The 57,671-nt window shown below is 48.4% G+C and carries 54 protein-coding genes (2 of these 54 only partly in view); 34 read left to right on the top strand and 20 right to left on the bottom strand.

Translation table 11 applies throughout. From position 1 onward, the window contains the following. Positions 1-43, top strand: the end of a protein-coding gene (locus NEV57_RS01605) for a TonB-dependent receptor (protein ID WP_257656533.1). 2,249 nt of this gene lie to the left of the window's left edge; the window shows 43 of its 2,292 coding nt (coding positions 2,250-2,292); its start codon lies beyond the left edge, outside the window; the stop codon is at positions 41-43. A gap of 3 nt (positions 44-46) precedes the next feature. Next, a complete protein-coding gene (locus NEV57_RS01610; protein WP_257656534.1) occupies positions 47-823 on the top strand; it encodes a DUF4249 domain-containing protein in 777 nt (258 codons plus the stop codon). Positions 824-834: 11 nt separating this feature from the next. On the opposite strand, the gene NEV57_RS01615 is transcribed toward NEV57_RS01610, so the two are convergent. After that, complete coding sequence (locus NEV57_RS01615; RefSeq protein ID WP_257656535.1) at positions 835-1,443, bottom strand: polysaccharide deacetylase family protein; 609 nt, start codon at positions 1,441-1,443, stop codon at positions 835-837. A gap of 58 nt (positions 1,444-1,501) precedes the next feature. Here NEV57_RS01615 and NEV57_RS01620 point away from each other — a divergent pair, with 58 nt between their 5' ends. The 9 genes from NEV57_RS01620 to NEV57_RS01660 all read left to right on the top strand — a co-directional run bounded on the left by NEV57_RS01620 (position 1,502) and on the right by NEV57_RS01660 (position 13,538). After that, complete coding sequence (locus NEV57_RS01620) at positions 1,502-2,875, top strand: TolC family protein (protein WP_257656536.1); 1,374 nt, start codon at positions 1,502-1,504, stop codon at positions 2,873-2,875. Between the two features lie 18 nt (positions 2,876-2,893). After that, positions 2,894-4,237 carry an efflux RND transporter periplasmic adaptor subunit gene (locus NEV57_RS01625; RefSeq protein WP_257656537.1) on the top strand — a complete coding sequence of 448 codons (1,344 nt, stop codon included), beginning with the start codon at positions 2,894-2,896 and terminating at the stop codon, positions 4,235-4,237. 82 nt (positions 4,238-4,319) lie between these two features. Further along, entirely contained in the window at positions 4,320-4,703 is a 384-nt protein-coding gene (locus NEV57_RS01630; protein WP_257656538.1) for a hypothetical protein, read from the top strand. A 132-nt stretch (positions 4,704-4,835) separates the two neighbouring features. Next, positions 4,836-5,360 carry a ferritin gene (locus NEV57_RS01635; protein WP_257656539.1) on the top strand — a complete coding sequence of 175 codons (525 nt, stop codon included), beginning with the start codon at positions 4,836-4,838 and terminating at the stop codon, positions 5,358-5,360. A 224-nt stretch (positions 5,361-5,584) separates the two neighbouring features. Further along, positions 5,585-8,260 (top strand): TonB-dependent receptor, encoded by a 2,676-nt coding sequence (locus NEV57_RS01640; protein WP_257656540.1) that lies wholly within the window; start codon positions 5,585-5,587, stop codon positions 8,258-8,260. Next, positions 8,260-9,228, top strand: coding sequence for an NAD(P)H-quinone oxidoreductase (locus NEV57_RS01645; RefSeq protein WP_257656541.1), 969 nt, complete (start codon positions 8,260-8,262; stop codon positions 9,226-9,228). The genes NEV57_RS01640 and NEV57_RS01645 overlap by 1 nt, the downstream gene beginning before the upstream one ends. 91 nt (positions 9,229-9,319) lie before the next feature. Beyond that, positions 9,320-11,608 carry a GH92 family glycosyl hydrolase gene (locus tag NEV57_RS01650; protein WP_257656542.1) on the top strand — a complete coding sequence of 763 codons (2,289 nt, stop codon included), beginning with the start codon at positions 9,320-9,322 and terminating at the stop codon, positions 11,606-11,608. A gap of 216 nt (positions 11,609-11,824) precedes the next feature. Beyond that, positions 11,825-12,814, top strand: coding sequence for an OmpA family protein (locus NEV57_RS01655; protein WP_372340055.1), 990 nt, complete (start codon positions 11,825-11,827; stop codon positions 12,812-12,814). Between the two features lie 52 nt (positions 12,815-12,866). Then, the gene (locus NEV57_RS01660) at positions 12,867-13,538 is read left to right on the top strand and encodes an MgtC/SapB family protein (protein ID WP_257656543.1); all 672 of its coding nucleotides are present in this window, start codon (positions 12,867-12,869) and stop codon (positions 13,536-13,538) included. 60 nt (positions 13,539-13,598) lie between these two features. Here the strand turns inward: NEV57_RS01660 and NEV57_RS01665 are convergent, their stop codons facing one another. Together NEV57_RS01665 and NEV57_RS01670 are read right to left on the bottom strand one after the other, a co-directional pair. Next, complete coding sequence (locus NEV57_RS01665) at positions 13,599-14,756, bottom strand: serine hydrolase domain-containing protein (RefSeq protein WP_257656544.1); 1,158 nt, start codon at positions 14,754-14,756, stop codon at positions 13,599-13,601. A gap of 118 nt (positions 14,757-14,874) precedes the next feature. Beyond that, positions 14,875-16,152: an amidohydrolase/deacetylase family metallohydrolase gene (locus NEV57_RS01670; protein WP_257656545.1), complete on the bottom strand. Its 1,278-nt coding sequence runs from the start codon at positions 16,150-16,152 to the stop codon at positions 14,875-14,877. 235 nt (positions 16,153-16,387) lie between these two features. Here NEV57_RS01670 and fucP point away from each other — a divergent pair, with 235 nt between their 5' ends. The 7 genes from fucP to NEV57_RS01705 all read left to right on the top strand — a co-directional run bounded on the left by fucP (position 16,388) and on the right by NEV57_RS01705 (position 23,099). Beyond that, positions 16,388-17,665 carry an L-fucose:H+ symporter permease gene (fucP, locus tag NEV57_RS01675; protein ID WP_257656546.1) on the top strand — a complete coding sequence of 426 codons (1,278 nt, stop codon included), beginning with the start codon at positions 16,388-16,390 and terminating at the stop codon, positions 17,663-17,665. A gap of 26 nt (positions 17,666-17,691) precedes the next feature. Beyond that, a complete protein-coding gene (locus tag NEV57_RS01680; RefSeq protein WP_257656547.1) occupies positions 17,692-18,054 on the top strand; it encodes an L-rhamnose mutarotase in 363 nt (120 codons plus the stop codon). Next, positions 18,044-19,705 (top strand): UxaA family hydrolase, encoded by a 1,662-nt coding sequence (locus tag NEV57_RS01685; protein ID WP_257656548.1) that lies wholly within the window; start codon positions 18,044-18,046, stop codon positions 19,703-19,705. Before NEV57_RS01680 ends, NEV57_RS01685 begins: the two co-directional genes overlap by 11 nt. A 65-nt stretch (positions 19,706-19,770) precedes the next feature. Next, positions 19,771-20,541 (top strand): SDR family NAD(P)-dependent oxidoreductase, encoded by a 771-nt coding sequence (locus NEV57_RS01690; RefSeq protein WP_257656549.1) that lies wholly within the window; start codon positions 19,771-19,773, stop codon positions 20,539-20,541. 48 nt (positions 20,542-20,589) lie between these two features. Continuing rightward, positions 20,590-21,447 carry a fumarylacetoacetate hydrolase family protein gene (locus NEV57_RS01695; protein WP_257656550.1) on the top strand — a complete coding sequence of 286 codons (858 nt, stop codon included), beginning with the start codon at positions 20,590-20,592 and terminating at the stop codon, positions 21,445-21,447. Between the two features lie 27 nt (positions 21,448-21,474). Continuing rightward, on the top strand, positions 21,475-22,305 hold the full coding sequence (locus NEV57_RS01700; protein WP_257656551.1) for an amidohydrolase family protein: 831 nt from the start codon (positions 21,475-21,477) through the stop codon (positions 22,303-22,305). Between the two features lie 2 nt (positions 22,306-22,307). Beyond that, positions 22,308-23,099 (top strand): L-fucose dehydrogenase, encoded by a 792-nt coding sequence (locus NEV57_RS01705; RefSeq protein WP_257656552.1) that lies wholly within the window; start codon positions 22,308-22,310, stop codon positions 23,097-23,099. Here NEV57_RS01705 and NEV57_RS01710 read toward each other — a convergent pair. Further along, the gene (locus NEV57_RS01710; protein WP_257657025.1) at positions 23,041-24,054 is read right to left on the bottom strand and encodes an acetyl-CoA carboxylase carboxyltransferase subunit alpha; all 1,014 of its coding nucleotides are present in this window, start codon (positions 24,052-24,054) and stop codon (positions 23,041-23,043) included. The two genes, NEV57_RS01705 and NEV57_RS01710, sit on opposite strands and share 59 nt — an antisense overlap. 231 nt (positions 24,055-24,285) lie before the next feature. Between NEV57_RS01710 and NEV57_RS01715 the strand changes: the two genes are divergently transcribed. Both NEV57_RS01715 and NEV57_RS01720 read left to right on the top strand, forming a co-directional pair. Then, a complete protein-coding gene (locus NEV57_RS01715; protein ID WP_257656553.1) occupies positions 24,286-26,463 on the top strand; it encodes a glucoamylase family protein in 2,178 nt (725 codons plus the stop codon). 103 nt (positions 26,464-26,566) lie between these two features. Continuing rightward, a complete protein-coding gene (locus NEV57_RS01720; RefSeq protein ID WP_257656554.1) occupies positions 26,567-27,082 on the top strand; it encodes an OmpA family protein in 516 nt (171 codons plus the stop codon). Between the two features lie 33 nt (positions 27,083-27,115). Here the strand turns inward: NEV57_RS01720 and murI are convergent, their stop codons facing one another. Further along, a complete protein-coding gene (gene murI / locus NEV57_RS01725) occupies positions 27,116-27,934 on the bottom strand; it encodes a glutamate racemase (protein WP_257656555.1) in 819 nt (272 codons plus the stop codon). Positions 27,935-27,993: 59 nt separating this feature from the next. Beyond that, a complete protein-coding gene (locus NEV57_RS01730; protein ID WP_257656556.1) occupies positions 27,994-29,415 on the bottom strand; it encodes a glycoside hydrolase family 125 protein in 1,422 nt (473 codons plus the stop codon). Positions 29,416-29,644: 229 nt separating this feature from the next. Here NEV57_RS01730 and NEV57_RS01735 point away from each other — a divergent pair, with 229 nt between their 5' ends. Together NEV57_RS01735 and aroQ are read left to right on the top strand one after the other, a co-directional pair. Continuing rightward, a complete protein-coding gene (locus NEV57_RS01735) occupies positions 29,645-31,285 on the top strand; it encodes a gliding motility protein RemB (protein WP_257656557.1) in 1,641 nt (546 codons plus the stop codon). Positions 31,286-31,318: 33 nt separating this feature from the next. Further along, entirely contained in the window at positions 31,319-31,741 is a 423-nt protein-coding gene (aroQ, locus tag NEV57_RS01740; RefSeq protein WP_257656558.1) for a type II 3-dehydroquinate dehydratase, read from the top strand. A gap of 38 nt (positions 31,742-31,779) precedes the next feature. On the opposite strand, the gene NEV57_RS01745 is transcribed toward aroQ, so the two are convergent. The 10 genes from NEV57_RS01745 to NEV57_RS01790 all read right to left on the bottom strand — a co-directional run bounded on the left by NEV57_RS01745 (position 31,780) and on the right by NEV57_RS01790 (position 41,147). Then, the gene (locus NEV57_RS01745; protein ID WP_257656559.1) at positions 31,780-32,970 is read right to left on the bottom strand and encodes a multidrug effflux MFS transporter; all 1,191 of its coding nucleotides are present in this window, start codon (positions 32,968-32,970) and stop codon (positions 31,780-31,782) included. Positions 32,971-33,070: 100 nt separating this feature from the next. Further along, positions 33,071-33,700, bottom strand: a complete 630-nt coding sequence (locus NEV57_RS01750; protein WP_257656560.1) for a response regulator transcription factor — start codon at positions 33,698-33,700, stop codon at positions 33,071-33,073. A 1-nt stretch (position 33,701) separates the two neighbouring features. Continuing rightward, positions 33,702-34,979, bottom strand: a complete 1,278-nt coding sequence (locus tag NEV57_RS01755) for a sensor histidine kinase (protein WP_257656561.1) — start codon at positions 34,977-34,979, stop codon at positions 33,702-33,704. Between the two features lie 485 nt (positions 34,980-35,464). After that, the gene (gene lgt / locus NEV57_RS01760) at positions 35,465-36,298 is read right to left on the bottom strand and encodes a prolipoprotein diacylglyceryl transferase (RefSeq protein WP_257656562.1); all 834 of its coding nucleotides are present in this window, start codon (positions 36,296-36,298) and stop codon (positions 35,465-35,467) included. 42 nt (positions 36,299-36,340) lie between these two features. After that, a complete protein-coding gene (gene rimK / locus NEV57_RS01765; RefSeq protein WP_257656563.1) occupies positions 36,341-37,267 on the bottom strand; it encodes a 30S ribosomal protein S6--L-glutamate ligase in 927 nt (308 codons plus the stop codon). Beyond that, positions 37,264-37,704 carry an ATP-dependent zinc protease family protein gene (locus tag NEV57_RS01770; protein WP_257656564.1) on the bottom strand — a complete coding sequence of 147 codons (441 nt, stop codon included), beginning with the start codon at positions 37,702-37,704 and terminating at the stop codon, positions 37,264-37,266. The genes rimK and NEV57_RS01770 overlap by 4 nt, the downstream gene beginning before the upstream one ends. A 13-nt stretch (positions 37,705-37,717) precedes the next feature. Continuing rightward, complete coding sequence (locus NEV57_RS01775; RefSeq protein ID WP_257656565.1) at positions 37,718-38,896, bottom strand: AIR synthase related protein; 1,179 nt, start codon at positions 38,894-38,896, stop codon at positions 37,718-37,720. Between the two features lie 53 nt (positions 38,897-38,949). Further along, entirely contained in the window at positions 38,950-39,492 is a 543-nt protein-coding gene (locus NEV57_RS01780; RefSeq protein ID WP_257656566.1) for an OmpA family protein, read from the bottom strand. 120 nt (positions 39,493-39,612) lie between these two features. Beyond that, the gene (locus tag NEV57_RS01785; protein ID WP_257656567.1) at positions 39,613-40,128 is read right to left on the bottom strand and encodes a hypothetical protein; all 516 of its coding nucleotides are present in this window, start codon (positions 40,126-40,128) and stop codon (positions 39,613-39,615) included. A gap of 38 nt (positions 40,129-40,166) precedes the next feature. Continuing rightward, complete coding sequence (locus NEV57_RS01790) at positions 40,167-41,147, bottom strand: GlxA family transcriptional regulator (RefSeq protein ID WP_257656568.1); 981 nt, start codon at positions 41,145-41,147, stop codon at positions 40,167-40,169. A 146-nt stretch (positions 41,148-41,293) separates the two neighbouring features. Here NEV57_RS01790 and NEV57_RS01795 point away from each other — a divergent pair, with 146 nt between their 5' ends. After that, on the top strand, positions 41,294-42,394 hold the full coding sequence (locus tag NEV57_RS01795) for an SGNH/GDSL hydrolase family protein (protein WP_257656569.1): 1,101 nt from the start codon (positions 41,294-41,296) through the stop codon (positions 42,392-42,394). 48 nt (positions 42,395-42,442) lie between these two features. Here the strand turns inward: NEV57_RS01795 and NEV57_RS01800 are convergent, their stop codons facing one another. Further along, the gene (locus NEV57_RS01800) at positions 42,443-42,763 is read right to left on the bottom strand and encodes a hypothetical protein (RefSeq protein ID WP_257656570.1); all 321 of its coding nucleotides are present in this window, start codon (positions 42,761-42,763) and stop codon (positions 42,443-42,445) included. Between the two features lie 522 nt (positions 42,764-43,285). Here NEV57_RS01800 and NEV57_RS01805 point away from each other — a divergent pair. The 10 genes from NEV57_RS01805 (at position 43,286) to NEV57_RS01850 (ending at position 54,243) form a co-directional block, all read left to right on the top strand. Then, a complete protein-coding gene (locus NEV57_RS01805) occupies positions 43,286-43,648 on the top strand; it encodes a DUF6970 domain-containing protein (protein ID WP_257656571.1) in 363 nt (120 codons plus the stop codon). 61 nt (positions 43,649-43,709) lie between these two features. Then, positions 43,710-45,104 (top strand): alpha-L-fucosidase, encoded by a 1,395-nt coding sequence (locus NEV57_RS01810; RefSeq protein ID WP_257656572.1) that lies wholly within the window; start codon positions 43,710-43,712, stop codon positions 45,102-45,104. A 264-nt stretch (positions 45,105-45,368) separates the two neighbouring features. Continuing rightward, positions 45,369-47,477, top strand: a complete 2,109-nt coding sequence (locus tag NEV57_RS01815) for a ferredoxin-like domain-containing protein (protein ID WP_257656573.1) — start codon at positions 45,369-45,371, stop codon at positions 47,475-47,477. Between the two features lie 46 nt (positions 47,478-47,523). Then, positions 47,524-48,282, top strand: coding sequence for a uroporphyrinogen-III C-methyltransferase (gene cobA, locus NEV57_RS01820; RefSeq protein WP_257656574.1), 759 nt, complete (start codon positions 47,524-47,526; stop codon positions 48,280-48,282). Further along, the gene (locus NEV57_RS01825) at positions 48,279-48,881 is read left to right on the top strand and encodes a precorrin-2 dehydrogenase/sirohydrochlorin ferrochelatase family protein (protein ID WP_257656575.1); all 603 of its coding nucleotides are present in this window, start codon (positions 48,279-48,281) and stop codon (positions 48,879-48,881) included. Before cobA ends, NEV57_RS01825 begins: the two co-directional genes overlap by 4 nt. Beyond that, a complete protein-coding gene (locus NEV57_RS01830; protein ID WP_257656576.1) occupies positions 48,878-49,579 on the top strand; it encodes a phosphoadenylyl-sulfate reductase in 702 nt (233 codons plus the stop codon). Before NEV57_RS01825 ends, NEV57_RS01830 begins: the two co-directional genes overlap by 4 nt. 47 nt (positions 49,580-49,626) lie before the next feature. After that, positions 49,627-50,517 carry a sulfate adenylyltransferase subunit CysD gene (gene cysD, locus NEV57_RS01835; protein WP_257656577.1) on the top strand — a complete coding sequence of 297 codons (891 nt, stop codon included), beginning with the start codon at positions 49,627-49,629 and terminating at the stop codon, positions 50,515-50,517. A 54-nt stretch (positions 50,518-50,571) separates the two neighbouring features. Beyond that, positions 50,572-51,822 carry a sulfate adenylyltransferase subunit 1 gene (locus tag NEV57_RS01840; RefSeq protein ID WP_257656578.1) on the top strand — a complete coding sequence of 417 codons (1,251 nt, stop codon included), beginning with the start codon at positions 50,572-50,574 and terminating at the stop codon, positions 51,820-51,822. 823 nt (positions 51,823-52,645) lie between these two features. Next, positions 52,646-53,977 (top strand): NADP-specific glutamate dehydrogenase, encoded by a 1,332-nt coding sequence (gdhA, locus tag NEV57_RS01845; RefSeq protein ID WP_257656579.1) that lies wholly within the window; start codon positions 52,646-52,648, stop codon positions 53,975-53,977. A gap of 17 nt (positions 53,978-53,994) precedes the next feature. Next, complete coding sequence (locus NEV57_RS01850; RefSeq protein ID WP_257656580.1) at positions 53,995-54,243, top strand: hypothetical protein; 249 nt, start codon at positions 53,995-53,997, stop codon at positions 54,241-54,243. Positions 54,244-54,265: 22 nt separating this feature from the next. Here the strand turns inward: NEV57_RS01850 and NEV57_RS01855 are convergent, their stop codons facing one another. Then, positions 54,266-54,949 (bottom strand): SIR2 family NAD-dependent protein deacylase, encoded by a 684-nt coding sequence (locus NEV57_RS01855; RefSeq protein WP_257656581.1) that lies wholly within the window; start codon positions 54,947-54,949, stop codon positions 54,266-54,268. Positions 54,950-55,050: 101 nt separating this feature from the next. Between NEV57_RS01855 and rnhA the strand changes: the two genes are divergently transcribed. Next, the gene (rnhA, locus tag NEV57_RS01860) at positions 55,051-55,518 is read left to right on the top strand and encodes a ribonuclease HI (RefSeq protein ID WP_257656582.1); all 468 of its coding nucleotides are present in this window, start codon (positions 55,051-55,053) and stop codon (positions 55,516-55,518) included. 22 nt (positions 55,519-55,540) lie between these two features. On the opposite strand, the gene lysA is transcribed toward rnhA, so the two are convergent. Together lysA and NEV57_RS01870 are read right to left on the bottom strand one after the other, a co-directional pair. Then, positions 55,541-56,713, bottom strand: coding sequence for a diaminopimelate decarboxylase (gene lysA / locus NEV57_RS01865; protein WP_257656583.1), 1,173 nt, complete (start codon positions 56,711-56,713; stop codon positions 55,541-55,543). 22 nt (positions 56,714-56,735) lie between these two features. Then, positions 56,736-57,671, bottom strand: partial view of an aspartate kinase gene (locus tag NEV57_RS01870; protein ID WP_257656584.1) — the 3' portion only. 378 nt of this gene lie beyond the right edge of the window; 936 of the gene's 1,314 nt are visible here — the last part of the coding sequence; its start codon lies off the right edge, out of view; the stop codon is at positions 56,736-56,738.

Consider the following 57,671-nt stretch of genomic DNA (forward strand, 5'->3'; position numbering starts at 1 on the left):
ATTTGGCATTATTCCGTCTATCACATGGAATTTTAAGTTTTAGGTTATGAACGCTACAAAGTTTTTTATTCTTGTTATCAGCTCATTACTATTTTCATGTGAAGATGTTATTGACTTAAATCTGAATGACGCCAACCCGCAGCTGGTCATTATCGGGGAGATACATGATCAAGCAGACCAGCAAGTGATTACGTTAAGTAAAACAATGGCATTTAACCAAGAGGGTGGGTTTGATGGCGTTTCAGGAGCGCAGGTGGAAGTGACAGATGGATTGGGGGTAGTCCACCAGTTTGTGGAGCACTCGCCGGGCAGGTATGTTGCTGATCATTTTTTTGGAAGGATACGTGAAACATATCACCTGCTTGTGCGTGTCGATGGGAATACGTATACTGCTGTTTCACAGATGCCACCCATGATACAGATTGACTCCGTGGGTACTGCGGTAACCCACCTCTTTGGGGAAGAACAGAAATACGTGGCAATTGCATACCAGGACCCGCCCGAACAACCGAACTATTACCGTTATATGCTTCGTGTGAATGGCGGTCCCGCCCGGTTTGCCCATGCTGCCAACGATAAGTTTAATGATGGCAATTATATTACCGAGCATGTGGGCGATGCAGACGAAGAATTACGTACAGGCGATGCCGTGACCGTTTATATGCAATGTGTGGATCAGGCTATGTTTGATTTCTGGAACGCCGTGCAGCTGACAAATCCGGGCACTGCGGCCCCGGCTAATCCGCCATCCAATATTGAAGGCGGCGCGTTGGGCTACTTCAGCGCCTATTCCATGGCGGAATTGAATCTGGAGATTAAATGAACGGGCCCGTATCAGAGCACATCGAACTGATAGCCTTTATCCAGCCAGTATTCGATGGCGCGGGGCAGGGCATAGGTAACCCGGGGAATGGCCTTTACGTTGTCGTGGAATACAACAATGGAACCATTCCGGGCATGCCTGGTTACGTTGGCTAAACAACGGTCCGGTGACAGCTGCTGGTCAAAGTCACCGCTGAGTACATCCCACATAATAATTTCATACTGCTGACGTAACCTGGCATACTGTGTCCGCGTACCACGTCCATACGGAGGGCGGAACAGGTTGGACCGGGTAAGCTGTTCACACCGGCTGATATCTGCCAGATAGGTGTCTGTCGGTGTGTGCCAGCCGTTTAGGTGATGATAAGTGTGGTTCCCGATCCGATGTCCGTTTTCGAGCACGCGATGAAATAAATCAGGATGTTTTTTTATATTTTCGCCAACACAGAAAAAAGTGGCCTTTATTTGATAATTTTTTAACGTGTTTAGGATTTGTGGTGTAACATCCGGTATGGGACCATCGTCAAATGTAAGATAAAGACGCTTTTCTGACCGGCTGCGGTGCCAGGTGAGTGTGGGATAAAGCCATTGAAGCAATAAGGGAGCTTTTGTCAGATACATCTTTTTTTTTGCGAATATAAGGCTTAGGACAGAAATTGCCGGAAAACAAATCAGTTAAATGAAAAAACAAACCCGTTTTAATTGCCTGATCACCATGGCCGTGTTGGGCGGTAGCATATGGTCTGCCACAGCTCAGGAACAACTCTCCATCCGGGACGCCATACAGCGGGCCGTTGAAAACAACCTTCAGGTGAAGCAAGCTGAATTTCAATATGCATTGGCGGATCAGGACCTGAAACAATCAAAAATGAACTTTTATCCAACCGTGAATGCCATGCTATCGGGAAGCAAGAACTGGGGATTGTTTTTTAATTCCGATGTAGGCCAGCTGACCACGGAATCGGCCAATAACGTAAACGGCGGGCTGAATGCCAACGTGAATCTTTTTCAGGGATTCATGCGTGTGCGCCAGGTAGCGGCCAACCGCCACCAGCTCATGGCTGATGCCAGTAATATTGATAAGACTAAAAATGACCTTACGCTGGCGGTGGCCACGAAATACCTCGAGTGCCTGACGAACCTGGATCTGCTCACGGCCAGCGAGCAGCAGCTCAGCCTCTCCGAAGAGCAGTTAACGGTGGCCGAAGCTAACTTTGAAGTAGGAAACAATACGCTGGCCGATTTGTCGCAGGCAAAAAGCCAGGTGGCCACGGACGAGCTCAATGTAACAACGGCCCAGAATGCATATGACCTTGCGATACTTGACTTAAAACAGCTGATGGAAGTTAATCCTGCGGTGGATATCCGGCTGATAAAACCTAATATCGCCGAATTTGAAAACACGGAGAACGTTTATAGCGCGGCGCAGGTTTATGAAGAAGCGGCTTCGATTTATCCGGATGTTCGGATGGCCAGGGAACAGACCCAGGTGGCCGAAAGAAATATTGCTATCGCGAAGAGCGCTTATTATCCCACAGTCAGTCTTGGAGGAAATCTGGGCACGAATTATTCGTCTGCTATTCCCGATCTCGAGATCAACTCGCCGGTAATGCGGTTTGGCAAGCAATTGCAAAGAAATTTCGCACAATCGGTGGGGGTTACCATTAATATCCCGATATTCAATAACTTGCAGACGAAAATTAATGTAAACCGTGCCCGGATCAGCTACCAGAATGCATTGGTTAATGAACAGTTGACAAATAATAACCTGAGCAAGATCATCAATCAGGCGGTGCTGGATCTCCGTTCGGCCGAAAAGCGGCTCTATTCCACGGAGACGGCCTTTACGTCGGCAAAAGATGCATTCGAGGTAATTGAGCAGCGCTTTGAGGTAGGACTGGCCAACTCCATCGAATTGTTTACCGCCCAAACAAATAGGAACAAGGCGGAGTTTGATTATATCCAGTCGCGGTATGACCTCATTTTCAGGAGCAAGGTAATTGATTTTTATCTGGGCAAAACTATTGCATTCGGAACGGAACAGGAAAACTAACAACCCAAATTTATACTAATGGCAAAAAAGAAAAATACCCTTAAATATGTGCTCATCGGGGCAGTTATTTTATTGATTCTGGTCGTCGTCGCCAATAAGGCGGGTTGGATAGGCCAGGGGGATGTTATCAAGGTGGCCACCGATAAGGTAGAGAAAAGGACGGTAAACGAACAAGTGTCAGCCAGCGGAAAGGTCCATCCGGAGGTAGAAGTGAAGCTCAGTTCCGAAGTTTCCGGTGAAATTGTGGAATTGAATGTAAAGGAAGGTGACGTCGTGACCAAAGGACAGGTCCTGTGCCGCATACGACCGGACATCCTGCAATCGGGATACGAGCGGGCCGTAGCGTCGTTGAATGCCCAGCGGGCGAGCCTGTCAGTTGCGGAGCAACAGCTTAAGCAACAGGAAGCTAACTTTGCCAATGTAGAAGCTACGTTTAAGCGGAATCGGGAACTTTATGATAAAAAAGTGGTCTCCGCTGCTGAATTTGACCAGGTGCGGGCCGATTATGAAAGCGCAAGGGCAAACCTCGAAGCGCAACGGCAAAATGTACTGGCTACCAAATACGGTGTTGACCAGTCGCAGGCGTCTGTACAGGAGGCCGGTGACAACCTGGCACGTACCACCATTTATGCGCCAACGGATGGCGTGATATCATTGCTTCAGGTGGAACTCGGTGAACGTGTGGTAGGTACAGCGCAGATGGCCGGTACGGAGATCATGCGAATTGCCGATATGAATGCCATGGAAGTAGTTGTTGAAGTCAACGAAAATGATATTAACCGGGTGTCGTTGAACAACGAGGCGACGATTGAAGTGGACGCTTTCCAAAACCGGAAATTCAAGGGCCGGGTTACAGAGATAGCCAGCTCATCAACCACCGCAGCGGCCGCGACTGCAACGGAGGCGGGTACCGATCAGGTAACCAATTTTAATGTGAAAGTCCGTATACTGCCCGAATCGTATGAAGATCTGATTAAGGAAGACCAGGCTAATCCATCACCTTTCCGGCCGGGGCTTTCGGCGACGGTAGATATCCATACCCGCCAGGATACCGGTTTAGCGGTGTCCATCCAGTCCGTTACCCTGCGTGAAGCCCAGGATACCACGGCAACTGAAGCAAAACCAACCGGCGCCTCCGCAAACGGTAACGCGAAGATGAAGGAATATGTGTTCGTATATGATAATGCGGGGAAAGTGCACCAGACAGAAGTGACGACCGGCATTCAGGATGATACATATATCCGCATCCTATCAGGCCTTTCCGAGGGGGATGAAGTGGTATCACGGCCATTCAATGCTATCAGCAAGACATTGAAAGACGGTAGTCGCGTGGAAAAAGTTGATAAAAACAGCCTGTTATAACAGGCTGTTTTAAAATTTCATTTTGGTTTGGACTGATTATAAATAATTCCGTATCTTCGCAGGCGATCAACAAGAATTGATAATGATTTGCCCACTGGCTCATTTTGAGGAAGTCTATAAAACAGATCACGGCGCGGTATACCAATGCAGCAGGCAGAATTGCTATTGGCTTGATTTTGCTGGTGGCACAACCGCGTTTAAGGTGAGTGACTTTTTCAATTTCAAGAAAAAAGTTGATGCAGTGGACATTTCTGCCATGATCATCGATTCGTCACGTACAGCTGATTTCACGATCATCATGCCTTTCCGCACCCCGCGTTGCTTCGTACTGGACATTAATGCCGTGCTGAATTTGCGGGAACTGCTGGCAGGGGCGAAGTTTATGATCGAACTGAACAGTGTGGTCAATGAATGTCTGAACGTAACCCCAGACCGCGCATTCCGGCCGCAGACTACCAATCATTGACGGTAATCTCCTTATAATTTAGACTGAATTTGTATTGCTTTTGTTTTGAACGATTTACCCTTCGTTTTCGTATATTTGTATTACTGAAAACATGGCGTCGTAACCATGATCAATTTTAAAAGAACAAGCACTATGAAAGACTTATTGCGTTTGAAGACTTCATTAAATGAGGAAATCGAAAAGATATTAAATGAACAGATTAAAGTAGAGGCACACTCTTCATCCATTTACCTGGCCATGTCATCCTGGTGTGATGATCAGGGGTATGATTTCAGCGCTGATTTCTTCGCCAAACAATCCGAAGAAGAGCGTACCCACATGCTGAAACTGTTTAATTATGTAAATGACCGGGGTGGTCGTGCAATTTCCCCCGAAATAGTCAATATTCCTGCGGATTTTGAATCGTTCCGGGGTGTCTTTGAGCAGATGCTCGAGCAGGAGATGTATGTGACTCAGCAGTTTAATAACATTGCTGATAAATGCATGAAAGTGAAGGATTTTGTGACATTCCAATTTATCCAATGGTTCCTGGAAGAGCAGATTGAGGAAGAATATGTGGCGCGCCGGATTCTGGAAATGTTCGATGTGATCGGAGAGGAAGGCACGGGCCGCTGGGAGATTGATAAACACATTCCAAAAGTAAGCTACGAAGGCTAGTAACAGTGTTACATACCATACAGATCGGGCTACCTCTTTTCCGGAGGCAGCCCGATTTTTTTTGCAGACATACGGATTATATCTTATCTTTCGTTCTCTATAGACAGGAGCAGGTTTATTCAGCTTACTCGCATTATATTTGATACAGATATACCATATTATTTTACTGACGACAGTTGCCACCGATAGCTATACATAGGCTCCTTTTCTTTGCGTTTCTTTTTATGTCGGTACACGCCCTGGGGCAATCCCGGCAAAAAGAAATCACGGGTGTCGTAATCGATACTTCGGGCGCGCCGTTGCAGGGTGTGAATGTCCGGCTTTCCACAATATTGGACACCATGCTGGTTACGACCGCCCAAAATGGATCGTTCGCATTTACTGGCGTCATTGGTCCCGATTTCCGCTTGACGTTCAGTATGATCGGCTACCAGATCCTTGATAAGGTTTACCAGTCCGAACTTCCAGTGGCTTCCATCCGGTTACTTCCGACGGTGTTGCGCCCGCAGCAGACGCTTCTAAGGGAAGTCGTGATCAACCACGTGCGGCCGATTGTGTTTATGGGCGACACCATCCAATATAACCTGGATGCGTATAACATCCGAAAGAACTCATTGCTGGAAGAAGCACTGAAACTGCTGCCCGGCATACAGGTAAGCCGCGACGGTACGGTTCTGGCCCAGGGAAAACAGATCAGCCGGGTACAGGTAGACAGTAAGAATTTCTTTGGTGGAGAAGTGCTGACAGCCACGCGGAACCTGCCCGCCGAATTTATCCAATCGATACAGGTTGTTGATTACTACGGTGACATGGCAAGCAAAACCGGTATCAGGGATTCGCCACCTGAAAAGATACTTAACATCGTGTTGAAAGAAGATAAGAAGCGTATTCTCTTCGGCCAGGTAACCGGGGGTGGGGGGACAAGCGACCGGTATATCGGCAGCATGGGTATCAATAATTTTAATGACGGACAGGAATTTTCCATGGTGGGTTCGTTTAATAATACAAACACCAGCCTGTTTAGTTACGGTGCACCGAGTGGTGCCGGCAGCAGGGAACGGGGCAATACCGATTTAACAGGCATGATGGATCCCGTAGATGGTGTAAATACGACCAACTCACTTGGACTGACCTATTCCGACGAGGTGGTGGATAATGTCAATATATACGGAAAATACACGTTTACCAATCGTAAAAATAATACCATTGGCAACTCGCAGTTGCGAAGTATGTACGATTTCCGGCCCATCATTAACCAGGAAAGCCGTGAAGTAAATTCGGATAATATGCACCACCTGATGACCTGGGATGTAGAGGCCCAGCTGGATGCTAAAAATTACCTGAAGGTCAGTCCGAATATTTCATTCAATACTTCCCGGACGAATAACCAGAGTGTAAATACCATTCAGAATAAGAGCATCGCCAATGAGCAAACCTATCGAACTTATGAGGCGAATGAAAATGCCTCATCTCCCAATTTTGATGTCGATGTTCTGTATTCACGCCTCTTCAACAAGCCGGGCCGGAAATTTGTATTGAATATGCTGGGGAGGTACGCCAAGCAGGATAAGCTGGATAGCATTAATGATTATTTCCAGAGCGTTGATATCTATACTGGTTTGCCTAACGATGGGGAAGTAAATGCGCTGGAACAGAATGTAAGAAGTAATAGCCGGAACCAGATTGGCCGGCTACGTGCGGCATACATTGAACCCATTGATAAAAACAGCATCCTGGAAATCAATTACGAATATAATTACACGAATATTGATAACCGCCGGAGCGTGTGGGATCGGTCGAAACAGGTACCTGTCGACTCATTGAGTGTTGACTATGCTTACTTTTTTGAAAGCAACCGCATAGGCCTGAATTACCAGATGGATAAAAGTGAACGGTTCAGATATACGCTGGGCTTTGCCGTGCAGCCATTGTTGTTAAGCGGCCACACGCTGAGCAGGGAAATTGTCACCAGGCACCGGAATGTCAATATGATACCAAGCGCCGGTTTCCGGTATCGTATCAACGACGAAAGTGAGTGGTCTATTGATTACCTCGGCACTAATAACCAACCGAATTTCTCGCAGATACAGCCGGTGCAGGACCTGACCAACTCTCAGAACATCATTATGGGTAACGCGGAGCTCAAGGCTGAGTTTGTGAATCGGATTACGACGCGGTATCGGCGTACCAGAATAGGCATGAACCGCTTTTTTGAAGCGCAGTTGTCAGTAAATCAGGTCCAGAACAAAATCGTGACCATCCGGGAGAGTCTCCCGAACAGTACCGTACAGCGTACCAGTTTTCGCAATACCAATGGTTACTTTGATGTCCGGGGTTATTACATGTACAGTACGCCGGTGTTCAATGAAAACGTGCAGCTTAACCTCAACGGCATGGCCGACTATGTCAATAACATCTCTTACATAGATACAGCACGCTATTTTGGACGTAATTTTATCTATTCCCAGGCAGCACAGCTCCGTTTTTCAGTAGCCGATGTCATTGAAACGGAGCTGAATAGCAGCTACACATTCAACCGTACCCGCTACTCTTTACTGTCTACCGAAGGAATTAGCGCAAACTCGTTCTTATTCGGACTGGCGGCAAAGGGTTATCTTTCCGATAATTGGGCTTTCGGTTTTGATATGTCACACCGGCTCAATACCGGATATTTTGTCAATGCAAATCCTACATTGCTGAACGCCTACATTGAATGTACGTTCCTGAAGAATAACATGGCACTACTCCGCCTGCAGGGATTCGACCTGTTTAATGAAAACACCGGTGTTACACGGGAAGTGCTGGGCAACGATGTGCTGGACGTCCGTAATAACCGGCTAGCCCGGTATTTTATGCTGTCGCTGAATATCCGTCTGCAAAAATATCCATCAAAAACCTGATGAAAGCTATTGTAATCCGGTTACCTGGAGGTCCTGATCAATTAACGATGCAGGAGCGGCCTATCCCTCACGTGAACGCCAACGAGGTATTGATTAAAGTACACGCGGCCGGGATCAACCGACCTGACATCTTTCAGCGGCAAGGTAAGTATCCAGCACCGGAAGGGGTTGTGCAGGATATTCCCGGATTGGAAGTGGCTGGAATAGTTGAGGATTGTGGTCGCGGAGTTACGCGCTGGAAACCGGGCGACCGGGTCTGTGCACTGCTGCCGGGCGGCGGGTATGCCGAATACGCTGCTGCTGATGCATCACATTGCCTGCCTATTCCGGCGAATGTATCGTTTTGTGAAGCGGCTTGTCTTCCGGAGACGGTGTTAACTGTATGGCACAATGTTTTTCAACGTGGATGTTTAATTAGTGGCCAGTCATTTCTCGTACATGGTGGAAGCGGGGGAATCGGTACCACCGCCATTCAGCTGGCTTCTCTTGCAGGAGCAAAAGTGTATGCCACGGCAGGAACGGATGAGAAATGCCGTTTTTGCGAAGAGCTGGGCGCGGTTTCCTGCATCAATTACCGCGACAGAGATTTTGCGACGGAACTGGAGGCCGGAACAATTGACGTATTGCTGGACAGTATCGGCACGCCTTATTTTGATCGCAATATTGACTTGCTGGCTGAAGAGGGCCGGATCATTTTCATTAATGCGGTCGGTGGACGGCAGGCGGCGCTAAACATTAGCAGGTTAATGCAAAAACGCCTGACGTTGACAGGAAGCACACTGCGTAACCGGGACAGCGAATTTAAGGCTGACTTATGTCGGGCGGTTGAGCGTTACGTATGGCCCTGGCTTAGCCGGGGAGACTTCCGTCCGGTTATTTACCGTAGTTTTTCCCTCGCCCGGGTGCCGGAAGCACACACGCTGATGGAGTCAGGGAATTTTATGGGTAAGCTCGTATTGGAAACTTGATGTGATGCGCGACAGGCTAAATACTTTTAGCGTTTTCATTTTCGCAATTTTTATGCATATTAGCGGCACAACTGATTAGCATAATCTGCTTATGAAAACCACATTTACGCTGCTATTGACACTGGTCGGTATATTCAACATTTACGGACAGGAAGTAACCAAGGTTGACCAGCCACTCGATTATGTCAACCCATTGATGGGTACCCAATCTGTTCACAGCCTGTCCAATGGCAACACATATCCGGCTATCGCCCGGCCGTGGGGAATGAACTTTTGGTCGCCGCAAACGGGGAAAATGGGCGATGGGTGGATGTATACCTATACTGCCGAACGGATACGCGGATTCAAACAGACGCACCAGCCATCACCCTGGATGAATGATTATGGTCAGTTTTCCATTATGCCCATTACCGGTAAACCCACTTTCGACGAAGATGAACGCGCGAGCTGGTTTTCTCACAAAGCGGAAACTGCTCAACCACATTACTATCGTGTTTATTTGGCAGATCACGATGTTACTACGGAGATTACACCTACGGAAAGAGCAGCCCGGTTCCGCTTTACATTTCCGCAGACCGATAGTGCGTTTGTGGTTATTGATGCGTTTGATAAGGGTTCATATGTAAAGATCATCCCCGGGGAAAACAAGCTCATTGGTTACACTACCCGGAACAGTGGCGGCGTTCCGGATAATTTCCGTAATTATTTTGTCTTGGTATTTGACAGACCTTTTACTGGACTGGGCACTTTTGCCGATTCGGTTTTGGTAGACGGCAGACTGGAAGTGCAGGCCGATCACGTTGGAGCAATTCTTGGTTTCCGGATTGCGAACCGTGGTGATCAGGTGCAAGTGAAAGTAGCATCGTCTTTCATCAGCCACGAACAGGCCGAATTAAATCTCCGGGAAATTGGCGATAAGAATTTTGAAGCGGTCAGGCAGGAGGGAGCGGATCGCTGGAACGCCGAACTGGGCAAGGTGCGGGTAGCCGGAGGGACAATTGATCAGGTGCGCACGTTTTATTCCTGCTTATATCGGACTATCCTGTTCCCCCGCATGTTCTACGAATACGACGCGGACGGGAATGTGATCCATTACAGTCCGTATAATGGACAGGTTTTACCGGGATTCCTATTTACCGACACCGGCTTTTGGGATACTTTTAGGGCGTTATTTCCCTTTTTGAATCTGGTTTATCCGGAAGTTAATCAAAGAATACAGGCCGGATTGGTTAATGCTTACCGGGAGGGGGGGTGGCTTCCTGAATGGGCCAGTCCGGGTTACCGGGATGTGATGGTTGGCAATAATTCCGCTGCGGTAGTGGCTGATGCATACATCAAGGGTGTACGGGGCTACGCTATTGAAACCCTGTATGAAGCACTATTGAAAGGGAGCAACGAGGCTGGCCCGCTTCCGGCTGTGGGCCGTGCAGGTGCAGCATATTACACCAAGCTGGGATACGTGCCTTATGATGTGGGTATTAACGAAAATGCGGCACGTACGCTGGAATATGCTTATGATGATTTTGCTATTTACCAGTTGGCCAAGGCATTGGGTCGCCCTGCTGCGGAAATTGACCGTTATCGCCAGCGAAGCTTCAACTATCAGAAACTTTTCGATAGTGAAAGCGGGTTAATGCGTGGGAAGAACCGGGATGGAAGCTTCCAGCAACCTTTCAATCCGTTCAAATGGGGCGATGCGTTCACCGAAGGAAATAGCTGGCACTACTCGTGGTCAGTATTCCACGACATAGCTGGACTGGCGAAGCTGATGGGCGGAAATGAGGCTTTTGTACGCAAACTCGACTCGGTATTTACCTTACCACCCGTATTTGACAACAGTTACTATGGGTTTACTATCCATGAGATCCGGGAAATGCAAATAGCCAATATGGGCCAGTATGCACACGGCAATCAACCGATCCAGCATATGATTTACCTGTATAATTATGCCGGTGCACCCTGGAAAACACAATATTGGGTGCGGGAAACAATGAACCGGATGTACCTGCCTACACCCGATGGCTATTGCGGAGACGAGGACAACGGGCAAACTTCGGCATGGTATGTCTTTTCCGCTCTTGGTTTTTATCCGGTTACTCCGGCCACGGATGAGTATGTGCTTGGAGCTCCGTTATTTAAAAAAGTAACAATTGAACTTGGAGAAGGTAAAACACTTGAAATTAATGCGATAAATAATGATGATTCCCATCGGTATGTCCAATCACTAAGACTTAATGGTCATGATTACGGTAAAAGTTACCTTAAGCATGGCGATCTGATTAATGGCGCGGTGCTTGATTTTAATATGGCCGAAGTGCCGAATACCTCACGGGGTACGCGATTGGAGGATGTTCCGTATTCATTAAGTCTGGAAAAATGACCTGACCTTGCTGTCTTCCGGTGTCATTCGGTATCGGGATCTGAATGGACAATATTTCCTTTTGGTTTTTGAAGTTGGTGCTATCTATGGCTCTATTTAACCTATAGGTCCGTTTTCAGCTCCTTTTTACTGTTTTTTACTCATGAAAAATAATACCGAGTTTTTTTTGGCATTAAGTTCGCATAGATAGATATAGCAAAAAGAAAGGAACAAGCTATGAAACGAATTTCCATATATGCCGGAATGGTAACCATGGGCACCTTCCTGTTTTTAACAAGCTGCGTAAGCAACAAAAAGTACCAGTCGTTACAGACCAGTTACGAAGAGATGCGCGCAAAAGAACAAGAAACAAGCAAGCGGTATCAGGAAGCACAGCAGCAGCTTTCATCGACCAATACACGTGTCAGCAGCCTCGAAGATCAGATTGCTGCTGAACGGAAAAACCTCGCTGCGTTACAGGATGCACTTGATAAATGTCTAACGTCGTCTAATCAGGGCAACGTCAATATTTCCAAGCTGGTGGATGAAATCAATGCATCGAACCGTTACATTCAACATTTGGTAAACACAAAAAATAAGAGTGACTCGCTGAATATGGTACTGACCAACAGGCTCACCCGATCACTGAGCCGCGAGGAAATGCAGGATGTCGACGTGCAGGTATTAAAAGGCGTGGTTTACATTTCGCTTTCCGATAACATGTTATATAAGTCGGGAAGTTATGAAATATCCAGCCGGGCCGGAGAAACACTCAGCAAAATAGCCAAAATTATTATGGACTATAGTGATTACGAGGTGCTCGTGGAAGGTAATACCGACAATGTGCCTATTTCCCAACGGAATATCCGCAATAACTGGGACCTGAGCGTACTACGTGGCTCATCTGTCGTACAGGCCCTGCAAAACGATTACGGTGTAGACCCGAAGCGGCTTACTGCGGCCGGCCGGGGCGAATATAATCCGATAGCCAGTAACGATACGGAAAGTGGTAAAACACGGAATCGTCGTACCCAGATTATCATTACGCCAAAACTCGACCAGTTTATGGAGCTGATCGACAAGGCCCCTGAAAACAACGGAGCGTCAGTTCCCGAAATTAAGGAACCGGTAACAACCGATACTGTAGCCCCGGAACAGCAACAGGAAACCCCTTCGAGGGAATATGAAGTAATTCCGTTTACGCCAGGGTCCTCAAATTCTCAATAAAAGACCACGGGGCGGGGCATGCCGGTATCTGGGATATTAATCCTAATTTTGGATGATGATTTCCGAAACTGAAATACTGGCCCGTTTGGCGCTGGCTGCATTGCTCGGCGCGGTAATCGGACTGGAACGGGAGCGAAAGGACTGGGTGGCCGGACTGCGTACACACATGATGGTATGCCTCGGCTCAGCGTTGATCATGATTGTGTCGGCTTACAGCTTTTCCGACGTGCTTGGTGAGCATGTTACGCTTGATCCTTCGCGGATCGCTGCACAGGTCATCAGCGGGATCGGCTTCCTTGGTGCAGGTACCATTCTTTTTTTAAGGCAGGGCATCATCCGGGGGTTGACGACCGCGTCGGGATTATGGACAGTGGCTGCAATCGGACTGGCTACCGGTGGCGGAATGTATTTTGCGGCATCCGTCACCACGGCACTGGCCATTGTTATTCTATGGATGATCCAGCCGCTAGAAAAAAGAATTGCCGGCCGGTTCCGGCTCTGGGAAATGCAGGTTACCGTTACCGACCGCACAGCGATCGCAGCTATTATCAGTCGCGTATTCCAATACGATAATCTGGAGACATCATTCGGCTCAATGGACCAGGCCGACGGCAATTATGTGGTCACCTTTAGATTCAAAAAGCACGATAAATCGACTATTACCCAATTAGTTGCTGGCTTGCAGACTGATGTGCATGTTAAGGAAGTGATCTGGAATGGTTGAAATAGAATAGCCCATGCAGTCTCTGCATGGGCTATTGCAAATGGGTACCCTGCAGAATAGTTATTTGGCGGGACCTGTAGTAATATAATGAGTGTACAAGCTATTCAGGCTTTCTTTTAAGAAATCATTGAAATCATCCGTAAATGTAGCATTGCAACCATTGGTAATGACAACCAGACCAAACTTTTCTTCAGGATGGAAAAACATGGCACTGTATAAACCGTAGGCACTGCCGGTATGTCCAACCATGGTTTTGCCGGGAATCAGACTGTCCATTGTCCATAACGCCAGGCCATAGTGCTCGTCATCGGAAAGCGGTGTCTGCATGGTTTGTGCACTTTCTTTCGAAATAATCGCTATGTTTTCGGAAGTACCATAATTCATGTGCATCATCATGTAACGGGCGAGGTCAACCGCAGAGATCTTCATGCCGCCGGTAGGCGAGAAGATAGGGGTGCTATAACCCATGGTGTAGCTGGCCATACTGTCGCTTCTGGAAGCATAGGCTTCCGGGGAAGCCTCAAACTGTAATGAATCACTGTTGTAGGTATAGAGCGTCACAAATTTTCCGTTATCCAGGGAATCCACGTCATATCCGCCATACAATCCCAATGGGTCCAGTATATGATGTTTGACATACTGATCAAACCTTTCTCCTGAAATCCGCTCCAGAATGGTGCCCGCGAGATTGAAGTTCAGGTTGCAATATTGATAGCCCATGCCGGGCGCATAATCGTTGTAGCTGCCCGCCCACTCCGGGTTTTTGTCCGGATTGATAATATCGAGGGTAAAGTAGCCGTTTTTATCGCTGATGCTCGATGTATGCGACAGAATCATGCGCAGGGTAATGATCGTGTCCGGGAATTTTGGATTTCGGATACGGAAACCCACGAGGTCGCTGACATCAGCGTCGAGAGAGAGTTTACCCGCTTCGACCAGCTGCATGAGGGAAGTCGCGGTAAAGGACTTGGAAATTGAAGCAATCCTGAAAATATCATCATTTTGCAGCGGTGTCTTACTGGTAATATCCTTGAAACCGAATGACTCGTTGTAGATTAATTTATTGTCTTTCACCACAGCTACCGACATGCCAACTGCTTCGTACTTGTCCATAATAGCCTGAAGATCTTCTGTAGCCGTAGGCTGTCTGTTGCAACCTGCAAATGCCAGCCAGGCTACCAACAGTATACTGATTCGATTAAAATAAGTAGGTGTCATTATTTGTTTTAGTTGCTAAAGGGTTATGTCTTAATGGATACTTAAAGAAGCGCAACACCCGATGTCCATGCAATATGCCTGGCATCGGGTGATGGTTATTTATATCGACCGCATGGTTTTAGCGCTGTGCGCGCGGAAGGTTGATCGGTTCAACCAGGCCATTCAGGTTATATACGATTCGTCCACCGCGGATAGTCATCTCTGTTTCCAGGCGTTTGTCGCCGGCAATACGGCCATCACGTGCCCAAAAGCCAAAATCACCCTCGCGTAGCCGGAAAACAGCAACGTCCGCTTCTGCACCGACAGAAAGGTTGCCCAGCTCTTCACGTTGAATGGCCTGCGCCGGGTGCCAGGTGCTGGCGACAATTACGTCTTTAAATGGCATTCCCATCGCCATGAATAGGCTCATAATGTTATTCATGTTTTTCATCGCATTGTTCATGCTGGAAATGTGAATGTCCGTGCTAATTGTATTGGGGTAGAAGCCGCTCTTGATCGCGGGCTGTCCCTGGGCAAAAAGGAAGCTTGACCCGCCAAAACCTACGTCAAAAATGACTCCTTTCTTTCGTGCCTCAAGTACATAGGGTTTTAACTGATTGGTGGTTACATCCACAATGGATTCACGACCATCCGGGCTGGTACTGCTGCTGCCGCCGAAACAATGCGTGTAAATATCACCTGGCCGGAATTTCTCCATGAAAAGTGTTTCCAATGACAGGTAAGGTTTTGCACTTCCGAAATCGACCATGATGGGTATACCCGCCTTTTTACCCGCCTCGATTGCCCAATCAGTAGGATTCCAGTCGTGTCCATTGAAATGCGCCAATTTGACTCCGACAATATAATCAGCATATTTCTCAGCCATTTCAGCTGTCTTCTGAGGGTCCATTTGCCCTTTATCCTGCTCAAATTTTCCTCCAGCCATGCCTTCACCTACGATATTCAACATAGCCAGTACCCGGGTTTGGGCGCGGTCAATGGTCTGCTTTTTAAATGTTTCAAAACTTTTCCAACCCGAACTGCCAGCATCCACTACAGTGGTAACTCCCGAAGGGAAAGTATACCCGTCCGGTTGCAGGCCATTCGGCCCATTGCGGTATTGACCCTCCAGATCCGTGCCCCAGAAAAAATGAACATGAAGGTCAATCAATCCAGGTGTCACGTACAGGCCCCTGGCATCTACTACCTGTACGGCAGACTGCGGATCAATATTGGCTGAAACAGCGGCTATTTTTCCTTCATCAATAGCCACATCCATGACAGCATCGATGTTATTCTTGGCGTCAATCACATGTCCGCCTTTGATTAACACATCATATTGACCTTGGGGGTTTTGCGATTTTGCATTGTTGAGGAAAAAGAATGACAATGCAATTAAAAAATAATACTTTTTCATGATAAGATTTTAGTTAGTAAACGCTGTGCTTTATGTATTAGCGGATAAAGCAATAAGCTAATATATTGTTTAATTCATGAAATTCATGAAGAAATTTATCTATGATAAATAAGTTACATCTGTTTTAACCAGGAGTAAGATCACTTTATTGGCCGGGTTAAGGGTTTCATTTTGTCAAATTATTTAGGTGCTTTATGGTGTTTTGTTTATCTTAACCAACCGTTTATAAACCATTATGGCATCAAGACAATTTACCTTTCCGGTTCTATTAATCACTTCATTATTTTTTTTATGGGGATTTGCCCACAACCTGAACCCGATACTAATACCACACCTGAAAAAAGCCTGCCAGCTCTCTGATTTTCAGTCGGCTTTTGTTGATTCTGCTTTTTTCATTGCTTATTTCACGATGGCATTGCCCGCAGGTTATTGCATGAAACGGTTCGGATATAAGGCAGGTATTGTGACTGGCCTGCTGTTGTTTGCCATAGGCGCGTTATTGTTTTACCCCGCGGCCAGCACCCGGGAATACCTTTTTTTTCTCATTGCACTGTTTGTCATCGCCAGCGGCCTTACGTTCCTTGAAACCGCTGCGAATCCGTATATCTCGGTGCTCGGTCCCCCGGAAACAGCAACGCAGCGACTGAATTTTGCACAGTCATTTAATGGCCTGGCGGCTACATTGGCTCCTTTTCTCGGAGGTATGTTTATTCTTTCCGGAAAAACGCTATCGCCAGAGGCGGAAGCGGCGCTGACCGAACAGCAGTTGCAGGCGTATTTGCAGACAGAGGCAGATGCAGTGAAAATTCCATATTTGCTAATTGGATTTATTGTGCTTTTAGTAGCTCTGAAGGTGATTTGGACCCGCCTGCCACAGATTAATGAAACGGTTGGAGCAAAGACAGAACAGATAGGTGCATCATCGTTGTTTGCCAATGGCAATTTTATTTTTGGGGTCGTGGCCCTGTTTTTCTACGTTGGGGCGCAGGTGGGCGTGGTGAGTTTTTTCATCCGGTTTTCGGGAGCGGTAGCCGGCATAACAGAAAAGGCAGCAGCAACACTGCTTTCCGGCGCCTTGCTGGGTTTCATGATCGGGCGATTCGCTGGATCTTTTTTAATGCGGTATTTTGCGCCCGCAAAGTTACTGGCCCTGTTTGCGACACTTAATGTGTTATTTACACTGGTCTCCGTAAGTGTTAGCGGGTTGCTGGCCATCTATACCTTAATGGGGGTTACTTTTTTGATGTCAATTATGTTTCCCACTATATTTTCACTGGCAATCCACGGACTGGGCAGCAAGACCAAACAGGGATCGTCTATTTTGATCATGGCTATTGTCGGTGGTGCGGTACTTCCGCTGTTGATGGGCCTGATCTCCGATTGGTTTTCGATCCAGGCGGCATATTTATTGCCTGCTGCCTGTTTTGCCATCGTATTGGTTTTCGCCCTCCGGAATATTCGCCAGCGACAGATATCCGAAGTGGAAGTAACTGTGCAGCGTGAAACGGTTTAATAACTTAAAACACAGGAATTACAACGATGAAACGCTATATACTTGCCCTTGACCTGCGTGACGACGACAAATTGATCCAAGCGTACGACAACTGGCACCGCAACGTATGGCCGGAGATTCAACGGTCAATTATCGATTCAGGCATCCGGCACATGACCATATACCGGTTTGCCAACCGACTGTGCATGCTGATGGAAACCACTGATGACTTTACATTTGAAAAAAAGGCAGCGGCTGACGCAGCAAATACCCTGGTACAGGAATGGGAAGCACTGATGTGGAGGTACCAACAACCTATACCGGGCAGTAAGTTGGGAGAAAAATGGGTGTTGATGGATAAAATTTTCGAACTTAGTGCCTTTGATGAAGATGAACGGCATGCAACATAAACAACAGCTTTTACAGATCCATCCGCACGACAATGTGCTGGTGGCACTGCAGGATCTTCCCCCCGGAATGGACATTGCATATGACGGACAGTCTTTTCGATTGCTGTCGGGCGTTAAGGCCAAGCATAAATTTACATTCAGGCCCATATCGGCTGGTGATCCAATTTACATGTATGGCGTATTGGTAGGGCGGACCAACACCGATTTGCCTGCGGGCGAAACCATAACAACGGAGAACATCCACCATGCATCCAGCGAATTTAGGTTGGGTGAACGGCGACTGGATTGGCGGAAGCCGGACGTATCTGCTTTTGCGGAACGTGTTTTTATGGGCTTTCACCGGAGTAACGGTTCGGTTGGCACGGCCAATTATTGGTTGGTTATTCCGCTGGTGTTCTGCGAAAGCAGGAACGTGCAGGTCATGAAGAATGCCCTGGAAAAAAAACTGGGCTACAAAAAACGGACGCGCGACTATGAACCGGAAGTTGAAAGACTGATTTCGCTTTACGAAAAAGGTGCCACGGCGGAAGAATTGCTGGCAACCGATGTGGCCACAGGCCGGGAATCGGAACAAGGTGCGCGTCTTTTCGAAAATATCGACGGAATCAAGTTTCTGGACCATGAAATGGGTTGCGGCGGCACGCGCATGGATGCTGATGCGCTATGTGGACTGCTGGCAGGCTACATTACCCATCCCAATGTGGCTGGTGCAACGGTACTTAGCCTGGGTTGTCAGCATGCGCAGGCGGCTATCCTGCAGCAGGAGATTGCGAAGCGCGACCCGAATTTCGATAAACCGCTCTATGTTTTTGAACAGCAGCGCATGGGAACGGAGGCTAATATGATCCAAGAGGCATTGAAACACACATTTGCGGGCCTGGTACTGGCAAATCAGCAGGAACGCCGGCCAGCCCCGCTCAGCAAGTTGTGTATTGGTCTGGAATGTGGCGGATCGGATGGTTTTTCGGGCATATCGGCTAATCCGGCATTGGGCTATGTATCCGACATGCTGGTAACGCTGGGCGGATCGGTCATTCTTTCCGAGTTTCCGGAACTTTGTGGAGTGGAACAGGAACTGAGCGACAGATGCGTGGATGAAGCAACAGCCCTCCGGTTTATGGAATTGATGAAAACCTATAACGCAAAAGCAGAGGCGGAGGGTTCCGGATTTTATGCTAACCCTTCTCCCGGAAATATTCGCGACGGTCTAATTACCGATGCTATTAAGTCGGCAGGGGCGGCAAAAAAAGGGGGGACTTCCCCGGTTACAGCAGTAGTGGATTATCCGGAACCGGCTAATAAACCGGGACTGAATTTATTGTGTACACCGGGCAATGACGTGGAAAGTACCACCGCAGAGGTGGGTGCGGGCGCCAATGTGGTTTTGTTTACTACCGGATTGGGTACACCAACCGGAAACCCGATCGCACCGGTTGTTAAGCTGGCCACCAATACCGCGTTGTTTGAACGGATGCCGGATATCATCGACATCAATTGCGGAACCATTATTGAAGGGACCGAAACCATTCAGCAGACGGCACACCGCATACTTGATTTCATTATTGATGTAGCCAGCGGTACCGCTTCTCCTAAAGCCGTTCAACTGGGACAGGATGATTTTATCCCCTGGCGAAGGGGGATATCGCTATAACTTAAGAATATGCATGGAAAAGAAAGGTAATCAAGGCACACAGGTTGCCGAAAATTGATAAAAACATGTCAAATAGAAAATTAACTGGAAAGACAGCCGTCGTTACCGGTGGCGGAAGCGGCATAGGACGGGCAATCTGTATGCGTTTTGCGGCGGAAGGTGCCAGCGTGCATATCATGGAACTGAATCCCGAAAGCGCCGATACTGTAGCCCTGGAGATCCGTGCTGCAGGCGGATCGGCAACGATACATGCCTGTGATGTACGCAATCAACAGGAAGTCCTGGCAGTGATCAAGGCTATCAAACAGATAGATATCTTGGTCAATAATGCGGGAATAGCCCACGTAGGCAACGTAGAAGAAACGACAGAAGCTGACTTCGACCGGCTTTGCCAGGTTAATATCAAGGGCGCCTACAATATACTGCACGCCGTTGTGCCAAAAATGAAGGGGGAGGGCGGTGGTGTCATTCTCAATATGGCTTCGATTGCTGCACTTGTGGGGCTGACCGACCGGTTTGCGTATGCAACCAGCAAGGGTGCTATTGCGGCGATGACATTATCCATTGCCCGTGATTACCTGCATCATGGTATTCGGTGCAACAGCATCTCACCGGCGCGTGTACATACTCCATTTGTGGATGGATTTATCGCGAAAAACTATCCGGGCAGGGAAGCAGAGATGTTTGACGTGCTGTCCAAAAGCCAGCCAATTGGCCGGATGGCCAAACCTGAGGAGGTTGCGGCATTGGCGCTGTATCTCTGTTCGGATGAGGCAGGCTTTATAACCGGTAACGACTATCCGATCGATGGAGGTTTTGTAAAGCTGAATAGCTGATCGTGCTGTATTATAATTGCTTAACTATATTTATTAAATAATCATACAATGAAATTAATCCGTTATGGCAACCCCGGCCAGGAAAAAATAGGGATACACGAGAATGGTATACATTACGACGTGTCGGCATTCGGTGGCGATTACGATGAAACTTTTTTTGCAGATAACGGCCTTGCACGGCTGGAGGAATTTGTAAAGGCCAATATGGGTAACCTCGTTGTCATTCCACAGGAAACCCGTTTAGGCAGTCCAATTGCACGCCCTTCCAAAATCCTATGTATCGGGCTTAATTACCGCGATCATGCCGAAGAAACGGGCGCTAAAATCCCAACGGAACCGATCATCTTCATGAAATCCACGACATCCCTGGCCGGTCCTTATGATGATGTGGTCATCCCCAAGGGGTCGACTAAAACCGATTGGGAAGTTGAATTCGGAATAATAATCGGGAAAAAAGCAAGTTATGTATCCGAGTCTGAAGCTATGGATCATGTAGCAGGTTATGTGTTGCATAACGATGTGTCGGAGCGGGAGTTCCAGCTGGAGCGGGGCGGTACCTGGGACAAGGGTAAAGGCTGTGATACATTTGCCCCGATGGGACCATATTTAGTAACAAAGGACGAAATTAAGGACATCAATAATGTACGTCTCTGGTTGAGCGTCAACGGAAAGATGTATCAGGATGGCAATACGCGCAACCTGATTTTTAACGTGCCGCATATCATTAGTTACGTAAGCCAGTTTATGACCCTGTTGCCGGGCGACGTGATTTCCACGGGTACACCGGCGGGAGTAGGCCTGGGCTTCGACCCACCTATTTACCTCAAACCGGGCGATATCGTGGAGCTGGGTGCGGATGGACTGGGGACTGCCAAACAGGTTGTAACAGCCTATTCGGGCCGTTGATTCACGGTATGATTTATTAACGCTGCAATGCAACGGATTGATGCCCACCAGCATTTCTGGGAATACCGGCCCGATCGAGACACCTGGATCACCGATGAAATGTCGGTGATCCGGCGTGATTTTTTACCAGCCGATCTGAAGCCGCTGCTTGAAGCACAGGGTATAGCCGGCTGTGTAGCTGTTCAAGCCGACCAATCGGAATCGGAAACCCTGTTTTTGCTGGATCTTGCTGCACGGCACGACTGGATCAGAGGTGTTGTCGGTTGGATCGATCTGCGTGCACCGGACGTCGGGGAACGACTGGCCTACTTCAGCCAGTATCCAAAACTTAAAGGCTTTCGGCACATCGTGCAGGATGAAGCGGACCCCCGTTTTCTATTGCATCCGGATTGGTTGAACGGCATTGATGCATTGGGCAGGTACGATTACACTTACGATATCCTGGTGAAACCCCACCAATTGGCTATGACCGACGAATTTATTGCACATTTTCCCCAGCAGCGATTTATAGTCGACCACCTTGCAAAACCACTGGTCAGGTCGGGAGAACGACGGGAGTGGGCCAGTGCTATGGAAGCTATCGCACAGCACAGGCAGGTGTACTGCAAACTATCTGGCCTAATTACGGAATCAGATTTAACTAGTTGGAAGACAACAGATTTTGATTATTATATTAACCATATTATTGAAGTGTTTGGCGCCGATCGGATACTTTTTGGCTCCGACTGGCCGGTATGCTTGCTGGCGGGCTCGTATCGCGATGTGACGGCATTAATGGAGCATGCAGCTTCGCAGCTGTCGCCGGCGGAACGAGCGTTAGTCTGGTACACCAACGCGGTAAACTTTTATAAGCTATAACCATGGATCTACATCTAAAAGACAAGGTGGTAATCGTAACCGGCGGGGCTAAGGGAATTGGTCGGGGCATTGCACTTTCACTGGCTTCCGAAGGAGCCGTTCCGGTTATTGTGGGTCGTAATCCTGCTGATAATGAAGCTGTTCGAGAAGAGATAATTGCCGCCGGCGGACAGGCGTTTTGTATAGCGGCTGAATTGACTCAACCCGACGCTTGTGAACGGGCTGTTACCGAGACACTTTCAGCCTTTGGCCGGATTGACGGCCTGGTCAACAATGCCGGGGTTAATGACGGAGTCGGGTTGGCTAGCGGCAGTTACCAGGATTTTATAGATAGCCTCCATAAATCACTTGTCCATTACTACCTGATGGCACATTATGCGTTACCGGCACTGAAAAAAAGCGGAGGGGCAATTGTCAATATCGGATCTAAAACGGCAGAAACCGGACAGGGGAACACGTCTGGATATGCAGCAGCCAACGGGGGCCGCAATGCACTCACCCGGGAATGGGCAGTCGAGTTGCTTCCCCATCAGATTCGAGTTAATGCGGTTATTGTTGCGGAATGTGCTACTCCCCAATATGATACTTGGATACAGACACTACCCGATCCTGTGGAAACGCTACGGGAAATAACGGATAGAATCCCGCTGGGAAAACGGATGACGACTGCGGCTGAAATCGCCGATATGGTGGTCTTTTTGCTATCCGATCGATCAAGCCATACGACCGGCCAGCTTATTCATGTGGATGGCGGGTACGTTCACCTGGACCGGGCTGTGTTGTCGACCCGGTAAGGGATTCCTCTACAACACCCATTTGACTGAATTTAGCAATGCGTGAAGCCACCAATTCTTCCGGTGAGTGCCGCTGCAGGATTTTCAGGTCTGCCTGTACCTGCTGTTTGACCGATTCCGCAACTTTTTTATGGTCGTGGTGGGCACCGCCGAGTGGTTCGGGAATAACACCGTCAATAAGTCCGTTTTTCAGCATATCTGCCGAGGTTAGCTTGAGTGCTTCGGCCGCATTTTCCTTGTAATCCCAGCTGCGCCATAGGATAGAGGAACAGGATTCAGGCGATATTACCGAATACCAGGTGTGCTCAAGCATATACACTTTATCGCCAATCCCGATGCCCAGGGCACCCCCAGAGGCACCTTCGCCGATGATTATGCAGATTACCGGCACTTTTAAAATCGACATTTCCAGTAAGTTACGGGCGATTGCTTCCCCCTGTCCACGCTCTTCCGCTTCAATGCCCGGGTATGCACCCATTGTATCAATCAATGTCAGCACCGGTTTGTTAAATTTCTCTGCCAGCTTCATTAACCGGAGCGCCTTGCGATAGCCCTCTGGGTTAGCCATTCCAAAATTGCGGAATTGCCGTTCCTTGGTGTTTTTCCCCTTTTGATGACCGATGACCATGATGGGCTGTCCGCTAATGGAAGCGAAGCCACCGACAATGGCTTTGTCGTCTCCGACATTGCGGTCGCCATGCAACTCAATAAACTCTTCGCATATGAGGTTAATGTAATCAAATGTCTGGGGCCTGTCCGCATGACGTGACATCTGTACTTTCTGCCAGCCGGTCATGTTTTCGTAGATATTGTGCTTGGTCTTTTCCAATTTGCTTTCCAGTTCGGATAGCGTGGCACTCATGTCAACTTTCGTCTTTTCCGCTACTTGGTGGACCTTGTCTATCTGCATCTGCAGATCGGCAATTGGTTTTTCAAAGTCAAATGTTGTTTCCATCATATACTGCTGTTGCAAATCAAGGGCGCTAAGTTAGGGAATTGTACGGTATTTTAAAATTTCAGGTGCATGATCCAATACAACGCCATTTCGGAGCCGTTCCGCATCACTGGTGGATACCCTATTTAAACAGTTGTATCAACAAAGTGTTTTCAGGATGATTGGGAAGATGGCTTGGTTTTTGTATAAATTTGCAGGCTAATGGTACAATCTTATCCTAATTATTGCTTAATGATTAAAACGGTTACACTATATACTTTATTGTGTTTATTGGTGATTGGCCCGGCTGTTGCCGATACCTATCCGGAAGTGTTGTTTGAAAACAGCGTGCTGGATGGTAATTATGTATATAGCCAGGTTCATTACGAAGGATCGAGCTGGGTCGAAAACGTAGCCGGTAAATTGCCAATATCGGATTCTGTTTTCTTTACACCCGGGAATGCGCTTTCATTGAAATATACTACGGCCCGTGACGGTAACTGGCAGGTTACGGTTTCCTTTTCCGATGTTTCCCGATATTATCAGCCTGAACGCAATGACCGGCTCACTTTCCGCTTATTTGCCGCCACGGAAGGCGCAATGGAAAGCTTGCCCAGATTAGCCGTTATCCAGTCGGACACGTTAAGTACCATTGATATTTCCCGTTACGTATCGGAAACCCAGCATAATGGATGGGTCAGCGTGAGTCTGCCGCTTACCTCAATATCAGATCTCCGTGCGGACGAACCTATCCAGGGTATCCGGTTCTCTCAGGGAAATGTAACGGCGGATGTCCAGCAATTATATATTGATCAAATTGAATTTCTTCCTGCACGGCCCCCGCAGGTCAAACTGGTCTCATCCGCGGTCCTGTCTTCTGCCAAAGCATACGATCAGCATGTCGATCTTACCTGGCAACTGCCGCTGACGCCCAGTATACGATACATAAAGATTTATCGATCGGACGACAATAAAAATTTTGCTCCCGTCGCCATCCGGCCCATATTTGTGCAGAAGTGTACAGACTTTGTGCCGCAATCAAACAAGAAATATTATTACAAAATTACCTGGGTAGACTATAATTACCAGGAATCACCGTTTTCAAGTGTGCTTGAAGCACAGACAAAAACAGCCGGCGATGACGAGCTGCTGGATTTTGTTGAGGCAGCGCACCTCCATTATTTTTTGGAGCGTACAGAAGTGAACAGCGGGATGCACGCCGTTCAATTCGGTGTCGACAATGCAGCCATCTCAGTAAAAGAAACAGGCCTGAGCCTTCTTGCGCAGGTCGCTGGTACTTCACGTGGCTTTGTCTCCCGTGCAGCAACCCGGAGCAGACTACTGCGTATCCTGAATTTTCTGGAAGAGGTAGAGCGCTATCAGGGTGCATTCCCGGCATTTATTGATGGCCGTACACATCGAGGAATCTTTGAGATCGACTCCGTTCCGGAGGCCGACCTATCAGCCACTGCTTCCCTGATGCAGGGATTACTTGTGGCCCAGGCGTACTTCAGCAAAGACACAAACGAAACAGATTCGCTGGTTGAACGGATTAATGCATTATGGGAAGGGGTGGAGTGGAATAAATTCACTGTTGCAGGTCAGGAGAACATATTACTTGACAAGTGGTCGCCGGTTGTGGGATTTAAACATGCAGAACCACTGGGCGGTTTTAATGAAAGTCTGGTCAGTTACGTGTTGGCGTTAGCGTCGCCGCGGCATGCAATTCCATCGGAAGCCTATGAACAGGGGCTTGGTATAGCCAGAAGGCTGGCTGATACGTCCTTCCGTCTGGAATTGGCGAATAACCACGCTTTTTCGGTAACGGCGATGGGCGACAGTACGGCCCTGCTTCCGAAATACAATGAATTTCCGTACCGCAGCGATACGACGGCATACGGATTACCGATTGCAGTGGGAAGCATTAACCGCTCGTTGCTGGAGGCATACGTGCCTTTTCTGGCATTTGACCCTCGGGGTAAGCGGGATACATTTGCTGATTATTACGCAAACCATATTAATCTTATACGGGCGTATCGGCGGCGGGATAATGAAATGAATAACGGAAGTTTTTCACTTGATATATGGGGATTTAAACAAGGTGGAAATGAGCTTTCCGCAAGCAGCCAAACAGTAATTAACCCGGCCATAGCCATTGGAAGTTATGCTTATCTGCCACAGGAAGCCATCAAGTCGGTCAGCCGGTTTTACCACATGTATGGCAAAGCACTGTTCACCGAATATGGCTTTCGAAAATGGATCGATATTAAAGCCAATGCAGTAGCCGATGAATATGACGCAGTTGACGCCGCAACCGTTATCGTGATGCTGGAAAACGGACGTACCGGATTAATATGGGATCTATTTTCCGGTCTTCCCGCAATTAATGCCGTGGTGGAAGATCATTTTACTCCCGTGGACCGGGAATAGTAAACTGAAAGCGAAGAAACGTGCAGCTTCCTGTATTTTTCACATTGTTTTTCTTATTTTTACCTTGGAATCCGTTCAGCAAAAACTTAACTAACTTATATTCATGAAACGCGTTGTATATTTCTCTTTTTTGTTGCTTTTAAGCACGGTAGTATTTTCCTGCAAAAATAAGCAGATGACGGTCAATCCGGGCGCACGGGTAAGCGTTGATGGCACAAAGGATGGCCTAGAGCATGTGCAGCGTGATTTTGAAGATGCCTCACGCACCGATAGGGGCATCCTGGTTACGTTTGATTCTGACCTCTTATTTCCACTTAATTCATCTTACTTGACCGACCAGGCCAAGACAGAAATCGATAAACTGGTCAATCTTTTACGGGATTACCCCGGTGCCTCCCTGATTGTCGATGGGCACACCGATGCTACAGGTACGGCGGAATATAACCAGTGGCTTTCTGAAAAGCGGGCTGAATCTGTGAAGAATTATGCCGTAGAGCGCGGCCTTGATGCAAGTAAAATCACAACCAATGGATATGGGCAAAGTAAGCCCGTAGCACCCAATAACACAAAAGAAGGCCGGCAAGAGAACCGTCGGGTGGAAGTGACTATTGTCGAGTAATCAACTACACAATGATAGCCGGCGGCGCAATAATTAACCCAGTGTTAATGGCGCCGCTTTTATTTTTTTCCCATAGAATACCGCGGCCTTTTTTTCGAAATCCACCTCACTGTCGGTCGTGAAAAACTGAGTTGTACCTCCTTTGGTGCATAACTGCTCGATTTCGGGATGCCGGTGCAGGTAATCGGCAAGACTATTTGCAACCAGTTGGCCCTGTGCGAGCACCTGGATATGCGGTGGCATGTATTGCTTGATCAATGGCAATAACAGCGGGTAATGCGTGCAGGCAAGAATAACTGTGTCAATTTGCGGCGACTGCTGCAGCAGTCGTTTAATGTCCGCTTGGACAAAGTAGGCCGCTCCGGGGGAATCAAGCTCGTTATTTTCAACCAGCGGTACCCAAAAGGGACATGCCTGTTGGTATACCGTTATGTTCGGGAAGAATTTATGGATTTCAATGGGGTAGGAAGTCGATTTTACCGTGCCTGGCGTGGCCAGGATACCAACATGCCTGGTTTTAGTATAGTCACCGATGATTTCCGTTGTGGGGCGGATAACGCCCAGTACTTTACGTAAATCCGGGTACAGGGGTAAATCGACCTGCTGAATGGTGCGTAGTGCCTTGGCAGAAGCCGTATTACAGGCCAGCACCACCAGCCGGCAATCCATAGCAAATAACTGGTCGACACACTCCTTGGTGAATGCATAAACCGTTTCAAACGACCGGGTACCGTATGGTATTCTGGCGTTATCACCTAAATACACGTAATCATACTGGGGTAATTTTTTTGCGATTTCCCGAAAAACCGTCAATCCACCATATCCTGAATCGAATATACCTATAGGGCCCATAGCTGTCGTTATCTGTGCTCGGTAGCCTACGAATGTTTTTGTTGGTCAACGGCCACCTATTACTTTAGCAAATATGGCTTTTCTTTATAGGTTTTCCATAGAAATTCACCAAATAATGTATTTGCCCAGGCAAACCATTTACGGGTAAATTTTCCGGGGTCATCTTTGTGAAATGACTCATGCATAAATCCGGTATTACCATGAGTGCGGCGCAATACATCAATACATGTACGAATCTCATCGTCATTGTTGGCCGTAAGACCGCGCATGGTAATGGCCATGGGCCAGATCATATCGCGGCCGATATGCGGACCGCCAATCCCTTCGGCTGCCGTGCCCTTAAAAAAGAACGGATTGCCGGCCGACCATACATAGGCCCGTGTTCGCTGGTATACCGTATCGTTTTGATCCACCGCATTAAGGTAGGGTAGTGCCAACAGGCTTGGGATGTTGGCATCATCCATCATCAGGTAGCTGCCGAAACCATCCACCTCATAGGCATAGATGCGGCCATGCATCGGATGATCGACGATACCGTATGTATCCACGGCTTTTTTTACCTCATCGGCAAGGCCTAGCATCGCTTTGGCCAATTCCTGCTCGCCGGCAATGGCCGCCAGCATCTCGGCCGATTGCCGCAGGCTCACTACGGCAAACAGGTTCGAAGGAATAAGGAAGGAGAACATCGTGGCGTCGTCGCTCGGCCGAAAGGCGGAACAGATTAAACCAACGGGATTTACCGGGTATCCATAACCGTCTACCTGTAAGGTGTCTGTTCCACGGGAAGTGGTACGTGCAAACTGATAGGGGCCAAGGTCTGTTTTCCGCTGCTGCTCCCTGAACGTATTAAGGATGTTGCGTTGTGCGGCAACCCACTCCGCATCGAATGGCGCCGTATCACCCGTGGTCTTCCAATAGCCATAGGCCAGCCGTATGGGATAACAAAGCGAATCGATTTCCCATTTCCGTTCGTGGATGCCGGGTTTCATAGCGGTATGGTCGCTTCCCCACTCGCCCACACGGGTAGGGTCATTATAAAATGCGTTGGCGTAGGGATCGATGTTGATGCATTCACTTTGTTTATTGATCAGTCCGGCGATAAGCCGTTGGAGGTTATTGTCACTGTGCATAAACGGCAGGTACGGCCATACCTGCGCGCTGCTGTCGCGGAGCCACATCGCATCAATATCCCCCGTGATGACATACGTCGACGGTTTTCCGTTTTTATCATCGGGAAAGACTGTGGTATCCAGCGTATTAGGGAAACAGTTTTCAAAGAGCCAGCCAAGTTCTTTATTGCCGGCATGACGCCGGAATTCCTGAATGGCCTGTTCGATGGCAGCACTCACAAAGTGACGCTGGTTTTTGGGTACACGTACCTCGGGAAAATCAGCAACGGGAACAGCTAAGGATGGGAACTGGTTTATCATCACGCCGGCACCCAACGCCGTCGTATGCTGGATAAATAATCTTCGATTCATGATATCGTGTGTTGTTTACGGTCTGTAATCCGGTATGCAATATGCAAAAAATATCGTTCAACTGAATATGCAAATTCGATTTAGTCACTCAATTACGCGTGTTTGATCCGTGACTGAACAAAACATGTGCATGCTGATTGGTTTTCCCGGCTGTGAAATCTTCACCAACCAGCAATTAATGGCTTAATTCTTGGTTGGCAATGTTATCTTTGCTAACTGAAAAAATGTTATGATTAAACCGTTACTGTTTTTTAGCCTGCGGATTGCCTTTGTATTTGTCATTATCGGGTGCTCGTACGTGGGAAAGGCCCAATCTACTTATCAGCCGTATTCTTATCAATTTTATCAGAAGCTTAACAGCACCCTGTATAATACCGATACCCGACTTCATACGGCACTAAAGCCAATGATTATTGATGACAACCTGAAACCGCGGTACGATTCGCTGATGCAACTGGGTGTGGTCGAACGGAATTCCTGGGGCGGGCGTAAACTGTACAACGAGCACCTAGTGACGGTGGAAAACGATGAGTATACATTCTATGCCGATTTTTTACCGGACTTCCAGATCGGACGTGATTTTGCGGGGGGCGGACAGACTACCTGGTTGAATACCCGTGGTGCCCAAGCGGGGGTAACCATTGGCGAAAACTTCTCCTTCCACGCTAATTTTTTTGAAAACCAGGCTATTTTTCCCGACTATTTAGGTGATTATGTTTTTAAAAATGCAATTACTCCTGGACAGGGGCATGGGAAAACAACCGCATCAAATCAAAAAATTAAGGACTGGATGTATGCATCAGCATCCCTGTCTTATACCGTGAACAAATACCTGAATGTTACCCTGGCATACGACAAAAACTTTATTGGTGACGGCTATCGTTCGATGCTCCTGTCAGATGTCTCGTCAAATTATACCGCACTGAAACTCACCGGAAAACTGGGAAATGTACAATACATGAGTATGTGGACATACATGATCGACCCCATGCATACCCGTGCACCGGATACGCTGACACGTGCCGGTGATAACTGGAAGTGGGGGGCGTTCCAGTATCTTGACTGGAATGTAAATAACCGGTTTTCAGTCGGTTTATTCCAGTCGGTTGTCTGGGGTGCGAGAAATGCCATGGGCCGGCGCGGGTTTGACTTCAACTATTTCAATCCTATTATTTTTATGCGGCCGATCGAACTCACCAACACTTCGTCGCCGGATAAGATGCACCTGGGCCTGAATACGAAGTATAAAGTGCTGCGTAACCTGACGGTATACGGCCAATTTCTTCTCGGGGAATTCACGGCGAAGGAATTTTTCTCCGGAAAAGGTCATGTGAACAACAAATGGGGTGCGCAGATTGGCTTCAGGGGATTCGATGCATTCGGTATCAAGGACCTGAATTTCCTTGCGGAGTATAACACCGCCCGTCCATACACGTATGCGCATTTCGATCCGGTGAGCAACTATAGCAATTACGGGCAGCCGCTTGCCCACCCCTGGGGGGCCAATTTCAGGGAACTCGTGGGGATACTGAATTATTCTTATCAACGGTTTGATTTTTCCCTAAAAGGTACCTGGGGACAGTTTGGCACCGATGCCAATTCATCGGTCAACTTTGGACAGGACATCTTTAAATCATACGACACACACCAACGCGTTTATGGAAATTACATTGGCCAGGGCGTGAAAAACAACTTGCTGTACACCGATGGGCAGGTATCTTACCTGTTTAATCCGAAATACAATCTCCGCGTCGAAGCGGGAGCGGTTTACCGGCGGCATGAAGTGCCGGAACAGGGAATACATCATCAGACAGGGATGATAACGTTGGGACTCCGGGCGACATTCCGCAATTTTTATTATGATTTTTAGGAAATTCCAATATTTTTTGGATATTGCAATGCGATGAATAAAATAGTGATTATCAATGGGCCGAACCTGAACCTATTAGGGGTCAGGGAAACCAGCGTCTATGGCGACCGCGATTTCCAGTCTTATTTCGAAACGCTGCGCAGCCGCTACCCGGCCGTTGACCTGATGTATTTTCAGAGCAACCACGAAGGTGCCATCATTGATAAGATCCATGAAGTCGGCTTTTCCGCAGCAGGCATCGTACTTAATGCGGGTGCATATACCCATACTTCATTAGCGATTGCAGATGCCATTGCAGCGGTAACTGCGCCGGTAATTGAAGTGCATATATCCAATGTATATGCCCGTGAATCTTTCCGCCATCACTCATATCTTGCAAAAAACTGCAAGGGTGTCATCTGTGGTTTTGGCCTTGATGGTTACCGGCTGGCACTTGAAAGTTTATTGGGACAATAGCCAATCGCGTAATCCCACGACAGCCTTATTTTTTCCAATTACCGGGCAGCTGTTCGGTCGAGCAGCGTGATGAGCAGGCTTAAGCCAGCACACCCGGCCATGACAACAGCCATGGGTATTGCCGTTCCGTTGTGGAAATAGCTTACCAGTGCGGAAGATAGTGCACCACAGGCCATCTGTAAACTGCCCAGGAGGGCTGAAGCACTTCCGGCTAAGCGGTTGAATGGACTGAGCGCAAGTGCGGATGTATTAGGAAATACAAATCCCTGGGCCCCGAGAAAAACAAAAATAATAGCGACCATAACAAAGAGGTTAATGGTCCCCATTAGACAGCATATGGTCAGGGTAATCCCGGCCGCCGATTGAACCATCAACGCAATTCTTGCTACTTTTTCACTGCTGTGGCGGTTAAGGACACGCCGGTTCAGTTGACTTGCAACGATCAGCGCCGATGCGATCAGGGCGAATATGAATCCATATTGCTTTTCAGTAACCCCGAATAAGGTGAGCATAACATAAGGAGACCCGGCCAGGTAAGCATATAAACCCGAAGATGCCAGTCCGCCTGCAAAGGCGTAAGTAAAAAACTGCCGTGTCGTAAACACCTCCCAGTACGACGTAATGATCGGCTTGGGCAGCAGTGAAATTTCCGGGTTTGGCGGTTGGCTTTCGGGTAGGGAGAGGCATACAACCGCCAGGATCAATGCGGTAATGACTGCCAGTACCAGAAAGATCGCATGCCATCCCCAATGGGCAATCACAAAACTGCCGACTGACGGGGCTAATATGGGTGAAACACCGATAACCAGCATGAGCAGGGAAAAGATCTTGGCACTCTCGGCGGGCCCGAAGAAATCGCGGATCATGGCACGTGAGGCCACCATGCCGGCACAGCTGCCCAGTGCTTGTATAAACCGGAATAAAATTAAATGATCAGCCAGGTTGGTCAGGGCGCAGCCAATAGACGCGCCGATGTAAATAACCAGTCCCACAATCAACGGTTTCTTGCGGCCGAAGCGATCAAGCAACGGGCCATAAATAAGCTGACCGGACGCGATACCGATAAAAAAGGAGGTAAGTGATAACTGGATATGGGCTACTGATGTATTGAGGCTATTTGCAATCGATTCAAAACCTGGCAAATACATGTCAATGGAAAAAGGTCCGATAGCCGATAACAGTCCAAGTATGAAAATGGTCAAAAGCGGACGGTGCTGCGCTGTTGTCATGAATAGGGCAAATGTAATGCTATACCGGTGATTAACAAAAAAAATGCCACGTGGATGATTGCAAGTGTCACTTGGGTAATTAACACCTGTAACCGGCGGCTTACAGCTTGTTCATCCAGTTGTTTGCGCTGGCAATTTTGAGCGCGTCCACTTTACTGCTTACCTCCAGTTTTCGGTAAATATTCTTGATGTGGCTGCGTACCGTCTCCCGACTGATGTAAAGGTCAGCTGCAATTTTGGAGTAACTTTTCCCTTCAGCGATGCTTTGGAGTACTTCGGTTTCCCGTTCCGAAAGGGGCGAGTCCGGTTGCAGCTGAAAGGACTGGACAACCATACGGGCGATCGAGAGACTCATTGGTGCACCGCCGGCGACCGCTTCGTCAATGGTCTGGACAATGCTCTCGAGGTTTGAATTTTTGACTATGTATCCGCCGGCACCTGCACAAAGCGACTGGAAGACCTTTTCACTGTCTTCCAACACCGTAATAATAAGCACGATGCAATCTGGTAGTACCTTTTTTATCTGAGCCGTTCCGGCAATGCCACTCATTCCAGGTAATTCAATATCCATAAGCACGATATCCGGCTGGTCTTTGTCCAGGTTGGCTAGCGCATCCTCGCATGTCGCGTAACGGTTAACCACCTGATATTTATTAACACTGCTCAACACCGTACTGAACCCTTCACGTATAGCGGCGATATCTTCAATGATGGTAATCCTCTTTTCCATATCAGGTTAATTGGGTGTGTTTTGTGCTGTTATCTTGAGTTGTTGGTACCTCTACCTGAACCCGGGTGCCGGTCTTATTGTAAGCAATGTTAAATGTCAACCCGTTTTCGTTGCTTCTTTTTCTCATATTGGCCAGCCCTGAATGCGGCGTTGACTGATCGGGAATTTTCCATCGGCCGTTATCTTCCAGCAGCAGGCGGAAATGATTATGGGAGAGCTCCACGTCAAAAACGATTTCACTTGCACCGGAATGCTTTGCAGCATTGGTCATGGCTTCCTTAAAAATGTAGATAATATGCCTGGTTAAAAAGGGAGCGATCCGTTTATGGACATACTGGTTCGCTGCCGGAATATGTGCGGAGAACGCGACATCAAATTGATTGTAATAATGCTGTCCAAAGGCAGTAAGGTAAGCCAGCACCGCCTCCATATCGTCGCTGTTATGATTGATGCTCCACAGGAAATCACGGCTTGCCGAATAAAGGTGTTCGCTGTTCTCGATAATATTATCTATGAGCGGTTTTAAGTTTTCGTCGTGGCCTGCCTTTAACCGAAGTATTCCGGCCTGCCGGGTAATGGCGGAAAGGATGTTGCCGGTTTCATCGTGGAAGTCGCGGGCTAGTGACTGCCGCATTGTTGATAACTGGCTGGTGCGCTCTTCGACGGCCTTATTAAGACTATCAATCTGTTTCCGCTGTTGCTGCCTGACCTGCAGCTTGGCTTCGTCATACTGCTGATAAACCATCCAGAAGAAAACACCAAAGAAAATGGTAATGCTGATATGGTAAACAAAAGCCACCTCAATGCGTTCAGGCACATAGGCGTTTTCCGGATAAACGGTATGGTCCAGGCTATTCAGCGCAAGAATAAAAAGAGCCAATAAATTGCTGAATAACATCGTTTTACCCACCCTTCGATCCGCCCAGAAGCCAGTTAGCAACAACAGGTAGAGAGCTGAAGTCTGGATTGAAAGAATACCACCGCTCTGTAAGCAGTTTCGAATGATTACGGCATAACCGGTAAGCATTGTTACCGCAAGCGGGAACATAAAGCGGCCGGTAATTTTGATGTGAAACAGCGTATAGATGCAGATACCGCAAAGCACGTAATAATAACCTGCAAGCGGAGAAAACAGCAATAGGATAGAGGGAAGGATAATCAGTAATGCGGTAGCTACCACATAGGCGATGACCACGGTACAAAGCTGGTCGTAAATAACCGATTGCCTGTTCCGCAGTGCATTGGGTATAAAATAATGGTAAATATAGGACGGTATCATGTTGTATACAGCAATAGATATATCCCTAATGCAGCCAGGTAATCGCTTAGGATATTATCTATAATAGGTAGTTGATTACATTAATTGGGAACAAAATTAGCATATAATCAGGATTATACCCTAACTATATCTTCTAACTTTTTAAAAATCCCCCAATTTGGGGGATACACGGCATGAAAAGGTAGGTTAGCTTTGTGTCGTTGTTTTATCAGCGCCGGATTCATCTACGAAACAGCAGTTACTTGACAAGATGCCCGACCTAAACCGTTGAAGTGCGGACGGACGCCAATATCCGGCGCCGTCCGGCTTCTTACTATTCGCATTGATTTGAGAAATTCAGGATGACCGGTACCGGGAGCCGCTTGTTTTTTGGAATAAAAGCCTATATAACTGGCATATTACCTTCGTTTGATGACGACAAATTGATACCTCGCGTTGATGACCTCGACAACCTGCCAGCAAGCAGGTAAGCCCGCTGCACCGGCCTATCGCTTCTTTTCAGGTTCGTGCTTGAATGGTCTGAACAGCAGGTAAATGCCGGTTGCAATAAAGGGGAGGCTCAACAGCTGTCCCATATTGTATTTCATGCCTTCTTCAAATGCTTCCTGGTTTTCCTTTACGAATTCCAGCGCAAAACGGGCACCAAACAACGTGACCAGGAACAGCCCGAACATATACCCCGGTTTAAGCGATGCTTTTCGGTGATACATATTCCAAAGCAGCAAAAAGATAAGCACGTAGCAAATGGCCTCATATAGCTGTGCCGGGTGACGGGGAACTTGGTCTACTTGCTCGAAGACAACAGCCCATGGCAGATTTGAAGGTAAACCGATAATCTCGGAATTGAAAAAATTGCCAATCCGGACAAAAGCACCGGCCAGTGCAACGACGATAACCAGCCGGTCTGTAATCCAGAGGAAGTTGACTTTCGTCTTGCGGCAGAACAGGAAAATGCCTACCAGAATACCGATGGCCCCGCCATGACTTGCCAGGCCCCGGAATCCCGTTAAAGTGAACTGTCCGTTGACATATGTGTATGGCAGGATCATTTCCAGCGGATGGTCTTTATAATAGTCAAATTCATAGAACAGGCAATGGCCCAGCCGGGCGCCCAGCAGGGTGCCCAGAAAAATATAGATGCTCAGCTGGTCAAGTAGTTCCTGCGACTTGTTTTCCCGTTTGAAAATGTGCAGCATCAACAGGTAACTGCTGATAAAGGCCAGTAAAAAGCACAAGGTGTAATACCGTAATCCGAAAGTTCCGATATTGAATATTTCGGGATCGATATTCCAATGAATTACGTTGAAAATGCTGCTCATGACGATTATTTTGTGTTCAGGCCGGTAAATATAATGTATCTTTTATAATTTTTGCCCTCCCTTGCTTTTCCGTTCCTTCTTTGTCTGCGTAATGGCTGTATACTGTTTTTCGAGGAAACTGATAATTTCCGCTGCAATGTCCTTTTTCGTTGCTTTCTCTATGCCCTCAAGCCCCGGTGAGGAATTAACCTCCAGCACGAGCGGGCCCCTGTCCGAGGGCAGCATATCCACACCGCAGACCGTCAGGCCAAGCTCTTTCGCCGCCCGTATCGCGGTCTCCCGCTCGGCTTTGTTGAGTTTGATTATTTCCGCTGATCCGCCGCGGTGCAGGTTAGAGCGGAATTCACCTTCCTTTGCGGTTCGTTTCATGGCACCCACCACTTTACCGTCCACCACAAACGCACGGATATCCGTACCCTTGGATTCCTTGATGTATTCCTGGATCAAAATGTTATTGCCGAGTCCGTAGAACGCTTCTATTACCGAAGAAGCTGCCTTTTTGGTTTCCGCCAACACGACACCGATACCCTGTGTGCCTTCCAGCAATTTGATAACAAGAGGTGGCCCGCCTACCATTTTAATCAGGTCGTCCACATCGCGTGTGCTGCGCGCAAAACCGGTAATGGGCATACCGATTCCGGCCCCTGAAAGAATTTGCATGCAGCGCAGCTTGTCGCGTGAACGGGTAATGGCCTGGCTGGGGTTTGCCGATATAACTCCCATCACTTCAAACTGGCGGACAATTGCCGATCCGTAGAACGTCACCGAAGCACCGATCCGGGGGATAATCGCGTCGATATCCGAGATATCCTGCCCGTTGTAATGAATACTCGGTAGGCCCTGTTTAATACCGACATAACACTTGCTATGGTCGATTACGACACATTCATGTCCACGACCATGTGCAGCTTCTACCAGCCGGCGGGTAGAATATAGATTTTTTAATGTGGATAATACGGCAATTTTCACGGTGTATCTGGAATAATGCGTGTTTTGGATAAGTTAGCCTTGGATACGTCCACTAAAAAACGTTTCCGGATAAAGGTCCGGCCTAACAGTAGGGGGAACTCCATATCCGACCGGTCGCGCAGCGAAAGTTCAATTTCATATAACTGGCCAAATAAGGAGATATCCGTTCGGATAATGTATCGTTCCTCTTCCTGTCCGAATGAATTTCTAAATGTGCGCCGACTGTGAAAAGGCCTCACATAAGTATTCAGAGTTGCTCCGAAACGCCCATCCAATGCCTGGAATTCGACATACGGGGCACCCGCTTCCTTTATTAACCGGATATGGCTGCAATGCAGTACCGATGTGCGCGCGCCCGTATCAATTTTTGCGGGGACACCAAAAATACCCAGGCTGGGTAAATCCACCCGTTCTTTCCAGCCAATTGTTTCCATCATCGGCGGTTAGCTGTTAAAAGTAACTGAATTCACCAAATTCACTGCGCACCGTTACCTGTTTGGTCTCGGCAGCTTCAACATGACCGATGACCCGTGCAGCAATACCATAGCGCTCCGCGATAGCAATCAGCGGCGCAGCCAGTGCTTCAGGCACATACAGCTCCATGCGGTGGCCCATATTAAACACCTTGTACATTTCTTTCCAGTCGGTGCCTGATTCATCGTGGATCAATCGGAAAAGCGGAGGAACATCAAAAAGATGATCTTTGATAACATGAAGGTGATCAATAAAATGCAGCACTTTCGTCTGCGCGCCGCCGCTGCAATGTACCATGCCATGGATTTCACTCCGGTAAGCATCGAGTATGGTTTTAATAACCGGCGCGTAAGTGCGCGTAGGGGAGAGTACTAGTTTTCCTGCGTCTATATATTGATTATCACCAATATGTATCGCATCAGTTAAACTCTTGCTTCCTGAAAATACCAGCTCCTGCGGAATAGCAGCGTCGTAGCTTTCCGGATATTTGGCAGCAATTGCTTTTTGAAACACATCATGCCTTGCCGATGTGAGCCCATTGGATCCCATGCCGCCGTTGTAAGCCTGTTCATAGGTTGCCTGTCCATAGGAAGCGAAACCGACAATAACATCGCCGGCCCTGATGCGATCATTTGAGATTACCTCATCGCGTTTCATCCGGCAGGTTACTGTACTGTCCACGATAACGGTCCGCACAAGATCACCCACATCGGCAGTTTCCCCACCGGTGGAGTAGATACCTATTCCCAACTCACGCAATTCAGCCAGGATTTCTTCCGTTCCATTGATAATTTCGGCTATTACCGCTCCCGGAATCAGGTTTTTGTTACGTCCGATGGTAGAGGAAAGGAGGATATTATCGGTTGCTCCCACACATAACAGATCGTCCAGGTTCATTACGATGGCATCCTGGGCAATTCCCCGCCACACCGAAAGGTCGCCTGTCTCTTTCCAATAGGCATAGGCCAGTGAAGACTTGGTGCCTGCACCATCGGCATGCATGATGTTACACCAATCATCCTGGCCACCTAATATATCCGGGATAATTTTGCAGAATGCCTTGGGAAACAACCCCTTGTCGATGTTTTTAATGGCATTGTGCACGTCCTCTTTACCGGCAGATACGCCCCGTTGGTTATATTTTAAGTCTGACATCTTGCGGCAAAGATAACGAATCGGTATCAGACGAGGGAAACGGATTTAAGACGTTATTGCCCTGATCCGTTTGCCAGTTTAATTTCCACGCGGCGATTCAGTGTCCGGCCTGCCTCTGTATTGTTGGAAGCGACCGGCTGAGTAGCCCCAAATCCCTCGGTGATCAGGTTGTTTCCCGAAATACCGGAGTTTACAAGATAGAGCTTAACCGCATTCGCACGGTCTACGGATAAGGACATGTTATATTCGGCAGTACCCTCAATGGATGCGTGGCCGTTCACATAAAATTTGGCGTCCGGATCTTTTTGCATTTCCCTTGAGATCTGATCCAGTACCGCGTACGACTCTGTTTTCAGTACATGGGAATCGTATTCAAACTGGATATTCCTGAAATTAAAATTAGGCGCCTCCACGGGAGCAGGTTCAGGAGCCGGCGCCGGTGCGGGCTTCTCTTCAACTACGGGTGCCGGTTCCGGCTTTTCCTGGACAACTTCCGCTGCCGGTTGCAACGCCACTTTCTTCGGCGCACAAGCCTGTTGTAAAAAAACAAATAAGACGGCCACCGCGGCCAGTTTCCAAATAGTAAAGGTTTTCATGGGTAATGATTTTATTTCAGTAAACATAGAAAATAATCCTGTAAAGTTGGTTAGGTAAACGCAATGATAGTGCCAATTTGCTTTCCACGAGCGCATTAAAAATAGCACTTGGAATTTTAGTTACGAGATTACCGCGCCGAGCAGGATATCACGCCACATGGCCGCCATTTCGGGACTGTACTGCGCCACGGGGATGTGAAGTTCGATGGTATGGAGCGCGGTAGGGCCTTCCACGATATAAGCCAGTAAAACGGAAGACCCACACACGTTGTCCGCTTCGCTGGGCGGGCTGATACAATAAAGGATTGCCGTGCGGCCCGAGGCAACTTTCCGGTCGATGATTTCCAGGGCGGCCTGCGGGCAGGCCGACTTTACATATGCCCATTTTTCTTCCGGAGCACCCTCAGCCTTCATGGGGTAATACCGTTTGTCGATCGTGGTAATCACAATGGAGTCAACAGGCGCCGTTTCCCCTGTTGCCGTGCGCACGGTATATAATGTGCCGCGGATGGCTTTGGTGTCTTTGGGGATTTTCTGGCTTTTCCACCGGTAAGCAGCAGGTAATTCAATGCTGATCCGTTCCTTGCCGGGTTTGGGCTGTGCAAACGCGGTGAAACAGGCCAGCACAGCGATCATTAGGACTGATATTATCCGGGCAGGATACTGCATACTGATTAAATGATCGGTTCAAATCGCATCGCAAATTTATCACGATATGCTTTCGGTGTCATGCCGGTGTTTTCTTTGAATAACTGCCGGAAATTTTTCATATCGTTATAACCCGCGCACAACATGATTTCAAAAAGGCCCTTTTCTGTATTTTCCAATAGCTTCTTAGCCGCTTCTATTTTGGTTTTTTGCAAATACCGGATAGGGGTCAGGCCTGTGGCCTGTTTAAAACGGCGGACAAAATTGCGTCTGCTCGCGGGGATGTCTGCAATGGCCTCTTCAATACTTTTTATTTCGGGGAATTCCTGTTTGATTTTGTGCTGCACGCGCATGACCAGCTCATCATCGTGCGCTTCCGCAGGTTCAAAATGGCTGAAATAGGCCTGGTTTTCCCGATCCATATCAATGGAAAACACTTTCGCAATGCGGACAGCCAGTGCCCTGCCGCAGTATTTCTGAAGCAGCGCCAGCTTTAAATGAAAACCGCTTGTGGCCCCGCCGCTGGTATAGATATTGGTGTCCTGCGTAACCACGGCATCCTGCTGGATATCGACCTCCGGAAAATAAGCAGCCAGCTTGTCGGCTGCGTCTACGTGGGTTGTCGCCTTTTTGCCATTCAGCAGTCCGGATGCGGCAAGCAGAAAAGCACCGGTACAGATACTGGCCAGTGTAGCGCCACGTTCATACTGTGCCCGGAGCCAGGGTAAGAAACAGCCGTTTTCAGCCAGCGTATTTCCCAGGTCTACCGGCCCGAATGCCGGAACGAAAACAAGGTCATATTGGCGATCGGCAGTAAATGTGGCGTAGGGGATATGGTTAATGGCATCAGGCAGCACGTTATCCGGTGCAATACCCACAAATGTAATTTCAAAAAAATCGGACTTGCCTTCTTCCCGTAAAAACCGGTTGGCAGTTTCAAAAACATCCACGATGGCAGCCATGCTCAACAGCCGGTATTTCGTGGTCAGAACAATCGATAGCTGCATGGGTCGTTTATAAGGTATTTGTTTTGATCACTACAAACTTAACTAAAATATGCTACATCCCGTTGGTCGAAAATGAAATACTAAATGGGATTTTATCAGCGAAAACACTATTTTAGCGAAACGATAACCGCTTAATTCCTAATGTTATGAGAACGAATGTATGCCTTATATTATTGTGTTTTACCTGCTTCGGTACCCTGTCGGTCCATGCCCAGGAAATGCGATGGAGAAATCCAATGGACGGAAATACCCACACCATCCAGGGACAATTACCCATCGCTTCCCTGGAAGGGAGTTATTATCGTCTTCCGGATGATATGGAACAACTGGTCAGGCCGCCGGTATGGAATTTATCCCGCCAGCATGCGGGCGTGTATATCGAGTTTACAACCGACGCCAGCTCCATTACCGTGCGCTACCAGGTTTCGGAAGCGCTGGACATGCCGCATATGCCCGCTACGGGTGTCAGCGGGGTGGACCTGTATGCAAAACATAAAAACGGCGGCTGGGACTGGGCAGCAGGATCATACCAGTTTGGCGATACCATTACCTACCGTTTTGCTAATCTGGCCATCGGCAATGAAAAAAAAATGCGGTTGTACCTGCCGCTTTATAATAGCGTGACCTGGATGGAAATAGGGGTGGGGCCTGATGCGGCTTTTGAATTTGTGCCGGCCACGGCTGACCGCCCTGTTATCGTCTACGGGACATCCATTGCACAGGGCGCGTGCGCCAGTCGACCGGGACTGGCCTGGACATCTATTTTGGCAAGGCAGCTTGATCTTCCAATGGTGAATCTCGGTTTTTCGGGGAACGGTCGGTTGGAGAAGCCGTTAATTGATTTGATTGCAACCGTGGATGCACGCCTTTTTGTGCTGGATTGCATGCCAAACCTAACTCCGGGGTCGGTTCCCGATCCTGAAATCCTGGCCCGGATTGAATATGCGGTAACGCACCTGAAAGAAAGACATCCGGATACGCCGATCCTGCTGGTTGAGCACAGTGGGGGCGGGTCACCGCAGGTGATTGATACCGCCAGGAGCGCAAACTACCGGCATACGAGTGAACTGATGCGTTCGGCTTATCAAAAATTGGTCAGTCAAGGCACAAAAGGGCTATACCTGTTGACAACGGAAGCTATCGGCATGGGTACGGAGTCGACTGTCGACGGCGTTCATCCCAACGATATCGGCATGATGCAACATGCAACTGCCTATCGGGAAATGATCAATACAATACTGAAATAAACACCGGTTTATCCGGTGCCAGAGGAAGACCGTGTTTTGACGGGCCGTTTACTGTTTCACGGGAATAAAGCGCTCCAATACGGCAATTGTTTTCTCCTGGGCCCTGATCACCTTTCTCAATGATTCGATGGTCTGTTCGTAACTCTCGGTATCTTTGAGCATGGTGCCGTTTCCCGTGAGTACCCATTCAGCACTCAAGTCAGGATAGAGCCGTAGAATGCTTTCTAACTTATCAACGCCTATTGTCTTATTTTTCTTTAATTGCCCACCGAAGGAACCGTTTGAAATGCCTATGGACTTTTCAAATGTACTTATGCGGATGCCTTTGAAATCAATATATTCCTTAATCCGTTTCAGAGTTGTAGACATGCTGAAAAACCCTATATAAAAAATTACAATACATTAAGCAGTATGCGATGTTTTCGTTCTGTAGCCATACGGAAAATAATCGCAGCGATAACAAAAATATCAAAAATAATTACCACAAATAATGCCAAAACCTTTACTGTTAATAAATTCAGTAGGTTGCGTTTCGCAAATGTGTTCTGCTTTCCGGCAAAACAGCGGCAAATAGGCGCTATGCGCTGCCGGTATCGCAACGATAGTAATAACCGTCTATTTCCGGAAACGTCAACGTATGTGCTTTATCTAACATGTTGTAAAACAAACTTTTAAATCAGTTGACGCCAACTGTTCTGTTTTCCGGACGGTATTGCCGGGACACCGGATTCTACTAGTTTCCTTCGGGGGACTTTCCGTGATTTATCCGGACGGGCTGTTTCCGTACCAGCGGGTTTCGACCAACCGGTATGTCTGTTCAGTTAGTTCATTTTTTAGTGTTCCATACATCAATATAAATGTTACCTTTATACAGACTAAGCGGTATGAATCATGAGAGGCTTAACCGACATAACAACACTGGCCGTAGGTATCGCGTTATCCGTGACCGGCTGCAGCAGTCAAAATCTAACCCGGGAGGAAGTGCCTCCCTGCATTAAACAGGCAATCGAGCAGATCCAGGCGGCAAATGTAAGAAACCCGCCCGGTAGTGTCTGGCAGTACCAATACAACGGACAAACGGTATATTACATTCCCGCATATTGCTGCGATTTACCCAGTCAGCTGCTGGACAGCGCCTGTAACCTGATATGCAGTCCGGATGGCGGTTATACCGGAGCGGGCGACGGCCGGTGTACCGATTTTTTCGAGCGCCGGCAAAACGAAAAACTGATCTGGCAGGATAGCCGGAAATGAATCCATTCCGCAATGGCGGAATGAAAGCTGCACCTAATCAAAGATATAAACCTTAATCGCGATGAAGAAAACATTATTTCTCGTATGCTTCCTGTATTTAACGGCTGCAGCCCTGGTGGCTGATGCACAGGAGGGAGCGGTACCGGTCTGGGCACAGGAAACACCGGAACACCGGACGGAACGGATGGCTTGGTGGCGACACGACCGGTTCGGCATGTTTATCCACTGGGGTTTATATGCAGTGCCAGCCCGCCATGAATGGGTTCAAAATCACGAACAGTTGTCCACCGAAGTGTACCGCGACCGGTATTTTGAGCGATTTGATCCGGATTTGTATGACCCGAAGGAATGGGCTGCGCAGGCCAAAGCCGCGGGGATGAAATATGTCGTGCTGACCACAAGGCACCACGAAGGGTTCAGTCTCTGGGATACAGAATACAGTGACTACAAAGCGACCAATACGCCTGCGGACCGCGACTTGCTTAAACCCTTTGTCGATGCCTTTCGCGCGGAGGGACTTAAAGTCGGATTCTACTTTTCCATGATCGACTGGCACCACCCTGATTTTACAATAGACCGTGTGCATCCGCTGCGTAACAACAAAGAGGCCCGGGCAGCGAACGCCCGGCGGGATATGGACAATTTCCGGCAGTTCCTGAAAAACCAGCTGACCGAACTGCTTACCGAATACGGGAAAATCGATCAGCTTTTTTTTGATTTTTCCTACCCCGGGGAAGACGGCAAGGGGCACGAAGACTGGGATAGCGAAGGGTTGTTGGAACTGGCGAGACGTTTGCAGCCCGGTATCATTATCAATGACCGGCTCGATCTGAATGATAAATCCTGGGGATGGGACTACGTGACACCGGAACAGTTCATGCCCAGTGCCTGGCCGGAGCGTGATGGGGTACAGGTGCCCTGGGAAACGTGCCAGACATTCTCCGGTTCGTGGGGTTACCATCGCGATGAGCATAGCTGGAAAAGCAACAACCAGCTGATTGCCATGCTTATTGAGGTGGTAAGTAAAGGAGGGAACTTATTGCTCAATGTCGGACCCACAGCCCGTGGTAATTTTGACGAACGGGCTAAAGAGCGGCTCGCCGCAATAGGCCAATGGATGAAATACAATAACCGGTCGATATATGGTTGCACGGCAGCCCCCGCTACATTTGAACAGCCCGATAACTGCCTGCTCACCTACAATCCCGAAACCAAAAGGCTTTATGTGCACCTGTTGCAATGGCCGTTCAAAACACTGTACCTGCCTAATTATAAAGGAAAGGTCGCCTATGCCCAATTCCTGCATGACGGTTCGGAAGTACAGTACACCTCGCGTACTGCGGCTCCGGCAGGCGGGCATACAACAGTAACGGCCGGTGAGAACGACCTCATTGTTGAGCTGCCTGTGATCAAGCCGGATGTGGAAATCCCGGTCATCGAACTTATACTGGAGTAAGCCAAACGAAGGACGATAAATTAAAACTACTGTTTTTTGACAATTTATACTACTACTTCTATATGCATTACGTATATTTGTCCCATGAAACAATTTATGCATAATCTGATGCCGTGTACTAACGCTGTAAAGTGAGGGGCAGCCGTTATACATAAGTGTGGATAACAAGATGACGCCTCCGCTAAAAATTAGGGGAGGTTTTTCATTTACCATATAATATTTACCGTTAAACCGGTGATTTATTTGATAAGCTAAACGACAACTATGCAAAGTTTTAGAACGGAACTCGAAAATCCAGTAGTTGAAAAAGAAATTATTGAGCTTGAACGCAAAATCAGGGCTTATAGGGCGGGTACGATCTCCGAAGATAAATTCAAAAGCCTGCGTCTGGCACGTGGAATATACGGGCAACGGCAGCCCGGGGTTCAGATGGTCCGGATAAAATTGCCCTTCGGAAAGGCTACTTTCAAACAATTGCTGCGTATATCGGACATATCAGACGAATATGCCATCCGCAATCTCCATTTTACGACCAGACAGGATATCCAGATCCACTTTGTGAGCCTGGACCGCACGCCCGAGCTTTGGGCAAAACTGGCCGAAGATGACGTAACCATACGGGAAGCCTGCGGCAATACGGTCCGTAACGTAACGGCGTCACCACAGGCGGGAATAGATCCCGAAGAGCCTTTTGACGTATCGCCTTACGCACATGCCACATTTGCTTATTTCCTGCGTAATCCCATTTGCCAGGAGCTTGGCCGGAAATTTAAATTCGGTTTTTCATCCAGTTCACGCGATACGGCGTTTGCTTTCGGACAGGACCTGGGCTTTATCCCCCGGGTACGGACAGTGAACGGTATTGAAGAACGCGGCTTCCGGGTCGTGCTCGGCGGTGGTTTGGGTGCACAGCCGATGGCCGGGCACGTAGTGCATGAATTTTTGCCGGAAGACCAGCTTATCCCATATTCGGAAAGCGTACTGCGTACGTTCGACCGGTATGGCGAACGGAACAACCGGAATAAAGCCCGGTTTAAATACCTGATCCAAAAACTGGGACTGGACGAAGTGAAGCGTCTGATCGCGGAAGAGTGGACTGCAATCAAAGTGAAAACATTTGCAATCGACCGGGACGCTGTTCCATTGCCGGCTCCGCCGGAATCCGTTCCTGCTGAAGTCGAAGAAGTAACCGATCGCCGCGCATATGAGATCTGGGAAAAAACCAATGTGTGGGAACAAAAGCAAACCGGGTTTTATGCCGTCTATATCAAGGTGCCGACCGGAGACATGCCGACCGAAAAAGCACGTGAACTGCTCGCCGGTATCCGTGGCCATGTGGCCGATGAAGTCCGGGTAACCCAAAATCAGGGGCTGCTGCTGAAATTTGCGAGAAAGGAGTCACTTCCCCGGATATACAATGTATTAAGCAGGATCGGATTTGCAAAGCCCGGCTTTGACAGCGTTGCCGATGTAACCACATGCCCGGGTACGGATACTTGTAACCTGGGTATTTCCAATAGCACGGAGATGGCCAGGGTGCTGGAATCGTTGATATATGAAGAGTATGAGGACCTTGTTTACGATCGTGACCTTAAGATCAAAATAAGTGGCTGCATGAACTCATGCGGGCAGCACGGCATCGCGCATATCGGTATACACGGCAGCTCGCTGAAAGCGGTTGGCCGGGTTGTTCCGGCCGCACAGATTATGCTGGGCGGCGGGGTGCTGGGCGATGGCGATGGGCGGGTGGCCGAACGGGTGATTAAAGTGCCGTCGAAACGGGTTGTAAACGCCGTACGGCTGCTGCTGGATGACTACCTGGCAAACTCCACCCCGGAAGAACGCTTCCATGTGTACTTCGACCGGCAGACAAAAGATTATTTTTACCGCATGCTGAAACCACTGGCTGACCTCACCAACCTGACGGAGGAAGAGTTTGTTGACTGGGGACACCAGGAGACCTATCAGCAAGCCATTGGTGTCGGGGAATGTGCCGGTGTCGTGATTGACCTGGTGTCGGTACTGCTCTTCGAAGCTGAGGAAAAACTGGACTGGGCAAACGAAAGTTACCGCGCTGGCGCATATGCGGATGCCATCTACCATGCGTACAGCATGTATGTCAGCGCAGCAAAGGCATTGCTGCTCGACAAGGGAATCCACAGCAGTACTCAAATTGCCATTATCCGCGATTTTGACACCAATTTCGTGGAATCGGGCGAAATTACATTACCCAATAGCTTTGAGGAAAAACTGCTTGAAATCAATAAAAACGAGCCCACGGAGGCATTTGCACGCCAGTACCTAGCCGACGCCATTGATTTTTATCAGACAATCGCGGCGAAAAAGGCAGTTGCAACAGCTGTAAATGGTTAATATCACCGCAATTTCACGTATTGAATTGCGATAACAGACGAAGCGAATGAACGCACATCCCAAAATAACGCTGGTGGGGGCTGGACCGGGGGATACCGATCTAATCAGTCTCAAGGGACTGAAAGCACTGGCAAAGGCCAATGTGGTGCTTTATGATGCATTGGTCAATGAAGAACTGCTTGGTTATGCACCTGAAGGTGCCCTCCGTGTATTTGTGGGCAAACGGGCGAATAAACACGCTTACAGCCAACAGGAAATCAATGAATTGATGGTTTCCTATGCACGCTCCCACGGACATGTAGTGCGACTTAAGGGCGGCGATCCTTTCGTGTTCGGAAGGGGAGGGGAAGAGCTTGAATATGCGGCCAGTCACCACATTGCAACGAGCGTGGTGCCGGGTATTTCCAGCTCCATCGCACTCGCCGGGCTGCAGGGGATTCCGCTGACATACCGCGGAGTCAGTGAAAGTTTCTGGGTAATCACGGGTGCGACTACTGCCGGCGTCATCTCCGATGATATTTACGCCGCAGCCAAAACTTCGGCAACGGTTGTTATCTTAATGGGACTGAATAAGTTAGCGGAAATTGTGCGGGTATATGAAGCCGAGGGCCGACATAAGTTACCGATAGCGGTCATTCAGAACGGCTCCCTGCCCAACGAGAAAATAGCACTTGGAACAATGGATACGATTATTGAACGGGCAGGGGTACAGGGGATCGGAGCCCCGGCGGTGATCGTTATCGGTGAGGTGGTCGCCAAGCACGAAAGTTTCGGTGCCTGGAAACATAAGAATATTGCGGTATGAACCAACGGAGCACCGGCAATGAATTATTTCCTGTATTTCTGCAGTTGAATAACCTGCAGGTGCTGCTGGTTGGCGGAGGGCCCGTTGCATTGGAAAAGCTGACCGCATTGCTGGGCAATAGTCCCCATACAAAAATTACCGTGGTTGCCCGGGAAATCAGCGCGGAAGTACGTAGTTTTGCTGCTGCATACCCCGACATACTGCTGGATGAGCGGGCATTTGAATATACTGACCTGGATGGGGTGGACGTCGCTGTGGTTGCATCGAACAACGCACCGCTGAATAACCACATCCGCCAGGAGGCGCGCAGGCGCCACATTTTGATTAATGTAGCGGATAAGCCGGAACTATGTGATTTTTATCTGGGGTCCATCGTTAAGAAAGGGAATTTAAAAATAGGAATATCCACCAATGGCAAATCACCTACCATTGCCAAAAGGATAAAGGAATTACTTAATGAAGCATTGCCACATGAAATTGACGAAACGCTCGATTACATGGGCAGGCTGCGCGATCAATTGAAAGGTAATTTTGCCGATAAGGTGAGGCAGTTAAACGCGCATACCGCGATGTTGGTCGATTCAAAGGAGAGGAAATGAATACATTGGTAAATGAAGTGACCGGGTTGATCAAGGACCGGCAGCCGGAAGAAGCCCTGGCCCAGCTGGCCGCACGTTTTCCTGGAGAGCTTGTTTTTTCGACGAGCTTCGGCCTGGAAGACCAGTTGATTACACACCTGATCTTTGAAAATAACCTGCCTATCCGGGTGTTTACACTGGAAACGGGCAGGCTGTTCCAGGAAACGTATTATACCTGGAACCGCACGCTGGAACGGTATCAAAAAGAGATCGAAGCTTATTTTCCGGATACCCACGCCGTGCAACAGCTGATCACACAGAAGGGTCCCTCCAGTTTTTATGATTCGGTGGAAAACCGGAAGGAGTGCTGCCGCATACGTAAAATAGAGCCGCTCCAGCGCGCGCTCGCAGGCGCTGCCTGCTGGATAACCGGGATACGGGCCGACCAATCCGATAACCGTCAGGGAATGACGGATGTGGAGTGGGACGGCACCAATGGGCTGGTTAAATTCCACCCCATATACCATTGGACGCTGGACGAGGTGAAGCGCTTTGTAAAAGCCAATAATATTCCCTACAACCCGCTGCACGACAAAGGTTTTCCGAGCATTGGATGCGCCCCCTGTACACGGGCGGTGCAGGAAGGGGAGGACTTCCGTGCCGGCAGGTGGTGGTGGGAGGACCAAAGCAAGAAGGAATGCGGACTGCATGCAACCTAAGCAAACACCGCATAGTAAAGAAAGGCAAATAGAAAGAAAAGCTATATATGGATTATTTGGATCAATTAGAGGCGGAGGCGATACATATCCTGCGCGAAGTGGCGGGTCAGTTTGAGAATCCCGCACTGCTGTTTTCGGGGGGAAAAGACTCCATTACATTGGTGCACCTGGCTGAAAAGGCATTCCGGCCGGGCAAATTCCCTTTTCCACTGGTGCACATTGATACCGGGCACAATTTTCCGGAAACCATTGCATTTCGCGATGAATTGATTGCCCGGTTGGGCGAAAAGCTGATTGTCGGCTATGTACAGGACAGTATCGATGCCGGGAAAGTAGTTGAGCAAAAAGGCAAGAACGCAAGCCGGAACATGCTGCAGACGGTTACGCTGCTGGATACCATCGCCGAACATAAATTCGACGCCTGTATCGGTGGTGCCCGTCGCGACGAAGAGAAGGCACGGGCCAAAGAACGGATATTCTCGGTACGGGACGAGTTTGGCCAATGGGATCCCAAACGCCAGCGGCCCGAACTCTGGAATGTGTACAATGGCCGTATCCATAAAGGGGAGAATGTCCGGGTTTTTCCAATCAGCAACTGGACCGAGCTTGATGTGTGGAACTATATCCGCAGGGAGAACATCAAATTGCCATCCATCTATTTCTCACACGAACGCAACGTGATTACGCGCAACGGCCAGCTGATGGCTGCGGCTGAATTTTTGAATATGGATCACGAGGACATCGTAGAATACCGCAAAGTGCGGTTCCGCACGGTAGGCGATATGACGTGTACTGCGGCGGTACTTTCGGAAGCTTTTGAAATCGATGATATTATCGAAGAGATACAACAGTCGAAAATCAGCGAACGCGGCGCGAGGATGGACGATAAGGTTTCCGAAGCCGCCATGGAAGACCGTAAAAAAGGCGGATATTTTTAACAGCAGGAAAACGCCCGGCAGGGTTAATACCTATTAATTTCATTATCTGAAAAAATGGATTTACTTAAATTTATAACGGCTGGAAGTGTTGACGACGGTAAGAGCACGTTGATTGGCCGATTATTATACGATACAGACTCAATCCTGGATGACCAGCTGGAAGCAATCCAGCGGGCCAACCGCAAAAATAACGATGGCACCATTGATCTGGCTATCCTTACGGATGGCCTGAAGGCCGAGCGGGAGCAGGGCATTACCATTGACGTGGCGTATAAATACTTTCAAACAGACAAACGCAAGTTTATTATCGCCGACACGCCGGGCCACATTCAATATACCCGGAACATGGTCACCGGAGCTTCCAATGCCGACCTGGCCATTATTCTGATCGATGCCCGCAAAGGCGTGATTGAACAGACACGCCGGCACTCCTTTATTGTTTCCCTGTTGGCGATACCCAATGTGCTGGTATGCGTCAATAAGATGGACATGGTTGACTATGACGAGGCGGTTTTCGCCAAGATCAAATCCGACTACGAGCAGCTGACGGAAAACCTCCGCATCAATCAGGTGGACTTTATACCCGTAAGCGCGTTAAAGGGAGATAACATTGCCGCTCCGTCTGCCAATATGCCCTGGTATGAGGGGACCTACCTGTTGAATTTCCTGGAAACCGTGGATACCCACCAGCCAAATACTGAGCAACAGGCTCGTTTTCCGGTGCAATGGGTTATCCGACCGCAAACGGCGGCACTGCCCGATTATAGGGGGTATGCCGGACGTGTGGTAGGCGGCAGTTTTAATGTAGGCGACCAGGTAGCTGTCCTTCCTTCCGGATTCAGCAGCCGGATTACACAGATCGAACTGGCCGGTGAGTCGTTGAACACCGCGGAGGATGGAATATCGGTTGTGATACACCTCGCCGACGACCTGGACATCAGCAGGGGAGACATGCTGGTTAAGCAGGATGAGCAACCCGCTGTTTCACAGGAATTTGAAGCCGATATCTGCTGGATGGATACAAAACCACTGGACATCAGTCAGGTATACCTGATTCAGCATCACGGAAAAACAACGAAGATAAAATTGCAGGATATTCGCTATAAAGTGGATGTGAATACACTGGAAAAGACGACTGACGGGCATTTTGGATTAAATGACATCGGAAAAATCCAGTTTAAATCTGCCGATCCACTGGCGTTTGATGAGTACGCGCGCAACAAGAGTAACGGCGGCGCCATACTGATCGATAGCCGGAATAATTTAACGGTAGCTGCATTAATGATCGCTAAAGCGACTGCTTAATAAACGATAAATATACCGGACAGGTAAAATGATACAGGCCCGTTTGAAAAATGCCGGAAAATGACTTTCCGGCATTTTTTGTTGACAAACTGTATTAAAGAGAGCAGTGTGCCAGACTGTCGTAGGTATTGGGAATACTTACCGTGCCGCTTGCAAAGTGTTAGGGTGGTATTTCTGATTTACTACTTAACATAACGTAAATTATATGAATAATTTATTGAATAAATCACATGGAGATCTTAACGCAAAATCATACTGCATAGTTGATGGGAAAACGCACTGAATGGTAATTTATAAATTGCTGTTAGTATTGTGTTTATCATAAGAAAAATGATGTAATTATTTATAAAAATTGTAATCCGCCGGGTCAATCCAGCCAGCTGGTTATTTAAATAAATCTGCTTCGATACTTGTTCGAGAGTTGTTCGGGTCGGCTTCGGGGTTTCTTCGACACCGCTTCGGGACTTGTTCGAGGCTTCTTCGACTGGTCTTCGAGTCGGCTTCGGGGCTGTTCGGTGCGCAATGCGTTGCGTTCCGAAAAACCCCGAAGGATTCCCGAAGTATTGGCGAACCATTCCCGAACAAATGCCGAATAAGTCCCGAAACTGGCTGCTGCCTTACCCGATCCGTTCTCGGAGCCGGAATTTAGGCTTCATGAGCCAACTTAGCCGACTTCGGTAGTCATTCCAAAACGCTTTACTACCAACATTTTTTAATTTTAATAATAAATCTTTGCCGTTGTTATTATTGTTGTTGCAAAAGGTGGATTTCTGTTTAATTTTTTTAAATTTGCCGGCGTAAAAATCTATATTAATCAATTAGCATGTCAAGTTATTTCAAAACGTTTACGGCAGGCGTCGAACAACGTAACCCCCACCAACCAGAATTTATCCAAGCAGTTAAGGAAGTTGTAGAAGACATTATTCCATACATTGAAGAACATGCAAAAGAACTGATAGACCAGAAGTTACTGGAACGTATTTCGGAACCGGAGCGTGTGATTTCATTCCGCGTTACCTGGCTTGACGATAAGAATCGGGTACAGGTCAACCGTGGTTATCGCGTGCAGATGAACAGCGCCCTTGGCCCCTACAAAGGCGGTCTGCGTTTTTCACCTACTGTGAACCTGAGCATTTTGAAATTTCTTGCATTTGAACAGATCTTTAAGAACAGCCTGACGGGACTTCCGCTGGGCGGCGGCAAGGGCGGATCGGATTTTGATCCGAAGGGCAAGTCGGATAACGAAATCATGCGGTTCTGCCAAAGCTTTATGACCGAATTGTTCCGGCATATCGGTTCGGAAACGGATGTGCCCGCTGGAGATATCGGTGTGGGTGAACGGGAAATCGGTTTCCTGTTCGGCCAGTACAAACGGCTTCAGAATAATTTTACCGGTGTGCTTACCGGCAAAGGACCCTCATGGGGCGGCAGCTATATCCGGCCGGAGGCTACCGGCTTCGGACTGCTGTATTTCGTGGAGCGTATGTTCTATGAAAACCAGAACTCGTTGAAAGGAAAAGTAATCACAATCTCGGGCGCGGGTAACGTTGCGTATTATGCAGCCATCAAGGCACTTTCCCTGGGAGCAAAAGTAATTACCGTTTCCAATAGCAACGGCACCATATACGACGAAAATGGCTTTACCGTGGAGAAATTGGATTACGTTAATAGCTTAAATAGAAACCTTGCTGAATATACCAAGCGCTATCCGGCAGAATACCACGAAGGTAAAAAACCCTGGGGCTTCAAATGCGATATTGCACTTCCTTGTGCTACGCAGAATGAGCTGGATGAACAGGACGCCAAAACACTGATTGCCAATGGCTGTATGTGTATCGCTGAAGGTGCTAATATGCCTTCAACGGCAGAAGCCATCAAGGTCATATTAAAGGCAAAAATATTATATGCACCCGGAAAGGCAGCTAATGCCGGTGGCGTTGCTGTATCGGGACTGGAAATGTCGCAGAACCGGATTGGCCAGCAATGGTCGACTGACAAAGTGGATGCGCGGCTGAAGAAAATCATGCATGATATCCATGATACCTGTGTGCATTACGGTAAAGATTCCAATGGTGTCATTAATTACCTGAAAGGTGCCAACATCGGTGGCTTTGTTAAGGTGGCCGATGCGATGAGAGCCCAGGGTGTGGTATAAATGATATACATAATATTATGCGGACTGTAGCCGAACTCCCCCACCCCGAATTCAAGATCACGATCTTTTCGATGAACCAGAAATTCATCATTAAATTCGAACAGGGAACATTGGAACAGGTCTATAAGGTCGCAGAAATGGATATAACTGATGGTGTAAACGGCGTATTTCAATTATTGGATGAGCTGTTTACACAATCGGTTGCCTTGCGTTTCAGTGAGATGCGGGCATCTTTCCTGGATACATATAAACGAAACGAAGGATAACGGCAGGCCAGCCCGGCCTGCATCATTCCGCCAGCAGCTGACCAACCAGCTGCGGAACCCCGACCGTAGCCCTTTCATTCATACACACGATCCTGCCCGTCGCCAATTGTGAGGCCTCCGGGTCGATGAAATACATTGCCGTTTCCATCGGGATTTCGTGCAGCAACCCGGCGGCGGGATATACCTGGAGGGAAGTACCGATTACAATGAAAATATCGGCATCCCGGCAGAGCCGTACCGCCCTTTCCATCGCCGGCACCGGCTCACCGAACCAAACGACGTGTGGCCTGAGCTGGCTTCCCCGTTCACAGTATTCGCCCATGGGGATTTCACTTCCTTCGACCGGATAAGTGAGGCGCGGATCGATGCTGGACTGCGAACGCGTAATCAGGCCATGGAGGTGCACTACCTGACCCGAGCCCGCCCGCTCATGCAGGTCATCAATATTCTGGGTGATCACGGTCACCTTATACCGCTGCTCCAGTTGCACAAGGGCGGTATGCGCCGCATTCGGCTGAGCTTCCAATACCGCCTTTCTTCGAATGTTATAGAAATGCTGCACGCGTTGCGGGTCGCTGGCCCATGCTTCCGGTGTAGCCACATCGGCCACGCGGTACCCTTCCCAAAGTCCGTCGCTGCCCCGGAACGTTTTTAAACCGCTTTCGGCAGAAATTCCGGCGCCCGTGAATACAACAACATGTTTCATTTGCCTGTGATGCTGATGATGCCAGCACCAAAATACAACGAATATGCGGAATTCAAACAAGTGCACCTGAAATTTAGGAGAATGAGTTACCTTTGCTCACCATGATCGAATTGTATACTGACGGCGCGTCCAGCGGAAATCCGGGTCCGGGAGGATATGGAACAATACTGCGATCAGGTCCGCATTATAAGGAACTGAGCGAGGGATTCCGGAAAACAACCAATAACCGGATGGAATTACTGGCCGTTATCAAAGGCCTTGAAGCATTGAAAAAAACGGGCCAGGAGGTGGTGGTTTATTCCGATTCCAAATATATTGTGGATGCCGTTGAGAAACGCTGGGTGTTCGGTTGGGTGCAGAAAGGCTTTGCCGGGAAAAAGAATAAGGACCTATGGCTGCGGTTTCTGACGGTGTACCGGCAGCATCGTGTGCGGTTTGTCTGGGTCAAGGGACATGCAGGACACCCCGAGAACGAACGCTGCGACCAACTGGCCGTGCAGGCTGCAAAGGACAGTGCCAACTGGAAAATTGATTCGGTTTTTGAAACGACGGAAAGCCAGTTGTTGTAACAGAAGGCAACGGAAACGGCAATTACGCTAACGCATCACTGTAAACATAACGTACTTCGTCGCGGAGGTTGTAGCGTGAGGCCATCACCTCGCCATATGCGCCCACCGTGCGGATCGCAATGAGGTCGCCCCGTTTTGAAACGGGCAGCAACACTTCCTTGCCAAAGCAGTCCGTGCTTTCACAGATCGGTCCAACCACGTCGTAATGCAATTCGGATACATCGGTTCCTGCAAAACCGGCGTCAGCCCGTTCAATCTGGTGGTATGCCTGGTATAATGCCGGACGCATCAGCTCGGTCATTCCGGCATCAAGGATGAGAAAATTCTTCTTAATCCCGTTTTTCACATACAGCACCCGGCTGATGAGGCTACTGCATTGCGATACCAGCGCCCTGCCCAGCTCAAAGTGTACCTCCTGCCCTGCCCTGCGTTCCAGGAAATCAGCGAAGATCCCGAAATACGCATCAAAATCGGGTATATTATTGGTGTCCGGGTGATGGTAATCGACACCGAGCCCTCCACCCACATTTAGCACCTGCAAGCGGTAACCCCGCTCGTCGAACCAGCCGTTCAGCTCATTGACTTTTACGCAGAGGCTCTTAAATACATTCAGGTCGGTAATCTGCGAGCCGATATGAAAATGGATGCCGATTAACTCCACATGGCTGCATTGCCGTAGGGTTTCAATGGCGTCGCCAAGCTCCCATTGGGGAATGCCGAATTTATTTTCGTCCAGTCCGGTGGTAATGTACTGGTGGGTATGTGCATCCACATTCGGATTGATGCGGAGTGCCACCCGTGCCGTTTTACCGGCAGCTGCTGCAAGTCCGTCGATGACGGACAGCTCCTGGACGGACTCTACGTTAAAGGCAAAGATATCACGGTCCAGCGCATAGCTGATCTCCTTATCTGATTTGCCGACACCGGCAAAAACGACTTTCGCCGGGTCAAAGCCGATCTCAATGGCTTTTTTAACTTCATTGCCGCTGACACAGTCGGCGCCAAAGCCCGCGCCGTGGATGGCAGCCAATACCCGTTGATTAAAATTGGCTTTTAATGCATAATGGATATGAAACCCCCGGGCCGCTGCCGCCGTTTTTGCGGCCGCCAGCGTACGGTTCAGCAGGTCCATATCGTAATAATAGAAAGGGGTTTCCTGCCGGGAAAATAGTTCGCTGAGTGTAGGATCAAACATAATGGCTTATCACTTATTTTACCTAAAAAAGCCTGTTGTGTAACGACCGTAAGGCTTCTACCTTATGTTCGGTCTGCAGCAGCAGTGAAATGTTATAATTGCTGCCGCCGTAGGAAATCATCCGTACCGGGAGGTGTTTCACCGCGTCCAACACGCGAGATGCATATCCATGTGTATTCGGTCCGAAATCACCGACTACACAGACGATGGTCTGATTCAGGTCGATCGCTACCGTGCCGAAATCCTTGAGTTCTTTTTCGATATCGGCCAGGTACCGGGTATCATCGATCGTAAGTGATATGGCAACCTCCGACGTCGTAATCATGTCTATCGGAGTTTTGTAACGTTCAAATACCTCAAAAACCCGCCGTAAGAATCCATAAGCCAGTAGCATGCGTGACGATTGAATACGAATAGCTACGATGCCGTCTTTTGCGGCTACGGACCGGACAATTCCTTTGGCAGCTCCCTCCCTGCTGATCAGCGTACCGGAAGCCTGTGGAGCCATGGTATTCAGAATGCGGACGGGAACGTTATAACGCTGGGCCGGGAATACGCTTTGCGGGTGCAGGATTTTGGCGCCAAAATAGGCCAATTCCGCCGCTTCATCGAAACTCAGGCTCGCTATTGGTTTTGTGTCTTTTACAATACGCGGGTCATTATTGTGCATGCCGTCGATGTCCGTCCATATCTGGATCTCTTCTGCACCGATAGCTGCACCGATCAGCGAAGCGGTATAGTCACTCCCCCCTCTCCGCAAGTTATCAATCTCACCAAAAGAATTTCTACATATATATCCCTGAGTTATAAAGAAATTATGATCGCTTGATTGAAGCAATAATTCATTTACGTTCTCCCGGATAAAATCAATTTTGGGTTCATTGTCCTCGTCAATTTTCATAAAATCGAGTGCAGGCAATAATTTGGACCGGACCCCGATTTCCGTCAGGTAAAAATG

This window comes from Parapedobacter lycopersici, assembly GCF_024643285.1.
Lineage (GTDB): Bacteria > Bacteroidota > Bacteroidia > Sphingobacteriales > Sphingobacteriaceae > Parapedobacter > Parapedobacter lycopersici.

What these genes read in the sequence shown, in the direction of transcription:
- NEV57_RS01770 (WP_257656564.1), bottom strand. Translation starts at nt 37,704, where the DNA reads ATGATGGAAACAATTGGCTGGAAAGAACGGGTGGATTTACCCAGCCTG.
- NEV57_RS01660 (WP_257656543.1), top strand. Translation starts at nt 12,867, where the DNA reads ATGATGATTTCCGAAACTGAAATACTGGCCCGTTTGGCGCTGGCTGCA.
- NEV57_RS01800 (WP_257656570.1), bottom strand. Translation starts at nt 42,763, where the DNA reads ATGTCTACAACTCTGAAACGGATTAAGGAATATATTGATTTCAAAGGC.
- NEV57_RS01850 (WP_257656580.1), top strand. Translation starts at nt 53,995, where the DNA reads ATGCGGACTGTAGCCGAACTCCCCCACCCCGAATTCAAGATCACGATC.
- rnhA (WP_257656582.1), top strand. Translation starts at nt 55,051, where the DNA reads ATGATCGAATTGTATACTGACGGCGCGTCCAGCGGAAATCCGGGTCCG.
- NEV57_RS01830 (WP_257656576.1), top strand. Translation starts at nt 48,878, where the DNA reads ATGAATACATTGGTAAATGAAGTGACCGGGTTGATCAAGGACCGGCAG.
- NEV57_RS01750 (WP_257656560.1), bottom strand. Translation starts at nt 33,700, where the DNA reads ATGGAAAAGAGGATTACCATCATTGAAGATATCGCCGCTATACGTGAA.
- NEV57_RS01840 (WP_257656578.1), top strand. Translation starts at nt 50,572, where the DNA reads ATGGATTTACTTAAATTTATAACGGCTGGAAGTGTTGACGACGGTAAG.
- NEV57_RS01670 (WP_257656545.1), bottom strand. Translation starts at nt 16,152, where the DNA reads ATGAAAAAGTATTATTTTTTAATTGCATTGTCATTCTTTTTCCTCAAC.
- aroQ (WP_257656558.1), top strand. Translation starts at nt 31,319, where the DNA reads ATGAATAAAATAGTGATTATCAATGGGCCGAACCTGAACCTATTAGGG.
- NEV57_RS01690 (WP_257656549.1), top strand. Translation starts at nt 19,771, where the DNA reads ATGTCAAATAGAAAATTAACTGGAAAGACAGCCGTCGTTACCGGTGGC.
- NEV57_RS01790 (WP_257656568.1), bottom strand. Translation starts at nt 41,147, where the DNA reads ATGCAGCTATCGATTGTTCTGACCACGAAATACCGGCTGTTGAGCATG.
- NEV57_RS01650 (WP_257656542.1), top strand. Translation starts at nt 9,320, where the DNA reads ATGAAAACCACATTTACGCTGCTATTGACACTGGTCGGTATATTCAAC.
- NEV57_RS01710 (WP_257657025.1), bottom strand. Translation starts at nt 24,054, where the DNA reads ATGGAAACAACATTTGACTTTGAAAAACCAATTGCCGATCTGCAGATG.
- NEV57_RS01785 (WP_257656567.1), bottom strand. Translation starts at nt 40,128, where the DNA reads ATGATCGCTGTGCTGGCCTGTTTCACCGCGTTTGCACAGCCCAAACCC.
- NEV57_RS01775 (WP_257656565.1), bottom strand. Translation starts at nt 38,896, where the DNA reads ATGTCAGACTTAAAATATAACCAACGGGGCGTATCTGCCGGTAAAGAG.
- lgt (WP_257656562.1), bottom strand. Translation starts at nt 36,298, where the DNA reads ATGAGCAGCATTTTCAACGTAATTCATTGGAATATCGATCCCGAAATA.
- NEV57_RS01645 (WP_257656541.1), top strand. Translation starts at nt 8,260, where the DNA reads ATGAAAGCTATTGTAATCCGGTTACCTGGAGGTCCTGATCAATTAACG.
- NEV57_RS01685 (WP_257656548.1), top strand. Translation starts at nt 18,044, where the DNA reads ATGCAACATAAACAACAGCTTTTACAGATCCATCCGCACGACAATGTG.
- NEV57_RS01615 (WP_257656535.1), bottom strand. Translation starts at nt 1,443, where the DNA reads ATGTATCTGACAAAAGCTCCCTTATTGCTTCAATGGCTTTATCCCACA.
- NEV57_RS01705 (WP_257656552.1), top strand. Translation starts at nt 22,308, where the DNA reads ATGGATCTACATCTAAAAGACAAGGTGGTAATCGTAACCGGCGGGGCT.
- fucP (WP_257656546.1), top strand. Translation starts at nt 16,388, where the DNA reads ATGGCATCAAGACAATTTACCTTTCCGGTTCTATTAATCACTTCATTA.
- NEV57_RS01665 (WP_257656544.1), bottom strand. Translation starts at nt 14,756, where the DNA reads ATGACACCTACTTATTTTAATCGAATCAGTATACTGTTGGTAGCCTGG.
- NEV57_RS01855 (WP_257656581.1), bottom strand. Translation starts at nt 54,949, where the DNA reads ATGAAACATGTTGTTGTATTCACGGGCGCCGGAATTTCTGCCGAAAGC.
- NEV57_RS01610 (WP_257656534.1), top strand. Translation starts at nt 47, where the DNA reads ATGAACGCTACAAAGTTTTTTATTCTTGTTATCAGCTCATTACTATTT.
- NEV57_RS01755 (WP_257656561.1), bottom strand. Translation starts at nt 34,979, where the DNA reads ATGATACCGTCCTATATTTACCATTATTTTATACCCAATGCACTGCGG.
- NEV57_RS01680 (WP_257656547.1), top strand. Translation starts at nt 17,692, where the DNA reads ATGAAACGCTATATACTTGCCCTTGACCTGCGTGACGACGACAAATTG.
- cysD (WP_257656577.1), top strand. Translation starts at nt 49,627, where the DNA reads ATGGATTATTTGGATCAATTAGAGGCGGAGGCGATACATATCCTGCGC.
- NEV57_RS01730 (WP_257656556.1), bottom strand. Translation starts at nt 29,415, where the DNA reads ATGAATCGAAGATTATTTATCCAGCATACGACGGCGTTGGGTGCCGGC.
- murI (WP_257656555.1), bottom strand. Translation starts at nt 27,934, where the DNA reads ATGGGCCCTATAGGTATATTCGATTCAGGATATGGTGGATTGACGGTT.
- NEV57_RS01630 (WP_257656538.1), top strand. Translation starts at nt 4,320, where the DNA reads ATGATTTGCCCACTGGCTCATTTTGAGGAAGTCTATAAAACAGATCAC.
- NEV57_RS01700 (WP_257656551.1), top strand. Translation starts at nt 21,475, where the DNA reads ATGCAACGGATTGATGCCCACCAGCATTTCTGGGAATACCGGCCCGAT.
- NEV57_RS01795 (WP_257656569.1), top strand. Translation starts at nt 41,294, where the DNA reads ATGAGAACGAATGTATGCCTTATATTATTGTGTTTTACCTGCTTCGGT.
- NEV57_RS01735 (WP_257656557.1), top strand. Translation starts at nt 29,645, where the DNA reads ATGATTAAACCGTTACTGTTTTTTAGCCTGCGGATTGCCTTTGTATTT.
- NEV57_RS01810 (WP_257656572.1), top strand. Translation starts at nt 43,710, where the DNA reads ATGAAGAAAACATTATTTCTCGTATGCTTCCTGTATTTAACGGCTGCA.
- NEV57_RS01720 (WP_257656554.1), top strand. Translation starts at nt 26,567, where the DNA reads ATGAAACGCGTTGTATATTTCTCTTTTTTGTTGCTTTTAAGCACGGTA.
- NEV57_RS01715 (WP_257656553.1), top strand. Translation starts at nt 24,286, where the DNA reads ATGATTAAAACGGTTACACTATATACTTTATTGTGTTTATTGGTGATT.
- NEV57_RS01825 (WP_257656575.1), top strand. Translation starts at nt 48,279, where the DNA reads ATGAACCAACGGAGCACCGGCAATGAATTATTTCCTGTATTTCTGCAG.
- NEV57_RS01815 (WP_257656573.1), top strand. Translation starts at nt 45,369, where the DNA reads ATGCAAAGTTTTAGAACGGAACTCGAAAATCCAGTAGTTGAAAAAGAA.
- NEV57_RS01695 (WP_257656550.1), top strand. Translation starts at nt 20,590, where the DNA reads ATGAAATTAATCCGTTATGGCAACCCCGGCCAGGAAAAAATAGGGATA.
- NEV57_RS01620 (WP_257656536.1), top strand. Translation starts at nt 1,502, where the DNA reads ATGAAAAAACAAACCCGTTTTAATTGCCTGATCACCATGGCCGTGTTG.
- NEV57_RS01745 (WP_257656559.1), bottom strand. Translation starts at nt 32,970, where the DNA reads ATGACAACAGCGCAGCACCGTCCGCTTTTGACCATTTTCATACTTGGA.
- NEV57_RS01635 (WP_257656539.1), top strand. Translation starts at nt 4,836, where the DNA reads ATGAAAGACTTATTGCGTTTGAAGACTTCATTAAATGAGGAAATCGAA.
- NEV57_RS01805 (WP_257656571.1), top strand. Translation starts at nt 43,286, where the DNA reads ATGAGAGGCTTAACCGACATAACAACACTGGCCGTAGGTATCGCGTTA.
- NEV57_RS01780 (WP_257656566.1), bottom strand. Translation starts at nt 39,492, where the DNA reads ATGAAAACCTTTACTATTTGGAAACTGGCCGCGGTGGCCGTCTTATTT.
- lysA (WP_257656583.1), bottom strand. Translation starts at nt 56,713, where the DNA reads ATGTTTGATCCTACACTCAGCGAACTATTTTCCCGGCAGGAAACCCCT.
- NEV57_RS01640 (WP_257656540.1), top strand. Translation starts at nt 5,585, where the DNA reads ATGTCGGTACACGCCCTGGGGCAATCCCGGCAAAAAGAAATCACGGGT.
- cobA (WP_257656574.1), top strand. Translation starts at nt 47,524, where the DNA reads ATGAACGCACATCCCAAAATAACGCTGGTGGGGGCTGGACCGGGGGAT.
- NEV57_RS01655 (WP_372340055.1), top strand. Translation starts at nt 11,825, where the DNA reads ATGAAACGAATTTCCATATATGCCGGAATGGTAACCATGGGCACCTTC.
- gdhA (WP_257656579.1), top strand. Translation starts at nt 52,646, where the DNA reads ATGTCAAGTTATTTCAAAACGTTTACGGCAGGCGTCGAACAACGTAAC.
- NEV57_RS01625 (WP_257656537.1), top strand. Translation starts at nt 2,894, where the DNA reads ATGGCAAAAAAGAAAAATACCCTTAAATATGTGCTCATCGGGGCAGTT.